This window comes from Asinibacterium sp. OR53, from assembly GCF_000515315.1.
Taxonomy (GTDB): domain Bacteria; phylum Bacteroidota; class Bacteroidia; order Chitinophagales; family Chitinophagaceae; genus Sediminibacterium.
Window position 1 is genome coordinate 1,095,759 of record NZ_KI911562.1, and the last position, 57,671, is coordinate 1,153,429.

The window sequence follows — 57,671 nt, forward strand, 5'->3', positions numbered from 1 at the left end:
CTCATCACGGGTTATACACAACAGATCACACTGCGGTACGAGCTGCCCTTTTTTGACCGTAAACTTAGGAATGGTTTCAATGTAGGATTTGTGTATGCCACACAAAAAGAAGTGAACTACGCAACGGGCAATAACAAACAACTGTTTTATAAACAGGAAGAAGTGGCGCGGAGGGTTACACGCGCCGATTTTACTTATTCTTACCGGCCCAATGTAAAAGCACGGCATTATTTCCGCGTATCGTATAACCACGAATCGGTGGCCGATACCATTCTGCAGATCAACCCGCTTTATTACCCGGATGGGAAAACGGAAATGAAGTACATTGATTTCGCCTATCAATACAAATATTACAATGTAGACCAGGTATCTTATCCTTCGAAGGGATTCCAAGTGGAAGCCAATCTCTACAAACGTGGCCTCGATAAAACATCCAATCTGTGGCTGGCCAGCACCCGGGCTGTTTATGCCGTACCAATAGCTCCTAAAACCTTTTTGCACTGGGAAGCGATAGCAACGGTGAAACTACCTTTCAATAATTATTTCTTCAATGAAAAACTCATTGGGTATGGGTTTACGCAAATGCGCGGGTTGGAATACAATGTAGTGGATGGCGTGGCGGGCGGAATATTGAAGAGTACCATCCACCACCAACTGCTGGGCTTTGTTTTCAAAAACCCTTTCCCCAGCAAAACGCACGACCGGATACCTTTCCGCATTTTCCTGAAAGCTTATGGCGATCTGGGCTATGGTTACAATACCCATCCGAGCCCTGCCAATACACTGAATAATGGTTTATTACGCACCTGGGGTCTTGGGATGGACATTGTTTCCATATATGATTTTGTCTTTAAAATCGAGTACAGCTTTAACCAACTGGGGCGCAATGGACTATATTTACAGACGAGAAACGACTTTTAAGTGATATGAAGGTTGCGATTTACAGCAGGGGAATCGATTATGAACAGGAAAACCCATTATTGGCGCTCCTGGAAGAATTGTCGCGCTACGATACCACGGTTCACCTGTACGAACCTTTACTGCACCGGTTCTCCCTGCCGCAGCACCTGTTGGCTAAAACCGTGTTGTTCCAGACATCGGGCGACCTTACGCCCGATATCGATTGCCTGATAAGCCTGGGCGGCGATGGTACCATGCTCGACGCCGTAACCCTGGTGAGGGACTATAACATACCCATACTGGGTATTAATTTCGGCCGCCTGGGGTTCCTGGCCAGCATCAGTCGCGAAGACCTGGGCAGCGCAGTGGATGCTTTGGTGAATCATACTTTTGTCGTGGATAAAAGAACCCTGATCCACCTCGACTCCAACGAGCCGCTCTTTGACCAGACACCTTTTGCGCTGAACGAGTTCGCCATCCATAAAAGAGATACTTCGCCCATGATCAAGGTACATACCTACCTGAACGGCGAATTCCTGAACAGCTACTGGGCCGACGGGCTGATCGTGAGTACGCCCACCGGCTCCACCGGCTATAATATGAGCTGCAACGGACCCATCCTGTTCCCCGAATCGTCCAGTTTTGTGATCACGCCGGTGGCGCCTCATAACCTGAATGTGCGATCGATCGTGGTGCCGGACACCAGTGTTATTTCGTTTGAAGTAGAGGGGCGGACCGACCAGTTCATCTGTGCCCTGGACGCCCGGAGGGAAATCGTAGACAAAACCATCCAATTGGCCGTAAAAAAGGAACAATTCGGGGTGAATTTGGTGCGTTTGAATGAAAATAGCTTCTTGTCGACCCTCAGGACCAAGCTTACCTGGGGCCTCGATAAAAGAAATTAATCTTGATCGTATTTAAAATAGGTGTTATTTTACGTATCCAATATGCTAATATGCCGGTTAAATTTATACTGAGAAAGACCTTAATCTTACTGCTTACTACCGTAGGGTTGCAAAAAGCCGATGCCCAACTCATGGAAAGTTTCAGGCACCTGGGCGAGGTGGGTGTGGCTGTGGGCGCCGCTCATTATTTTGGCGACCTGAACCCCGACCTGCGGGTGAACAGGCCTAAAATGGCTGCCGGCGTTTTTTACAGGAGACAACTCAGCGAATATATAGGGTTGCGTATTTCGGGGGATTTTGCCATGCTGGGCTATTCAGATATGTACAGCAATAACCCTGTCCAGCGCAGGCGCAACCTCAGCTTCAATACCAATGTTTGGGAACTGGCGCTGGCGGGTGATTTCAACTTTTTCAAATTCAATCCCACTTTCGAAGGATATAATTATACGCCCTATATAGGACTGGGGATCGGTGTGTTCTCTTTCGACCCTTATGCGTACCTGAACGGCGAGAAGTACTACCTGCGTCCCCTGGGTACCGAAGGCCAGGGCAGCGCCGCTTACCCCAATCTCAAACCTTATAGTCCCATCGCGATCAGTATTCCTTTTACCCTGGGCTTCAAATATGCCATCAGTGAACGCATGAACTACTTCGCCGAGCTTACCTACCGCTTTACGAACACCGATTACCTCGATGATGTAAGCGGCAATTACGCCCCGGATGCCTTCCCTCCCTTGCCCGATGGCTCGCCTTCGCCGGCTTACTTATTACAGGATAGAAGCTATGAAACGGGTTCCCGCATAGGCACCAAAGGGTTACAAAGAGGGAACAGTACCAGAAAAGACTCGTTTGTGACCCTCAAAGTGGGCGTTTCCTTCAACCTGCAATCTTACAAATGCCCTTCGCCCAATGGCAAGAATTAATCACGCAAACCGCTGATTTCGTTAATTTCGCTGCTTAAACGCAGGGAATCACTATGCCGGAAGACCTTGTAGCAGGGATCAACAAAGCCCGACTACCCAAGCATATAGCGATCATTATGGATGGCAACGGGCGCTGGGCCCAGGAAAAAGGACAGGATCGATTGTATGGCCATTTTCATGGGGTGGAAAGCGTGCGCAATATCGTGGAAGGCGCGGCAGAACTGGGCATACAGTATCTTACGCTGTATGCATTCAGTACCGAGAACTGGGACCGGCCGCAGCGGGAAGTGGAAGGATTGATGTCGTTATTGGTAGACACCATCCATAAAGAAGTGCCAACGCTCAATAAGAACAATATCCGCCTGCATGTGATTGGCGACCTGAATATGCTGCCCGATTTTGCGCGTATGGAACTCGAAGAATCATTGGAGATGACCAAAGCCAATACGGGACTGAACTTAGTGATGGCGTTGAGTTACAGCAGCCGGTGGGAACTGGTAAATGCTGTAAAGAACATTGGTATCGATGTGAAGGCGGGCCGTATCAACCCCGAGACCATCAACCAGGATACCCTGGAGCAATACCTTTCCACCAGCGATTTCCCCGATCCGGAACTGATGATCCGTACCAGCGGGGAATACCGCATCAGCAATTTCCTTTTGTATCAACTGGCTTATGCCGAATTATATTTCACCGACACCCGTTGGCCCGATTTCCGCAAAGAAAACCTGTACGAAGCCATTATCGACTTCCAGAACAGGGAACGCAGATTTGGTAAAACAGGTCAGCAAATAAAGGAGGAATCCCCATTGACCTGATCCCATTCTCAACCGCACACCTTAATTTATCCGGGGTGATTTAACAAACACTTTTAATAATTCCCGTTAATTTGCCCCGCTTATCAAACCAGAAATATGGCAGGAAGATACTGTTGCAGTACTTTCAGCACAGCAACTTAACAAACCAAACCGGATGCAGCAAGTGTACAAATTTTTAGTCTTGGCTTTCGTTACCTCGATGGTGGGTTTTTCTGCAAAGGCGCAACAAAAAACAGGGGTAGACACTACGATCACATCCATAGATGCCGATTTGTTGAACATTTTCAACCAAAAGACACCTAAAAAATACAAGGTGTCTGCTATTAAAGTAACAGGTAACCGCTTTTTCGATGAAAACCTGCTGATCTCCATTGCCAATATCAATGTGGGCGATGAAGTGACCATTCCCGGTGGCGATAATTTCTCTAAAGCCATTACCAAGCTCTGGGGACAGAACTACTTCAGCGATGTTGAAATTTATATCACCAAACTACAGGGCAAAAACATCGATATTGAAATTGCTGTAACGGAAAGGCCGCGCTTATCTAAATTCCATTTCCTCAATATCAGCAAGGGGCAGGCGGAAGAGCTGCAGGGAAAGACAGGCCTTGTGCCCAACCGGGTGGTAACGGAGAATATGAAGATCACCGCTATTGAAGCCATCAAAAAATTCTATGCAGAGAAAGGCTTCCAGGATTCCAAAGTAACCATATCGGAAAAGAAAGACTCTACTTTCGATAATTCACTGGTATTAAACTTTTTGGTTGAAAAGGGACATAAGGTCCATATCAATAACATCAACTTCGGCGGCACTACAGTAGATAACGGCAAGTTGAAAAAACAGCTCAAAGGAACAAAAGAGCAATCCAGGCTTACGCTGCATCCTACTGTAGACAGCGCGCAGATCGTGAACGTAAAGCGGTATACGTTTGATGAATACATCAAAGACAACGGTTATCTCACTTTCAGCAAAACCAAAAAAGTACTCGACCCCTATATCCGTATCAAACTTTCTTCGGCCAAGTTCGATTTGAAGAAGTACAATGAAGACAAAGAAAGCCTGGTAGCTTATTACAACTCTTTGGGCTACCGCGATGCGGTGATTGAAAAAGATACCGTATACCACAACGCCAAGGGCGACCTCAACATCGACATCAAGATGAACGAGGGACACAAATATTATTTCGGTAACATCAGCTGGCGGGGTAATACCAAATATTCCGATTCATTGCTCAGCGGTATACTGGGTATCCAGAAAGGAGATACTTATAACCTGGAATTGCTGAACAATAAACTGGGTAAAAACTCTTCTCCTGAAGGCGGGGATATCAGCGGACTGTACCAGGACGATGGTTACCTGTTCTTCCGCACCGACCCCGTAGAAACAGCGGTATATAATGATACCATTGATTACGAGATCAGGATCATGGAAGGTCCGCAAGCTACCATCAAGAATGTGCGCATCAGTGGTAACGATCGTACCAAGGAGTATGTAATACGCCGCGAACTGCGTACCATCCCCGGTGAAAAATTCAGCCGCAGGGATCTGGTGCGTTCTGTTCGTGAAATTGCACAGCTGAACTACTTCAACCAGGAAAAGATCAACCCCGTACCGGTACCCAACCCCGACGATGGAACGGTAGACATCAATTATTCTGTTGAAGAAAAATCGAGCGACCAGCTGGAGCTGAGTGCAGGATGGGGAGGCTATATTGGCTTAACAGGAACACTGGGTGTTACTTTCAATAACTTTTCTATCCGCAATATCTGGAAGAAATCGGCCTGGGATCCATTACCCATGGGCGACGGGCAAAAACTGAGCTTACGCGTACAGAGTAACGGTAAAGCGTTCCGCTCTTATAACTTCTCGTTTACCGAACCCTGGCTGGGCGGTAAAAAAAGGAATGCACTTACTTTCAGCATTTTCAATACGAAATACGGACAAACCTATGACCCGTTTACGGGTGCGTATAATCCGGGTGTAGCCGACAGCCGTTACATTTCTACCACAGGCGCCACTGTGAGCCTGTCGAAGCAGTTGAAATGGCCCGATGACTTTTTCTCACTTTCAATGGGTGTGAACTATACCCGTTATAAGTTGAGCAATTATGCCATTGACCCCACCAACCTGCCCGGTTTTGATAATGGTATCGTGAACAACCTGAACTTCAGGGTGGCTTTACAGCGCAACTCTGTGAACCAGCCCATGTTCCCCACCAGCGGTTCTACCTTCCTGCTGAGCTTGCAGGTAACACCGCCGTATTCAGCGATTGATAAAAATATCCTGACGGCTTCCAACCCGTATAACTGGATCGAATACCACAAATGGCGTTTCAACGGAGAATGGTATGTGCCTTTGGGCAAACCGCACGGTGAAGACAAGAGCAAGCAGTTTGTGCTGAAAATGGCGGCCAAATACGGCTTCCTGGGCAGGTTCAATTCAGACCTGGGTATCTCTCCTTTCGAACGTTTCCAGGTGGGTGATGCCGGTCTGAGCAACCAGTTCGCGCTGTTGGGTTACGATATCATTGCGCACAGAGGTTACCCGGTGTATGATAATTCGAATCCGAAGATCAACCCCGATAAACAAGTGGCCAGCCAGTACTTTACCATATTCAACAAGTATACCATGGAGCTGCGTTATCCGCTCAGTTTGAGTCCGAGCAGCACCATCTATGCTTTGAGTTTCTTTGAAGCGGCCAACGGCTGGTACTCCATGAAAGATTATAATCCTTTCCAGTTAAGACGTTCGGTAGGTTTGGGTATGCGCTTTTTCCTGCCGATGTTTGGCTTGCTTGGATTTGATTATGGTATAGGATTAGACAGGTTCACACCGGGCGGTTCTTTGAAAGATGCTGCCAGGTTTACCTTTATGTTAGGATTTGAACCGGAATAGGACAACCCTTATTAAACCAATATTATGAAAAAGCTATTCTTTGTTGCCGTTATATGGATGGCCCTGGCCCATACCGCAGCTGCGCAGCAGCGTTATGCTATCATCGATACACGGTATATCCTGGAGAAGATTCCTGAATACAAAGACGCCGATAAAAAGCTGCAACAAATTGGCGACCAATGGCAGAAAGAGATCGACGATAAACAGGCGCAACTCGATAAAATGTATAAAAGCTATGAGGCTGAGCAATTTATGTTGAGCGATGCGTTGAAGAAGAAAAGAGAGGATGAATTGTTTGTGATGGAGAAAGAGATACGCGACCTGCAGAAGAAACGCTTTGGTTTTGAAGGGGATCTTTTCAAAGAAAGACAAAGACTTGTTAAACCTGTGCAGGACAAAGTATATACCGCCGTTCAGAAGATGGCAATAGCCAAAGCCTACGATTTCGTACTCGATAAAAGTGAAGGAATTACCGTTATATTTGCCGACCCCAAGCTGGATAAGAGCGAAGATGTATTAAGAGAACTGGGGATCAAAAATTAGTATAAAACAAAAACAAACATAAATTCTCACTACAATGAAGAAGTTTTTAATTGTGTGTGTTGCTATTGGAGCAGGTTTCCTGTTTGCCAACCAGTCGAGTGCACAGCAGGTTAAGATCGGGTATTTTGATGAGCAGTCCATCTTACCCCTGATGCCGGGTATCCAGAAAGTGGATACGCTCCTGAGAAGTTTCACTGAAGATTCACTCAGACAAGAATACGATTATACATTGGGTATGTACATGCGCCAGGACAGTGTTTGGAAAAAAGATTCTGCCAGCATGCCTGCCAAAGCCAGGGAACTGGCCCAGCGCGACCTGAATACCCTGAAGATCAAATTGATCAGGTGGCAGGAATATTCCAATAACCTGGCCGAGCAGAAAAAAGAAGAGTTGCTGGCTCCTTTCATGAAGAAAATAGTAGACGCTTTGCACGATGTGGTGGTAGAGCAGAAATACGCCTATGTTTTAAGGCAGGATGCATTGTATCCTTATGTTCAACCCCCGTTGTTGGATAACCTTACCATCAGGGTAGCGATGAAATTGAAATTGACCATCCCCAAAGAACTCGAAGACGAATGGAAACGCCAGTCAGGCGGTGGTGCTCCCAGCAACAGGCCTGCCGGCGGTGCTGCAAAACCTAAAGGATAGTTGATAAAATCAATGATACTTCGAACCCCGTTATACCAACGGGGTTCTTATTTTTGAGTCATGCAAGGAAAAGGTCCCATTGGTGTTTTCGATAGCGGCTATGGCGGTTTAACCGTGCTAAAGGAGATTGTTCAGCGTTTACCGCAATACGATTATATCTATATGGGCGATAATGCCCGCGCGCCTTATGGTCCGCGTTCTTTTGAAACCATCTACCATTACACGCTGGAGTGTGTACAGTGGTTTTTTGCGCAGGGGTGCGAACTGGTGGTGCTGGCGTGCAACACGGCCTCGGCCAAAGCCTTGCGCACCATTCAACAGAAAGACCTGCCCCGCATAGATCCCTCCAAAAGAGTGCTGGGTGTTATCAGGCCCACAACTGAAGTGGTGGGCAATTATTCGCATTCAGGTGAGGTGGGTATTATGGGAACGGTGGGAACGGTGCAGAGTGAAAGTTATCCTATTGAAATAGCTAAATTCTTTCCAGGCTTGAAAGTCTACCAGGAGGCTTGTCCTATGTGGGTGCCACTGGTAGAAAATGATGAGTATGATAAGCCGGGAGCGGATTATTTCATCAGGCAGCATATTAACAGGTTACTGGAGCAATCGCCCCAAATAGACACTTTATTACTGGCCTGTACGCATTACCCCCTGCTCATTGATAAGATCCGGCAGTTTGCCCCGCAGGGAATGACCATTCTTTCCCAGGGCGCCATTGTAGCGCCCAGTCTTGAAAAATACCTGGCCAACCATCCTGAAATGGCGGCAAAATGCACTACCGGTGGACAGCTGCAGTTTTACACCACGGATTCTCCTGCCGATTTTGATAACCATGCCACCCGTTTCTTCGGCAAACCGGTTACATCAAAACATCTTGATCTTCAGTCGTTTAAATGCTAGCCGGTAAAAAATCTGGCAACTAACAACCAACAACTAACAACTTTTCCCTACCTTCGCCGTCCTTTCACAGGCGGCAGTATGGTGACTGCAGCATGAAATGAAACAAAATTTCCGGGTTAGTTAAACAACGTCATTATGAAACGTACATTTCAACCGCACAAACGTCGTCGCAAATCCGTTCACGGATTCCGCAAGCGCATGCAAACTGCCAATGGCCGCAAAGTGTTGGCAAGCCGTCGTGCAAAGGGTCGTAAGAAACTCACTGTTTCAAGCGAGAAAGGTTTAAAATAAAACCGGGGCTCTTCCGGGAGCCAGGTATTGAAAATATAAGTCCCGCGATCGCGGGACTTTTTTAGTTTAGTGTAAGAATGTCCGCCTCATTTTCATACAATAAAAAGGAAAAGCTCAAGAGCCGTAAACAGATCGATGGGTTGTTCGCAAAAGGGTGCAGTTTCCTGGTATTCCCGGTGAAAGTATTTTACCTGCCTGTTGATACAAAGGAAGCGCAGCCGGTAAAAGCGGGCGTGGGCGTCAGTGCCCGCCATTTCAAAAAAGCGGTGGATCGCAATCGTGTTAAACGTTTATTGCGCGAAACATACCGCCTGCATAAACAACCGCTTTACGATTGTATGGCGGAACGCAAACAGCAGCTGGCTGTTTTTTTCCTGTATATTGATAAAGCCCTGCCATCGATAGACCTGCTGCAAAAGAAAATGCCCCTATTGGTAAATAAGCTGATCAAAGCATTACATGAAACGCCTACTTCAGATACTGAGCTGGCCGCTGATACTGCTGGTTAAAATATACCAGTACGTGATCTCCCCTGCCATCGGCCCCAAATGCCGGTTCACGCCCACCTGCTCGCAGTATGCCATCACTGCTTTGCAAAAACACGGGCTGATCAAAGGAACTTTACTGGCCATCAAACGCATCAGCAAATGCCATCCCGGAGGCGGCAGCGGTTACGATCCTGTTCCCTGATGCGTTATTACTTTTTTACCGGAACAGTCATTGCCTGCAACCTGGCAATTTCTTCCCGTACTTCTTTGATGCTGAAGAAACGATATACTTCCGGGTCCTTATCGCCTACTTTTTCGGCGGAAGTCATTTTATGATAAGGGCCTACAACTATCGCGTCTATATTGGCGCTGATTTTTGTAGCGGTATTGGGAAGCAAAAAGAAATTACGGTTGGCTGCGCTGATGTTCTTCCCCTCTGTTAGCTGAACCAGGGAATCGATCCGCTTCTTCACATCATCCTGAGAAAACACCTGCTTCAATGTTTTTGGGTCTGCATAAGGCTGGTAGCCGCCTACAACGGTATCATTTTTTACATTGATCACGTAGAGGCCATTATCGGTCATGTCAACACTGCTGTTACCTGCGGGAGAGCTGAGCTGGAAAGTGAGTTTTTGACCGGTAATGTCGATGGTTTTTTCATCGTGTCCGGCGCCATCTTTGGCGGTAATGGTTCGGGTATCTGTATTCACATCTGCAGCACCCTTGCTCATGATGATGAGCCGCTTGTTGTTGCTGGAACAGGCACTAAGTAATGCGAGCGCTGATAAACCGAAGAGTAGTTTTTTCATAATACTATTTTCCAAAACCTTATTTAGCTGCTGCGAAACGTTCCGCTACTTTGTTCCAGTTCACCACATTCCAGAAAGCGGCCAGGTAATCGGCTCTGCGGTTCTGGTATTTAAGGTAATAAGCGTGTTCCCACACATCGGCACCCAGCAATGGCGTACCTTTTACTTCGGCTACATCCATCAGGGGATTGTCCTGGTTGGGTGTAGAAGAAACTTCCAGCTTACCGTCTTTAACGATCAGCCATGCCCAGCCGCTACCGAAGCGGGTCATGCCGGCCTGCGCAAATTTTTCTTTGAATGCATCGAAAGAACCGAAAGCGCTGTTGATGGCGTCGGCCAGTGCACCAGCGGGGGCGGCGCCTGCTTTAGGAGCCAGGCTTTCCCAGAAAAAAGTATGGTTCCAGTGACCACCACCGTTGTTGCGAACAGCCGGACTGATAGATCCTGCAGCTGCTACCAGTTGTTCCAGTGATTTTCCTTCGTTAGGCGTACCGGCAATCGCTTTGTTGAGGTTGTCAACATAAGCCTGGTGGTGCTTGCCATGGTGTATTTGCATGGTAGTAGTGTCGATATGAGGCTCCAATGCGTCGTGTGCATAGGGCAGCGGTGCGAGTGTAAATGCCATATAATTTGATTTTTGTTTTTAGGATCTTGATGGAGAACAAATTTACTGTTGTTCGGTCGATAACGCATCAATCGGCAGATTTAAGGAGGAAAAAAATGGCGTCCGCACACTATTTTTTCTCGTCAGACAGCTACCTGGTGGCATTCGTACACTGTTTTTTCCTGTCAGACAGCTATCTGGTGGCGTCCGTACACTGTTTTTTCTCGTCAGGCAACTATTTGGCGGCGTCCGCACACTATTTTTTCCTGTCAGACAACTATTTGGTGGCGTCCGCACACTATTTTTTCCGGTCAGACAACTATTTGGTGGCGTCCGCACACTATTTTTTCTCGTCAGACAACTATTTGTTGGCATTCGCACACTATTTTTTCTCGTCAGACAACTATTTGGTGGCGTCCGCACACTATTTTTTCTCATCAGACAACTATTTGGTGGCGTCCGCACACTATTTTTTCTTGCCAGATAGTTTTCTGAAAGGGAAAGAAACTCAGCGCTTGCTTTTAAAAAAAGACTTGATCAGGCGGGCGCAATCTTCTTCCATGATGCCTTTGATAAGTTCTGTTTTGGGATGAAAGGGCCAGTTCTCCCCTGTAGTACGTTTGAACCCGTTCTTTTCATCCGAAGCCCCGTAAGCGATACGGCCGATCTTGCTCCAGTACAGAGCGCCGCAGCACATGAGGCAGGGTTCCAGGGTTACATAGAGGGTAGCTTCGGGCAGGTATTTAGCGCCGAGCATATTAAAGGCAGAAGTAAGCGCCAGTATTTCGGCATGGGCAGTGGAATCGTTCAGCATTTCAACCTGGTTATGGCCACGGGCAATGATCTTATTGTTCATGACCACCACGGCGCCCACGGGCACTTCGTCTGCATCATAGGCCAGCTGCGCTTCTTTCAATGCCTGTTGCATGAAGTATTCGTGTGACTTCTCTAATAAATAATCTTCCATTTTAACAAAATAAGATAATTTGGAAGACAAACCAATGCCGGTAACCACCACCATGAGCGAAACAGTTGAAAAAAGAGCACAGGCCATAGCGGCTTTATCAAACACTACAGAATGGGATATCGTTGTGATCGGCGGAGGCGCTACAGGACTGGGCGCAGCGCTCGATGCCGCTGCCAGAGGTTACCGGGTTTTATTGTTGGAGCAGGCCGACTTTGCCAAATCCACTTCCAGCAAAAGCACCAAGCTGGTGCATGGCGGTGTTCGTTACCTGGCGCAGGGAAACGTTGGACTGGTGCGCGAAGCGAGTATTGAAAGAGGATTGCTTTGCCGTAATGCCCCTCACCTGGTAAAGAACCTGGGATTTGTAATACCGCTGTATGATTTTTGGGATAGCATCAAGTATACTATTGGATTGAAGCTGTACGATTGGATATCGGGCAGATTGAGCCTTGGGCGGTCCGTACATATTTCACGGGAAGAAACGCTGGAGCAATTACCCAATATCAAAACAGAAGGACTGCTTGGCGGCGTGCGATACCACGATGGGCAATTTGATGATGCACGCCTGGCCATCAACCTGGTACAGACCCTTTTTGAAAAAGGAGGGTTTGCGATTAACTACATGAAAGTTACCGGGTTAATCAAAGAAGCAACACGCGTGCAGGGAGTAACCGCCCGCGATGAAGAAACCGGGATGCATTATTCCCTCAAAGCAAAAGCAGTGATCAATGCCACGGGTGTGTTTGCAGACGATATCCTGCAAATGGATGATCCCACTGCGGCGAAAAGTATTTGCGTGAGTCAGGGTGTGCATGTAGTGCTCGACAAAACCTTTCATCCTTCCACCAGCGCTTTGATGATACCTGAAACTGCCGATGGCCGGGTACTTTTTGTGGTGCCCTGGCACAACAAGTTGATCGTTGGCACCACCGATACACCGGTAGATGCAGCCAGCCTGGAGCCGGTTGCACTGGAAGCAGAGATAGGATTTATACTGGATACGGCCGGGAGCTATTTAACCCGCAAGCCTGCACGTGCCGATGTGTTGAGCGTGTTTGCGGGGCTGCGGCCATTGGCCATACCAGCGAATGGTGCGCAGAAAACAAAAGAGATATCGAGAAGTCATAAGATCATGGTGAGCGCATCGAAGCTCTTCACCATTCTTGGTGGTAAATGGACCACTTACCGAAGAATGGGTGAAGACCTCATCAATCGTATAGAAAAAGAATTGGGATGGATGCCTAAACAATCGGTTACCAAAACACTTCCTATACATGGATATGCAACAGGTATGAACTGGGATGATCCCTTGTATTTCTACGGGGCCGATGCAGTTGCTTTGCAACAAAAGATGAATGACGCCGGTAAGTGGATCAGTGAAAAACTGCATATCCATGAAGCGCAGGTAGTATGGGCGGTACAGGAGGAAATGGCCAGAACAGTGGAAGATGTATTGTCGCGCAGAACGAGGGCGCTGTTGCTCGATGCAGCCGAGAGTACGCGTATGGCAAGGCCGGTAGCGGAGCTGATGGCAAAGCACATGCAGAAAGATGCGCAGTGGGTGGAAGACCAGGTGGCAACATTCAGTCAACTGGCTGCATCGTATAAACTGCGTGATTGAAAAAACCAATAGAATAACCGTATTTTTAATCAGATTGCTTAGATCGCCTATGTCAACATTCATTCTTGCTTTTGACCAGGGAACCACCAGTTCCCGCGCCATTGTTTTCAATAAGAAAAGCGAAGTAGTAGCCGTTGCGCAAAAAGAGTTCACACAAATATTTCCGCAGGCAGGATGGGTAGAGCACGATGCTGCGGAGATATGGTACACACAGTTATCGGTAGCAACGGAGGCGGTGCTCAAGGCCGGGCTCACGTTGCGCGATATTGCAGCCATTGGCATTACCAACCAGCGCGAAACAACGGTGGTATGGAATCGCAAGACCGGCGAGCCTGTTTACAATGCCATTGTGTGGCAGGATAAACGTACCGCTGCTTATTGCGATGTGTTGCGGGCTGCGGGTAAACACGTATCTATACAAGAGCGCACGGGGCTGATACTCGACGCGTATTTTTCTGCTACGAAACTGAAATGGATACTGGATCATGTAGAAGGTGCAAGAGAGCAGGCGATGAGAGGCGAGTTGTGTTTTGGCACCATTGATTCCTGGCTTATCTGGAAGCTCACCAATGGTAAAGTGCATGCAACGGATATGAGCAATGCATCGCGTACCATGTTGTTCAATATTCATACGTTGGAATGGGATCCCTGGCTGCTGGACCTGTTCGATATCCCGGCATCGGTATTGCCCGAAGTGCGTTCGAGCAGTGAAGTGTTTGGCCATACACAGGAAGTGTTGACGGGCGCGAATATTCCTATTGCAGGTGTGGCGGGTGATCAGCAGTCGGCCTTATTCGGACAAATGTGTTTGCATCCCGGCATGGTAAAGAATACTTACGGCACAGGATGCTTTATGCTCATGAATACGGGCACGAAACCTATCGCTTCAAAAAACAACCTCGTTACTACCATTGCCTGGAAAATCAATGGCACGGTGCATTATGCATTGGAGGGAAGTGTGTTCATTGCCGGCGCTGTGGTGCAATGGTTGCGCGATGGATTAGGCATTATTAAAACATCGGCCGATATAGAAGCGCTCGCTAATTCAGTAGCTGATAACGGCGGTGTATATATGGTTCCTGCGTTCGCAGGACTGGGGGCGCCTTACTGGAACCAGCACGCCAAAGGCACGATTGTAGGGATTACCAGGGGTACTACGGCAGGTCATATCGGAAGAGCGGCCGTAGAGAGTATCGCTTATCAAACCATGGATGTGCTCGCTGCTATGGAAGCGGATGCCGGTGTAAAGATCAGCGAGCTGCGGGTAGACGGAGGCGCTACGGTGAACAACCAGTTGTTGCAATTCCAGAGTGATCTGTTGCGCACTACAGTTGTACGCCCTGTGATTACTGAGACCACAGCATTAGGAGCAGCTTATCTTGCAGGACTTGCCGTGCAATACTGGAACAGCATGGAAGAGATGGAAAAATACTGGCAGATGGACCGCACTTTTCATCCGCAAATGGCAGACGAAGAAGCGCAAAAAAAAGCAGCCGGATGGAAACAAGCAGTGAATGCAACGGCTTCCTATGTAACACACGATTAACAGCTTTATTTCTTTAACCCTATAATGATTTTATCTATGTCGATTTTCTTATCTGAAATAGCGGGAACGGCCATGCTGGTCCTTTTAGGCTGCGGTGTGGTGGCCAATGTGGTACTCAATCAAACCAAAGGAAACAGCAGTGGATGGATTGTGATTGCATTGGGTTGGGGTGTGGCTGTATTCGTAGGTGTTTTTGTTGCCGCCAAAGGAAGTGGTGCGCACCTGAACCCGGCTGTAACGCTTGCATTTGCCTGGTTGCATAAAATAGAATGGTCGCAAGTGCCTGTTTATATTGCAGGCCAGTTCCTGGGTGCTATGATTGGCGCTACGCTGGTATGGTTGTCGTACTACAAGCATTTTGGTGCAACAGACAATGCAGCGGCTAAACTGGGTGTTTTTTGTAATTCGCCTGCCATACCCAACACAACGGCCAACCTTGCAACGGAGATCATCGGCACTTTTGCGCTGGTGTTCGCTGTGCTGTATATGGCCGCACCTGCTGCAAGTTTAGGTGCATTGGATGCATTGCCCGTAGGATTGGTGGTATTGGGCATCGGTCTCAGTTTGGGTGGCCCTACAGGCTATGCCATTAATCCTGCCAGGGATATGGGGCCGCGTATTATGCATGCGTTGCTGCCCATTCCCAACAAAGGAAACAGTGGGTGGAGCTATAGTTGGATTCCGGTAGTGGGGCCTGTTGTTGGAGGACTGCTGGCGGCTATTGTGTTTGATATGTTACAGTGATCTGCATCTTAATTTTAGAATAGCGCTTATTTGCAGCGTAATAAAAAGCCCATAGAGCTTACGTTCTATGGGCTTTTCGCTTCAAGATTATATAAGGTCTACTTTTTTACAGTTGCTTGATCATAATATTCCTGAACCACACATCACCGCCATGATCTTGTAAAGCGATATGACCTTTGAAGACTTTGGCAAAGTCGGGCATGTTTTTGAACTTACTGCCAGCTATCATTTGTCTCCAGTTGTCATCGCCGTAAGTGGTAGATACAACGGTTACGCCGTTCAAAATAAAATCGAGCTTCCCTTTGTTGCTGATGATCTCAGCTGTATTCCACTCGCCAACAGCTTTTACCACGCCTTCTTTTCCGGCGATCAGGTCGTACAGGTTACCGGCGCGGTGTTTATTGATCTTTCCGTCGGGATGGCCGTCGTTGTCGAGTACCTGCATTTCAGGACCGGTATTCCATACATATTTGTATTTGGAAGGATCGTCCTGTACCCAGAAGATAACGCCACTGTTGCCATTTTTTGAAATCTTCCAATCGAGCTTCAGGTGAAAATTTTCGTACTCACCATCGGTTACCAGGTCGCCGCCGGTTTTGCTTTGCCAGTCGGCCTTATCTTTTTTAGATGCATCGAGGTATAAAGCCCCATCTGTTACTTTCCAGGCTTCTCCCGCGGTAGTCTTACCGTAAGAATGCCAGCCTTTGGTTGTTTTTCCATCGAACAATGAAACCCAGCCTTTCTTTTTTACTACGGCAGTGGTGTTTTCATAGGTGTGATTGTTGACAGTGCCATTGAAAAGTACGGCAGCGGCAATCAAACTACCTGCAATAAGATGATGCATGGTTTATTATTTTTTGAGTAATAAAATGTATTTGATGATCTGTTGTGCATCGGCTTCGCTCAATTGCGGATGCGGCGTCATGGGAACAGTACCCCATACACCTTGCCCGCCTTTGATTACTTTACTAGCCAGCATGCTGATGTTGGCATCTGTGTTTTCATACTTGGCGGCTACATCTTTATAAGCGGGTCCGATGTTTTTTTCACTCACTTTATGACAAGTGAGGCAGTCATTCTTAGCTACCAGTTCCAGTCCTTTTTGATAATCGGGATTAGCACTGAGATCGGTTGTTGCTGCCGGAGCGGCGGCTGTTGTTGCAGTAGTTTTCTCTTCTTTTTTTGCATCATTACCTCCGCAGGCGGTCATCACTGCTGCCAGCACTGCAAAGGCTACATAATACTTTTTCATAAAGTTCACTTTGTCGGTTATCGATTAAATGATTATTCGGCAAGTTATTGATCTATTCCTAAAATGCGGCGGTTAAAATTTTCATCTGCGCCTCTTCCTGCAAAATCATCGAATGCCTTGTCGGTAACACGAATGATATTTTGTTTGATGAAGGGCGCGCCTTCGGCCGCGCCGGCTTCCGGGTGTTTGAGCGCACATTCCCATTCCATAACGGCCCATCCTTTATAATCATAAGCTGCCAGCTTGCTGAAGATCGATTTGAAATCAACCTGTCCGTCGCCCAACGAACGGAAGCGCCCGGCCCTGTTCACCCATCCCTGGTAGCCGCCATACACGCCTTGTTTGGCGGTGGGGTTGAACTCAGCATCTTTTACATGGAACATTTTAATCCGTTCGTGGTAATGGTCTATATAACCCAGGTAATCGATGCACTGCAATGCCAGGTGTGAAGGGTCGTATAAGAGACAAGCTCGCGAATGTTCGTTAACTTTTTCAAGGAACATTTCATAGCTCACACCATCGTGCAGGTCTTCGCCGGGATGGACTTCATAACAGAGGTCCACACCATGTTCATCGAATACCTGTAAGATAGGCAACCAGCGTTTGGCCAGTTCTGTAAAGCCCGTCTCTACCAGTCCGGCCGGCCGCTGGGGCCAGGGATACACGGTATGCCATAACAATGCCCCACTAAATGTGGCATGTGCATTCAACCCCAGGTTTTGTGACGCTTTGGCTGCGTATTTCAGTTGCTGAACAGCCCATTCGGTACGTGCTTTGGCGTTGTTGCGCACAGCTTCGGGAGCAAAACTGTCGAATAACTCATTGTAAGCCGGATGCACGGCAACCAATTGTCCCTGCAGGTGCGTAGACAGTTCAGTTATTTCTAATCCGGCTGCTTTCACAATGCCTTTTATTTCGTCGGCATAAGTCTTGCTCTCTGCCGCACGTTGCAGGTCTATACAGCGGCTGTCCCAGGTAGGGATCTGCACACCGGTATAACCCAATGATGCCGCCCATTTGCAGATAGAATCCAAAGAATTGAAAGGTGCTTGATCACCCAGGAATTGTGCAAGGAATATTCCCGGGCCTTTGATGGTGGTCATGAATGAATATTGTGTTTATTGGTTTTTTAAGATCCGAATTTTGTCCATTTCAGTTCCGATTGCGCAGAAGCCACTACGGAATCAATGAATGTCATACCGCGGATACCGTCTGCTACTGAAGGGAAGTCGAGCATCTCTTTGGTAGGTGTGCCACCATTTAATTTGGTTGACAGTGTGAGCGCAAAATTGCGGTAGATATTACCGAATGCCTCCAGGTATCCTTCGGGGTGTCCGCCCGGCGTGCGGCAATTGTGCGTGGCATAACTGGATAAACGATCGGTATAGTTACCGCCTGCGCGGAGGATCTCTGTGGGTTTGTGCAACCATTTTGCCAACAGTGTATTGGGTTCCTGTTGCGCCCATTCGAGGCCGCCATTTTCTCCGTATACACGAATTTTCAATGCATTCTCTTCTCCTGCCGCTACCTGGGAGGCCATCAATACACCCCTGGCGCCGTTATTGAATTTCAGTAATACGTTACCATCGTCGTCGAGGGCACGTCCTTCTACCATGATATTCAGATCGGCACAGAGATCGGTGATCTGCAGTCCGGTTACATATTCGGCGAGATGCGCGGCATGTGTGCCGATATCTCCCATGCTGCCGCTCTTACCCGAACGTTTGGGATCTGTGCGCCAGGCGGCCTGGGCATTTCCTTCGCGTTCAGATAATTTGCTCAGCCATCCCTGCGGATACTCCACCCATACTTTTCTGATCTTACCCAGTTGTCCTTCTGCTACCATGGCACGGGCCTGTTTTACCATCGGGTAACCGGAATAGGTATGGGTGAGGCAAAGGGTCAGGCCGGTTTCATCTAGTTTCTTTTTCAGTTGCAGTGCTTCGTCGAGCGTGAAAGTGATGGGCTTTTCCAATACCACATTGAATCCATGATCGAGCGCCATCATTGCAGGAGCAAAGTGCGCAAAATTGGGGGTAACGATCGTAACAAAATCCATTCGCTTATCTGCGGGCAGCTCACTTTCTTTTTTGATCATTTCTTCGAAAGTGAGGTAAATACGGTCCTCCGGCAGGAATAAAGATTTTCCTGAATCCTTTGCGATCTCAGGGTTAATACTTAATGCACCGCATACCAATTCAATAAGGCCATCCATATTGGCTGCAATACGGTGAATGGCGCCGATAAAGGCATCTTTGCCTCCGCCAACCATTCCCATTCGTAGTTTTCGATTCATTTGTTTTGCTTTTGCTTGCTGTAAAACTGGTAAAAAAAATTTGAAACAAGTGTATTTTTTACACTGAGTTTGAAAATAAAAATCTACATTTAGCTGCTTTTTAAATAACCCTCAACGATGACGCAAGCCATTCCCCAACGTAATCAACTTTTTGTAGCGAGTTGCCTCGCTTTATTGGTAACCTCTCTTTCTTTTGGTATTCGCGCCGGTATTTTAAGCAGACTTGGCGTACAATTCGAGCTCAACGCAGCACAGCTCGGCTCTATCGCTGCTACCGCCTTCTGGGGCTTTCCGCTGGCAGTAGTGATCGGTGGTTTTGTAGTAGATGTGATTGGCATGAAACGGCTGCTGCTTGTTGCTTTTGTGTTTCATTTAGTAGGTATCCTGCTTACCATTTTTGCAGGCGGATACTGGACACTTTTTATATCCACTTTGTGTATAGGTATTGCCAACGGTACCGTGGAAGCGGCCTGTAACCCCCTGGTGGCAACCATCTTCTCCGATAACAAAACCACCAAGCTGAACCATTTCCATCTTTGGTTTCCCGGCGGTATTGTAATTGGCACTCTGCTGGTATTTCTTCTTGATAAAATGAATATCGGCTGGCAGGTGCAGGTAGGGTTGATGATCATCCCCACACTGATCTACGGATTCCTTTTCAGCAAACTGAATTTTCCGGTAACAGAACGTGTAGCACAAGGTATTTCTACCGGTGACATGTATAAGGCCCTGCTCAATCCATTATTTATACTGATGATCGTTCTCATGTTCGGTACAGCTATTACCGAATTGTTCACCGGCCAATGGATAGATGTATTGTTGAAGAACGTATCGGACAACGCTATTTTGTTGCTGACTATTGAAACAGGTGTAATGGTGGTAGGCCGCGGTTTGGCCGAACCTGTGGTACACCGGTTTTCTCCGCAGGGCGTGTTATTGATGTCAGCGATCTTGTCGGCCCTGGGATTGTATTTATTGGGCCACAGTACAGGTAATATGTTATTCGTTGGCGCACTGGTGTTTGGAATGGGTGTTTGTTATTTCTGGCCCACCATGCTGGGATTTGTTTCAGAAAACCTGCCCAGGACCGGAGCGGTGGGATTGAACCTGATGGGGGGCGCCGGTATGTTTGCCGTATCGGTGTATATGATGTTCATGGGCGGACGTTACGATGAATTGCTGGCTTCCAAACTTCCTGCCGGTGCCAGTCTGAAAAGTTATATGGACGCGGCCGCGGGAACCGAGATGGCTACTGCTTTGGCAGAGGCTAAAAAAGCGGCCGGACCGGAAATACTGAACACAACCCTGCTCATTCCTGTTATTCTAACTGTTGCATTTGCAGGACTGCTCATTTATATGCGCAGAAAAAAGCAACCTGCATTGGCTTAATCATTAACTATTTCTTTTATAAAATTATCCATGGCTACAGATCAAAACAGGCGGAAAGCGATCAAGCATATTTTAGCGGGATCCGCTGTCGTTGCAGCGGGGCCGGCGCTTTCGGCATTCACTCCGGCAGAAAAAAAGGAAAAAGATAGTATGACATCATTAAAAGGGAACATCAACCATTCTGTTTGCCGCTGGTGTTACGGCGGTATTGAACTGAATGAACTGGCCGCGGCAGCAAAAGAAATAGGATTGGTTGGCATAGACCTTGTGGGACCCAAAGACTGGGCAACACTAAAAAAATACGACCTGATCTCTACCATGTGTAACGGCGCTGAGATCAGCCTTACCAAAGGATGGAACGATAAGCAATACCACGGCACGCTTATTAAGAATTATACCGAACATATTGAACTGGTGGCGCAGGCAGGATATACCAACCTGATTTGCTTCAGCGGCAGCCGTAACGGAATGGATGATGAAACAGGGCTGAAGAATTGTACCGAAGGATTGAAACAGATCATCGGGCTGGCCGAAAAGAAAGGCGTGACCATACAGATGGAATTGTTGAACAGCAAAGTGGACCATAAAGATTATATGTGCGACAGAACACACTGGGGTGTGGAATTGTGCAAACGCATCGGATCGCCCAACTTCAAGTTATTGTACGATATCTATCATATGCAAATTGATGAAGGCGATGTGATTCGCACCATCCGTGATCACCACCAATACTTAGGTCATTATCATACAGGAGGTGTACCAGGCAGGCATGAAATAGATGAATCACAGGAATTGTATTATCCTGCCATCATGAGAGCGATTGTAGGTGTAGGCCACAAAGGATATGTAGCACAGGAGTTCATCCCCGCTGCAGCCGATAAGCTGGGTTCTTTAAGGGCGGCCATCAAAATCTGCGATGTATAAGCTTTGTCTATCTAAACTGCGTAACTATATAAAGCATCATTAAATTTAAAACAATGTCCGATCAAAATTACGATGCCATCGTCGTTGGTTCAGGAATCAGCGGCGGATGGGCTGCCAAAGAGCTTACTGAAAAAGGACTTAAGGTGCTGATGTTGGAGAGAGGCCGCAACATCGAGCACATCAAAGACTATGTCAATGCCAACAAAGAGGCATGGGATTACCCGCACCGCGGCCGGAGAACACAGCAGATGGAGAAAGACTATCCTGTGCTCAAACGTGATTATCCTTTGAATGAAACCAATCTCGATTATTGGGTGAATGACAAGGAGAGCCCCTATACAGAGATCAAGCGGTTCGACTGGTTCCGCGGTTATCATGTGGGCGGCCGTTCACTGATGTGGGGGCGCCAGAGCTATCGCTGGAGCGATTTCGATTTTGAGGCCAATGCCAAAGACGGTATTGCTGTTGATTGGCCTGTTCGTTACAAAGAGATCGCACCCTGGTACGATTACGCAGAGAAATTTGCGGGAATCAGCGGTAGCAGGGATGGTCTTGCACAATTGCCCGATGGCCAGTTCATGCCGGCGATGGAAATGAACTGTGTGGAGAAAGATGTTTCGGCCAGGGTGAAAGACTATTATAAAGGCCAGCGCGCTATGATCATTGGCCGTACTGCTAATATTACAGTACCGCATGAAGGTAGAACCAACTGCCAGTTCAGGAACAAATGCTGGCTGGGTTGTCCGTTCGGCGGTTATTTCAGTACACAGTCTGCCACACTGCCCGCCGCTATGAAAACGGGCAGGTTAACACTCCGTCCCTGGTCTATCGTTACCAAGATACTGTACGATAAGGACAAGAAAAGGGCTACCGGAGTAGAAGTACTTGATGCAGAAACCAACAAGACTTATGTATTCAACTCGAAGATCGTTTTCCTGAATGCTTCTACCTTGAATTCAGCCTGGGTACTGATGAACTCTGCCACCGATGTATGGCCCGACGGATTGGGCAGCAGCAGCGGAGAGCTGGGTCACAACCTGATGGACCATCACCTGGGCGTGGGTGCAGGCGGACATGTAGACGGATACGAAGACAAATATTATTTCGGTCGCCGTGCCAACGGTATTTACATACCCCGTTACCGCAACCTGTTTGGTGATAAGCGCGATTACCTGCGAGGCTTCGGTTACCAGGGAGGCGCCAGCCGCCAGGGTTATGGCCGCGAGATCGCTGAACTGAGTATCGGTGGTGCATACAAAGATGCGCTGACCGAACCGGGTCCCTGGTCAATGGGTATCGGCGGCTTCGGTGAGATATTGCCTTACCACGAAAACAAAGTGACGCTGGACAAAACCAAGAAAGACAAATGGGGTCTGAATGTACTGGCCATCGATTGCGAATTGAAAGAGAATGAGCTGAAGATGCGCAAAGACATGCTGCAGGACGCCATTGAAATGCTGGAAGCAGCCGGTGTGAAAGACGTGAAAGGACGTGATGGCGATGGTACTCCCGGACGTGGTATCCATGAAATGGGTACTGCACGTATGGGCGCCGATCCGAAGACATCCGTATTGAATAAATACAACCAGGTTTGGGATGCGCCCAACGTGTATGTAACGGATGGTTCTTTCATGGTTTCCGCAGCTTGTGTGAACCCATCACTGACCTACATGGCCTTTACTGCCAGGGCAGTAGATCATGCCGTATCTGAATTGAAAAAACAGAATCTATAACGATCAACTAAAAACATTAAGCAATGAACAGAAGAGAAGCCATATCCAGTGTAGCATTACTGCTAGGAGGCACCATCCTCGGTGCGGAAGCTTTTTTGTCGGGCTGTAAAACCAAAAGCACAACAGAAGCAGGCGCCGTTAGTTTCTCTGCAGATGATGTGAGTTTTCTGAATGAAGTAGCCGAGACCATTCTTCCTGCTACCAGCACACCCGGCGCCAAAGCCGCTAAAGTGGGCGATTTCATGACAGTTATCGTAAGGGATTGTTATGAGCCCAAAGACCAGACGACTTTCATGGAAGGCCTGAAGAAGCTGGATGAAGCGAGCAGGAAAATGAACAGCAAATCTTTCATGGAAAGCACGCCCGAACAACGCCACAACCTTTTGGTAGCGCTGGACAAAGAACAGAAAGATTACCAGAAGAGCAAGAAGAAAGAAGATCCTACCCACTATTTCCGTATGATGAAAGAACTGACCCTCTGGGGTTACTTCACATCGGAAATAGGCGCCAAACAAGCTTTGCGCTATGTGGCCGTTCCCGGTAAATACGAAGGCTGTATTCCTTATAAGAAAGGGGATAAGGCTTGGGCAACCTAGTTAATTCGGCAATTTGACAATTAGGTAATTCGACAATGCGGATTGTTCGGATCTGGAATTATTAACTCTTAAATCAATAGTATGTCATCGTCTAGCAGGCGGGATTTTTTAAGGGGCGGCGCATTTGCTGCACTGGGATTGGCACTGCCATTCAAAGGAAAATCTTCTTTGATCGAAAGTTTTGCCGCTTCCAAAAAGCTGAATGCATTCGGCCTTCAGCTGTGGACCGTAAAAGAAGACATGGCCCGGGATGCGAAAGACACTTTGAAAAAAGTGGCTTCTTACGGTTACAAACAAATAGAAAGCTTCGAAGGCAAGAGCGGTATGTTTTGGGGAATGAGTAATAAAGATTTTAAAAAATACCTGGATGGTTTGGGTACGCGCATCATTTCTTCTCATTGCAATATCTCGACAGACTTTGAAAAAAAGGCTGCTGAAGCGGCAGAGATCGGTATGAAATACCTGATCTGTCCGTATAAAGGACCGCAGAAGAGCATCGACCAATTCAAAAAATTTGCCGATGAGTTCAATAAAGCGGGTGAGATATGTAAAAAGAACGGCCTCCGTTTCGCTTACCACAACCACGATTATTCATTCAGGCCTGTAGAGGGTCAATTGCCGCAGGAAGTGATGATGAATAATACCGATAAAGACCTGGTAGATTTTGAAATGGATATTTACTGGGTAGTGGCTGCCGGCGAAAGCCCCGAAGCATGGTTTAAAAAGCATCCCAACCGTTTCCGTCTTTGTCATGTGAAAGATTATGCTAAAACAGCCAATGGACATGAATCTGTTCAATTGGGTAAGGGTACCATTGATTTTCACTCGATACTGAAAGTAGGTACTGCCAACGGATTGCGGAACTATATTGTAGAGCAGGAAGCTTTTACGGGAAGCAACCCGCTGGATAGCGCTGCGGCTGATGCGAAATACATGAAAGCGTTCGCCATTTAAATTAACGCGTTGTTTAAATAAAAGAGGCCGGTGATTAGATTACCGGCCTCTTCTTTTATGCATTACTAATGTTATACACCTAATGACCAGCCTTCCCTGTAACTTCTCTTCACAAACTGGTTGGCTTCGTCGAAATTGGTGATACGCATATTCGGACCATCCCACATCAACTTGATATAACGGCCGGGATAGGTGATATTCTCTCTTTCTTTACCGTTACCATCCACCTTTTTCTCTTTGTGTTGGATATCGTAACTGCGTATGGCCAGGTTACCCATCAATACGCTTTCGGTAAGCGGACCTGCGATATCGAAATGAGAACTGAGGTTGTTGGCTTTTTCACTGTTATAACCTGCAATAGCAGCTTCTACCCAGGCGGCATAGTGACCATTGTCTCCATTGGGCACACGCGCCAGCGTTTTCGGAACTTTTACCTGGTTGGTACGTGAGGTTGGTAACAGTTGTGGGTCTTTACCATAGGTAGCGCACATCATCTTGCCTTTGGTACCGATGAAGATGGCTCCATTACCGCCATCACCCATTACTTCATTGGGTCCTAATTCTGGCGGACGTTCGGGTTGTATACCACCATCCATCCAATGCAGTTTCACATCAGGTTTGCCCTTTTCTCCTTTGAATGTAAGGATGATATGAGATGATACAGGACCTGATTCGGGATAGAAAGCCTTTTTCCAGGGCTCTACATAACGGGTAGCCACGCTGCATTCTGCCGATACGGGATAGCCCAGGTTCAATACAGCGAAAGCAGGTGCCATAATATGACAAGCCATATCGCCGAGGGCGCCGGTACCGTAATCCCACCAGCCACGCCAGTTGAAAGGAACGAGCCCTTCTACATAATCTTTATAAGGAGCAGTGCCCTGCCAGAGGTTCCAGTCGAGCTCTTTGGGAATTGGCGGTTTCTGTGCAGACCAGGCAATACCCTGGGGCCAAACAGGTCTGTCGGTATAACAATAAATGGTGTGCACGTGGCCTAATAAGCCGGCATTGTACCATTCAACCAGTTGACGAACACCATCGCCCGAAGCGCCCTGGTTACCCATTTGCGTAACCACTTTGTAACGGTGGGCAGCTTCAGTGAGCTTGCGCGCTTCATAGATATCGTGTGTAAGCGGTTTTTGTACGTATACGTGCTTATTCAGTTGCATGGCAGCCATGGCAATCACGGCATGCATGTGGTCGGGTGTTGAAACGGATACAGCATCGACGTTTTTGCCCTCTTTTTCGAGCATCTCGCGGTAATCTTTGTAGATCTTCGCTTTGGGGTAGCGTTCGCGGCTTTTTTTGAATTGTCTTTCGTCTACATCGCAAAGGACGGCGATTTCAGCTTTTCCACTCTGGTAAAAATTCCAGAGGTCGCTTTCACCTTTACCGCCGGCGCCAACGCCGGCAATGATTAATTTGTCGCTGGGGGCGGTATAACCTGTTCCACCCAATACATGGCGGGGAAGAATGTAAAAGCCGGCCAGTGCAGTAGCGCTGTTACGCAGGAATTTTCTCCTGGAATCATTGGCGCTGCCATCCTGAGGTTTGTTGTTGGTTCTCTTTTTCATTTTGCTTTGTCGTTAGGCGTTTTTTGATAGAAAATGGAGCCATGAATATATTGCATTTTAAGGAAAATGTAAGCGTGCCGGATTAATTCTAATACGGGTTAATATACCGGTAATTAAGTTTATTTTTAAGAAAATGACCCCCTATGAAATACAAATTAGAAGAACCGGTTCATGGCCGCATCGGTACTGAAAGATATCAGTGTACCATTGAATGGCGTAACGGGAAGTTTATTGCAGATGAGCCTGAATCATCGGGTGGGAAAGACCTGGGGCCGGATCCTTTTACCCTGTTACTGTCTTCGCTGGCATCCTGCACACTGGTTACCCTGCGCATGTATATTGAAAGGAAAGGGTTGGACATACCCGCGATACGTGTAAATACCAATCTCTTCCAGGAAATACAGAATGAAGAACTGGTTACCACCATCGATCGTGATATTGTGTTTGAAGGAACCGTGCCTGAAGAAACGAAAACAAAACTGCAGGAGATCGCCAGCCATTGTCCTGTTTCAAAAATCCTTGAAGGGAATACCAAAGTGCGAACTTTTGTTTTCCGCGACACGCCGGGCGAAAAAACAGTCAAGTACAGTAATGATGAAATAACTGTAGATTGGAAACCCGGCTATTGCCAGCATTCTACCCGTTGCTGGAAACAATTGCTACAGGTTTTTGATCCACGTGAAAAAAAATGGGTGAATGTAGATGGCGCCAGTGCAGAACGCATCAAGCAACAGGTGGAACAGTGCCCTTCGGGCGCATTACTGTTTCACTACAAGAACGAAATTGATACAAATCAACATTGAAATGAAATCAAAAACATAGTACAAAGGGTAGTTTCAACCGATAGGGCGATCGAACATAAGTGGTAACGAATTGAATCAATAAAAATCATTTCTAATCAATTTAAAACAACAAAACTTATGCTTTTGTAAAGGTTGGTAGGCTAGGAAGTATTAATATAATGTATTAATAATCAACATAAAAGGCATGTAATCATAATTAATTCGCTTAAAAGTGAATTAAGGATTGTATAATTGACATATAAGTGAATACATTTGAACTGGAAATATGGTACGATGAAGGTAAAGCTTGCAGCTTTTATACTGTAAGGTATAGCACTGATAATGATGACAATTCATCCGAAACTGATAAGTTCTTCGATAAATATGCTGATCCTGAGCACCCGTTTGAAAATGAAGCATTTCAGTTATTTAGCTTAATAACGAAAAGTATTGGCGATAAATATGGCGCTTCAGATGATTTTTTCGATAGAACTGAAAATGCTGCCCAGGCATTACCGCCTAAACCCAAAATACGGGTGCAAGAGATCAAAATTCTGGGCACGAATTTTCCACTTCGTTTGTTTTGCTATCGCATTTCAAACGAGATAGTTATTCTGTTTAATGGGGGCATAAAAGATGCGGGGACAGCACAGGAAAGTGAAGACCTGAGTATGAAGTTTTATGAGGCGCAAAATTTTGTAAAGAGAATTGAAAGAGCGTTACGGGATGAAATGATCATTGTTACAAATGATGATAGTAGACATTTACAAAGTTTTGATGGTTCAGACAATATGATTTTATAACCCGTTTTGAGATATGAAAAGTAAAACAGTAGATCGATTGCTAAGGACAACGCCTAAGGATGTTGAAATTTTTGTGGACTGGTATGCCGACTTGGTTATAAACATCAATCGGATTTTGCGCGAAAAAGGTATTACACAAAAAGAATTAGCGCAAAAACTAGGGAAGCAACCTTCAGAAATTTCCAAATGGCTGAATGATGAACATAACTTCACTCTGCGGTCGCTTGCGAAACTACAAGCTGAGCTAGGTGAAACTTTGCTAGAGGTCCCTGAAAGGCAGGCGCATACTGAATTTGTTGGAAGTGGCTATAGCCGTAGTGTGCACAGATTTGTAGTTTATCAGAAAGAAGAATTAAAAACAGAGGCTAAACTAATTAAATGGCAACCGATTGCTGAAATAAATTCATTAAGCAATGTCGGATAAGAACCTATTTGTTGCGGAGAAAATCTCTGTTGTAGATTTTAAACTGGTGAAAGGGCAGGTAGATATTCCTGAAGATTTCGACCCTGTTAAGATAGAGGGGCATCATGTAGATAACTCGCTAGAATTAGGTTTTAATCTGGATGATAAATTGATAAAATCCGATTTTATCATTGACATCAAAACTGAGAGTAAGGGAGTAAATAAAATAGAAGCGAATGCAAACTTTCATTTCGTTTTTATTTTTCATATAGAGAATATGGACGATCTTGCGAAACTTGATAAAAGCGATCGCATAATATTAGATCCATTGCTTGCTAATGCGTTATCGTCAATTACTTACTCTACTTCAAGAGGCATTCTATTGACAAGGTTGCAAGGGACTGCATTGCAGGGATTCATTTTACCTGTTATTGATGCTAACGTACTACTTCATCCAAATAAAAAAGAATAGTGTACAAAAGACATTGATACCTACACCTTACTTACAAAAATTAGTTACCGTACACACTCAGGAATTTGATGCGCATGATCTTGAGCTGCTCCCAGGTGAAGTCGTTTTCGCTTAATTCCTGCTGGGCAATCTGCAAGGAAGATGTTTCGCAACCTTTGAAATATTCAATGATGTCTTCCTGTTCGTATTCATCGAGCCACTCGTCGATGGCGTAGTCGAGGTTGAGTTTGGTTCCACTGGCGGCAATGGTTTCCATTTCTTCGAGCAACTCATCCAGGCGCAGGCTCTTATTTTTGGCAATGGTTTCCAGCGGTATTTTTTTATCTACGTTCTGGATGATATAGATCTTGTTGTTGCCTGCATTCACCACGCTTTTCATTACAAAATCATCCGGCTTCACGATGTCGTTCTCTTCAACATGCCGGGCGATCATCTCAACAAAGGGCTTACCATATTTCAATGCTTTTCCCTTGCTCACGCCCTGGCATTTTTCCAGCTCTGCCAATGTGGTAGGATACAGGGTAGCCATATCCTGCAAAGAAGTTTCCAGGAAAATGACGAAGGGAGGCAGGCTTTTTTTCTTGGCTTCTTTCTGGCGCAGCTCTTTCAGCATTTCAAACAGTTTTTCGTCTGTTGCAGCGCCAGCCTGTGAAGTGCCATCGCCTTCTTCATCATCGGCGTTGGCATCTTCGAACAAATTGTTCAGTACGATCTTGAAAGACGCAGGCTTCTTCAGGAATTTTTCGCCTTTTTCTGTGATCTTCAACAGCCCATATTCTTCAATGTCTTTGCGGATCAGGTTCTCGAGCATCATCTGCCGGATGAGGCTGTTCCAGAAATGTGGTTCTTTATCCTTTCCTATACCAAATACTTCCAGTCCGTCGTGCCTGAACATGGTCATCTGCGGCGTAAGCTTACCCATTGTTACACCTACCACATAATCGGTGGTAAAGCGTTCGTCGAGTGCGCTGATCACTTTTAGTATTTTCACCACTTCTTCCTTCGCTTCTATCTTTTCTTTGGGGTTGCGGCAGTTATCGCAGTTACCACAATTCTTCGTATCCCATCCTTCACCAAAATAATGGAGCAATATTTTGCGGCGGCACACGGAACTCTCGGCATAAGCTACCGTTTCATCAATTAACTGGCCGACTACTTCCCGCTCGCTCAAAGGCTTATCGCGCATGAGGTGTTCGAGCTTGGCAACATCTTTATGCGAGTAATAAAGAATACATAAACCTTCCAGTCCGTCCCTGCCCGCGCGACCGGTTTCCTGGTAATAATTTTCAATCGATTTGGGGATGTTGAAATGGATCACAAAACGGATATCGGGTTTATCGATACCCATACCGAAAGCAATCGTGGCAACGATCACCTGCACATCTTCATTGAGGAACTGGTCTTGCCTGTCGGCACGCAATTTCTGGTCAAGCCCGGCATGATAGGCCACGGCTTTGATATTATTGGCCACGAGCAGGGCAGCCAGTTCTTCAGTGGTTTTACGGTTGAGGGTATATATGATACCGCTTTTACCTTTATGATGACTGATGAACTTAACGATGCTCTTTACGGTCTGGTCCATTTTGATCTTGGGCAGTATCTCGTAATAGAGGTTGGGCCGGTTAAAAGAAGAAATGAAAATATTTGGATTGCGTAATCCCAGGTTCTTTACAATATCGCTCTGCACTTTGGGTGTAGCGGTAGCGGTAAGCGCTACCACCGGCACATTGGGATTGATGATGTCCATCATCTCCCGCAGGCGGCGGTATTCGGGCCTGAAATCATGGCCCCATTCCGAAATACAGTGCGCTTCATCTACTGCAAAAAAAGAAATATCGAGGTCGCTGAAATATTCCAGGTTCTCCTGTTTGGTGAGTGTTTCAGGAGCTACATACAATAATTTGGTCTTACCGTTGTCGAGGTCGTCTTTTACTTCCTTGATCTGGCCTTTATTGAGTGATGAATTGAGGAAATGCGCCACTTCATCTTTTTCACTGTAACCCCTCACCAGGTCAACCTGGTTTTTCATGAGGGCGATGAGGGGAGAAACAACAATGGCACATCCCGGCAAGAGCATGGCCGGCAGTTGGTAACATAAACTTTTGCCACCACCGGTGGGCATGATCACAAAAGTATCTTGTCCGGATAAGAGGCTGTTGATGGCTTCTTCCTGCTTTCCTTTGAATTCACGGAACCCGAAATATTGTTCAAGCCCGGCGTATATATCGAAGTTACCGGCAGTTTTTTTGGTAGCACCCCCGGTCTTTTTCACAGCAGCTTTGCTGGCTGCCTTGCCTGTAGTCTTCGCAGGGGTCTTTTTAGTACTTGTTGCCATTTATACAAACAATTTTGGTACCGATGGAACGGCACATCTTACAAATAGATAAGTTAGCTCATTTTACCGGAATTTTTATGCAAACTTTCCGCCAGGCGGGATATATCCGGTTAGGGAACGTTAAAAAGGACCGCGAAGTTAACGAAGTATAGGGGGATTATCCACTCTTTGCTGTTAAAGTTTACCTTTGCACGGCATGCATACATCGATTTATCAAACAGCGCTGAATACCATTGAGTTAGAAGCTCAATCGATTGCAGGACTCGCTGCTTTCATAGACCCTTCTTTTGAGCAGGCCGTAAAGGTTGTTCATGGGTCTAAAGGACGATTGGTAATCAGTGGTATTGGCAAAAGCGCCATTGTAGCCCAGAAGATCGTGGCCACCCTCAATTCAACGGGCACTCCTTCTCTCTTTATGCATGCGGCAGATGCCATCCATGGCGACCTGGGCATGGTGCAGCGTGATGATGTGGTGATGATCATCAGCAAGAGCGGAGAAAGCCCGGAGATCAAAGTGCTGGTACCACTTATTAAAAATTTTGGCAATGCATTGATCGGTATGGTGGGGAATACCGACAGTTTCCTGGCTACCCAGAGCGACCTGGTGCTGAATACAACTGTAAGTAAAGAGGCTTGTCCCAATAACCTGGCCCCCACCAGCAGCACTACGGCACAGATGGTCATGGGCGATGTGTTGGCGGTGTGTTTGATGGAACTGAATGGTTTCAGCGGCAAGGATTTTGCTAAATACCATCCGGGTGGCAACCTGGGCAAACGGATGTATTTGCGGGCGGCGGATCTCTATACACATAATGAACGACCACATGTGTTACCCACTGCCACATTGAAGGAAGTGATCGTGGAGATCACCGAAAAAAGGTTGGGTGTAACTGCAGTAACCGACGAACAGAACCGGGTAGTGGGCATTATTACTGATGGAGACCTGCGGCGTATGCTGGAAAAGAGCAACAACATACAGGATATAAAAGCGGCTGATATTTTATCAGTTCATCCCAAAACCATACCACCCGATATGCTGGCAGTGGATACGCTGGACGTATTGCGGAAATACGATATCAGTCAGTTGATCGTGGCCGAGGACGGAAAATACCTGGGTATATTGCACATACATGACCTGGTAAAAGAAGGCATTATTTAACTAAAGAACTCGTTGCATTCCTTTAATATTGCAACTTCTAATATAGGATTGAGATGAATAAAAGTCATTATGTAGCGATCATGGCGGGTGGTATCGGCAGTCGCTTCTGGCCTAAGAGCAGAACCAGTTATCCCAAGCAATTCCTCGATATTTTAAATACCGGCAAGACCCTCATCCAATGGACTTATGAGCGCTATGCCACTTTTATTCCGAAAGAGAATATTTTCATTGTTACCTCCGATGAATATACATCCATTGTAAAAAAGCAATTGCCAGCGCTGCCGGTAGAGAATATCCTTGCGGAGCCGAGCAGAAAAAATACAGCGCCTTGTATTGCTTATATCTCTTTCAAATTATTACAGAAAGATCCGGAAGCTTCTTTGATCGTGGCGCCGAGCGATCACCTCATACTGGACAATGAACGTTTTAAAGAAATTACCCTGCAGGCGCTCCACTTTGTGGGTCATATCAAATCATTGGTTACGCTGGGCATCAATCCTACTTATCCTAATACAGGGTATGGTTATATCCAGCACGATGCGTTGCCGGTTGCCGATGGTATTTATAAAGTAAAAACCTTCACCGAAAAACCCAATCTCGAACTGGCGAAAACCTTTTTGGCCAGCGGAGATTTTTTATGGAATGCCGGCATCTTTGTGTGGCGGGTAAAGAATGTGGTGAAAGCTTTTGAAATGTACCAGCCTGAGATGTATGAACTCTTCGATGGGGTGAAGGCTGACTACAATACCGCTCGCGAGAAAGCGGCGATGGACGGAATCTATCCTTTGTGTACGAATATTTCCATCGATGTGGCCATCATGGAAAAAGCAGATAATGTATATGTGATCCCTTCTTCTTTCGGCTGGAGCGACCTGGGCACATGGAACAGCGCTTATGATAACCTGGAAAAAGATTACCTGGGTAATGCTGTGGCAGGAGACAATGTAATTGTGATCGATGCTACCAAATGCATGATCTCGGCATCGCATGATAAGCTGTTGGTATTACAGGGGCTCGACGATTTCATTGTAGTGGATACCAAAGATGTATTGTTGGTGTGTAAAAAAGAAAAAGAACAGGCCATCAAAGAATATGTGGCTGAAGTAAAGCGCAACAAAGGCGAGAAGTACCTTTAAATTGGCGCAATCGTTTGCAATCACAGACGGGAGGTCAATTTGCTATATTAGCAGGTAGTATCAAAGTCCAACCGCAATATCATGACCACCAGGTTTACTGCCAGTAAACAGTTAGTGCTGTTTGTTGCTCTTTTTTTTGCCTGTGCCGTATCTGCACAACGAAAGCCCAATATCATCATCATTTATGCCGACGATGTAGGCTATGGCGATCTGAGTTGTTACGGCATGACGAGGATCCAAACGCCTCATATCGACCGGCTGGCTGCGGAAGGATTGAGATTCACCAATGCCCACAGCACTTCGGCTACCTGCACACCTTCACGTTATGGCATCCTTACCGGTAAATATCCCTGGCGGCAAAAAGGAACCGGCGTGGCTCCCGGCGATGCCTCGCTGATTATTCCCATGAATAAAGGAACCATGCCGCTGACTTTGCAGCAGGCAGGCTATCAAACGGCGGCCATTGGCAAATGGCACCTGGGTCTCGGTACCAATGGTACGATCGATTGGAATGGCGATATCAAACCAGGCCCCAATGAAGTAGGCTTTACTTATTCATTCATCATGCCCGCCACACTCGACAGGGTACCCTGCGTATATGTAGAGAACCATCGCGTGGTGAACCTCGATCCGGGCGATCCGATAGCAGTGAATTACCAACACAAGATCGGCAACGACCCTACTGGTAAGGAAAATCCCGAAATGCTTCGCATTAAGCCCGATCCACAGCAAGGGCATAACCAGACCATCATAGACAGCATCAGCAGGATTGGATGGATGAGCGGCGGTCACAGTGCACGTTGGAAAGATGAAGACATCGCCGGAACGATCACACAAAAGGCGATACAGTTCATCGGCAAAAACAAACAACAGCCTTTCTTTCTGTATTTTGCAACAGGCGATATTCATGTGCCGCGTTATCCGCACAGTATGTTCAGGGGTAAGAGTGGTATGGGATTGCGGGGAGATGCGATTTTGCAATTGGATTATACGGTTGGACAAATTGTGCATGCACTGGACAGCCTGCACCTGACCAACAATACCCTGATCATTTTCAGCAGTGATAACGGACCGGTGGTGAATGATGGTTATCTTGATGGGTCGGTAGAGCATTTGGGCGATCATCACCCCGGCGGTGCATTGCGCGGAGGCAAATACAGCATATTTGAAGCAGGCACAAGGGTGCCATTGATCGTGAAATGGCCCGGGCAGGTGAAAGCAGGTAAAACAACGAATGCATTGTTCAGTCAGGTTGACCTTTATGCTTCATTGGCAAAGCTGGCCGGCCACTCATTGAATAATGGCGATGGTCCCGATAGTTTTGAGCGGCTGCGTGTTTTGTTGGGTAAGCGTGATGAAGACAGGGCATTCCTCATAGAAGATGCGCGCGGTTTATCCGTTACCAAAGGACAATGGAAATACATTGTACCCAATAACGGAGCGGCTTACGACAAAGCGGTGAATATAGAATTGGGCAATTTACCCAAGCCGCAATTGTACAATATGCAAACAGATATTCGTGAACAGTACAATGTAGCAGAACAGCACCCGGAGATCGTAAAAGAATTGGCCGCTTTATTGGATAAAGTAAAAGCTGATAACTAATAAAACATCGGATGATGCATTTTGCAGTAAGAACAATTGCTACCACCACACTGCTGTTGCTAACAGGAGTATTGCATGCACAACGGGCAGCTATTACGGTTGTATTTGATACGGCTGCTAAAGTTTTTACAGAAAGCCTTCCATTGGGTAATGGCAGAATGGGCGCTATGATGTATGGCAGTACTGGTAAAGAAAGGATCGCGCTCAATGAGATCTCTTTATGGTCTGGCGGAGAGCAGGATGCAGACAGCCGGGAAGCCTATCAATACCTGAAACCCATACAAGATTTGCTGCTCGCCGGAAAAAACAGGGAAGCACAGGCATTGCTGCAAAAACATTTTATTGCGAAAGGAGAAGGTTCGGGTTTTGGAAGTGGAGCCAATGTGAAGTATGGATGTTACCAGGCACTCGGCGATCTTTTTATTGAATGGAAAGACAGTGCAATGCCTGTTACTGAATATACAAGGCAATTGGATCTTGAAAATGCCAAAGCAATTACCCGTTTCAAGCGTAATGGGCAGCAAATAAAAGAAGAATTATTTGCAGATTTTGTGAATGATATCATTTGGATCAAGTTGAGCAGTTCCGGCAAAGCCGGCATCAATGCCAGGTTATCACTTTACCGGAAAGAACACGCAACAGTAACAGCGAATGCAAATCAGCTGATCATGCAGGGAGAATTGCCCTCAGGTAAAGAGAAGGGCATGCGCTTTGCATCGGTAGTACAACCTGTTATTAAGGATGGTAAAATAACGGCAGAAGAAAATGCATTGCACATAGAAGGCGCTTCAGCATGCTGGATCAAAATAGCAGCGGCCACGAATTTTAACTGGAAGACTTCCCAACTCACCGCACCGGATCCACTTGCACAATGCTTAGATTATTTATCGGCAACAAAGGCCATGCAATATGCTGTTGCGGAAAGCAAAAGCGCTGCTGCCTATCAAAAATATTTCAACCGATGCCGTTGGCAGATGCCTGCTAACGATGCGGTATCGGGGCTGACTACTATCCAGCGGCTGATCCGTTATAATAAAGGCGAACAAGACTTAGAATTACCGGTGTTGTATTTTAATTTCGGAAGGTACCTGCTGATCTCGTCATCCCGCCCGGGCCTGCTGCCCGCGAACCTGCAGGGATTGTGGGCAACAGAATACCAAACACCCTGGAATGGCGATTATCATTTGAACATCAACATCCAAATGAATTATTGGCTCGCAGAGACTACCAATCTCAGCAGCCTGGCAGAACCATTGCACCGTTTTACCAAAGACCTGGTGATACCTGGTGAGAAAACGGCGAAGGCTTATTACAATGCAAAGGGATGGGTAGCGCATGTGATCAGTAATCCATGGCATTATACTTCTCCGGGCGAAGGTGCTGGATGGGGCTCTACGCTTACAGGGGGCGCCTGGCTTTGCGAGCATATCTGGGAACATTACCGTTTTACCAAAGACACTGCTTTTTTGAGAACGTATTTTCCCGTACTCAAAGGCGCTGCGCAATTCCTGCAATCTGTATTGATACGCGAACCCAAACATGGCTGGCTGGTTACAGCGCCTTCGAATTCTCCCGAGAATACTTATATCACGCCCGATGGTTTTCATGGCCAGACTGCCATGGGACCTACCATCGATATGCAGATATGCCGCGAATTATTCAATGCCTGTATTCATGCGTCGGCTATTCTGAATACCAACAGCGATTGGAGTAAAGAGTTGCAACAATTGCTTCCACAACTCGCGCCTGACCAGGTAGGTGCAGCGGGCGATCTGAATGAGTGGCTTGATGACTGGAAAGATGCGGAACCACAGCACAGGCATGTATCTCACCTGTATGGCCTGCACCCTTATGATGAGATCAGCATTGTACGAACACCTGAACTTGCAAAAGCTGCGAGGAAAACCCTGGCCGACAGGGGCGATGGGGGTACGGGATGGTCCAAAGCCTGGAAGATCAATTTCTGGGCAAGACTGGGTGATGGTGATCATGCACTGATCTTATTGAACCAGTTGCTGAAGCCGGTAACACGTATGGGCATAGTAATGTCTGGCGGCGGCGGTACTTATGCGAATTTATTCTGCGGCCATCCGCCTTTCCAAATCGATGGTAATTTTGGGGGAACGGCTGGTATTGCAGAAATGCTTATCCAGTCGCAGGAGCATTATATACAGCTGCTGCCTGCCCTGCCTGCTGCATGGAGTGGCAGCGGTTCTGTAAAAGGTCTTTGTGCAAGGGGCGGATTTGTAGTAGACATGGAATGGAAAGAAGGCAAAGTAACCGGTTGTAAAATAGTCTCGCATGCCGGTGGTGAATGTAAGATCATGGTGAATCAAAAATTAATCAGCTTCCCAACAATAAAAGGTCAGTCTAAAAAAATTAATTTATGATCAGATCAATACTGGTATTGAGCAGCTTGTTATGCTGCTTGACATTGATGGCGCAGCAAAATAAAAAAGCGCCCAACATACTCATCATCTTCTCCGATGACCATGCTTACCAGGCCATCAGTGCGTATGGAAGTAAGTTGATGCAAACGCCCAATATCGATCGCATCGCCAGGGAAGGCGCCATTTTTCAGAATGCCTGTGTTACCAACTCGCTCTGTGCGCCGAGCAGGGCTACGTTGCTTACCGGCAAATACAGTCATATCAACGGATTGAAAGTGAATAATATTTCCAACCCGTTCGATATACGGCAGGAAGTGTTTTCACGCCTGCTCAAGCAAAAAAATTACCAGACCAGCTGGATCGGCAAGTGGCATTTGCAAACATTGCCGGGTAATGCATTTGATTACTGGCGTGTATTGCCCGACCAGGGACAGTATTACAATCCTGATTTTATTGGTCAGCAAAACGATACCGTTCGTCTCAAAGGTTATATCACCGATGTGATCACCCAGCTGAGTTTCGATTGGCTCGATCACAGGGATACATCCAAACCTTTTTGTATGGTGATAGGAGAAAAAGCTACGCACCGGAGTTGGTTACCGGATATACAAGACCTGGGCGCTTTTGATGATAAAAAATTCCCATTGCCGGCTAACTTTTACGATGATTACAAAGGCCGTCTTGCAGCAAAGAACCAGGACATGACGGTTGATAAAACCATGCTGCTCGATTACGATCTGAAAGTGCATGCCAACTATGGCGAAAGAGGCATGTATGGCCGCATGACACCGGAACAAAGAAATGCTTTCAAAGCTTATTACGATAAAGTGAGCAAGGATTTTGACGAACGCCAGTACAAAGGAAAAGCACTTGTAGAATGGAAGTACCAGCATTACATGAGAGATTACCTGTCCACCGCCCGGTCGCTGGATCGCAACATTGGTAAAATACTGGACTACCTGGATAAGAACGGACTCACACAAAACACGGTGGTGATCTATGCTTCTGACCAGGGTTTTTACCTGGGAGAACATGGTTGGTTTGATAAACGGTTCATGTATGAAGAGTCTATGAAAACACCGTTGGTGATGCGTTATCCCGGTGTTATCAAACCGGGAACCTCGGTGAATGATATGATCGTGAACATCGACTTCGCACCTACCATATTGAATATTGCCGGGGTAACAGCACCTGCTTCTATACAAGGAAATTCTTTCCTGCCCTTGTTGCAAACCGGCAATTCGAAAGACTGGCGCAAAGCAGCTTACTATCATTATTATGAATATCCCGAGCCGCATCGTGTATCGCCTCATTTTGGTATCCGCACCCTTCAGTATAAACTGATCCGTTTTTACGGGCCTGCAGATGCCTGGGAACTCTATGATCTGAAGAAAGACCCTGCCGAAATGAAGAACCTTTATACAGAAAAAAAGAACAGCCGGCTGGTTGCTTCATTAAAACAACAACTAAAGGATCTGATCAACCAATACCATGATGATGAAGCGATGAAAATTTTTGAGCAGGAGGTTAAGGACTAATGAAATATCAGTTCAAAACATATTTCTTTATTGCAACGCTGCTGGTTGGCTCCTGTAAGAACCATCAACAAGAGCAGGCAGCGAACGCAGGTAAAAAAGACAGCATGCTTTCCTGCGAAAAAAATCTGCCGCAACGTTTTGCAGTAAAGAAAACAGACAGCATCACTATTGCCGAAGGAAAAATTTCGCATGAAGGCATGGTGTGGATTGCCGGAGGCACATTCGCCATGGGCGCATCGGATGATGAAGGAAGACCCGATGAATACCCGCAGCACCAGGTTAAGCTGGATGGTTTCTGGATGGATGCGAATGAAGTGACCAATGCCGATTTTAAACAATTCGTGAAGGCAACCGGTTATATCACTACAGCAGAAAAAGCGCCGGACTGGGAAGAGATGAAAAAACAATTACCTCCTGGTACGCCAAAGCCCGATGAAAGCCAATTGGTAGCTGCCTCGCTTGTGTTTACACAGCCGGATCATCCCGTTCCTTTAACAGATGTATCGCAATGGTGGAGCTGGGTAAAAGGCGCTAACTGGAAACATCCTGAAGGCCCCAACAGCAATATCAATGGTAAAGACCATTACCCGGTGGTACATATTTCCTGGGATGATGCTGTAGCATACTGCAAATGGGCCGGTAAACGTTTGCCCACCGAAGCGGAATGGGAATATGCAGCGAGGGGTGGACTGGCTAATGCCAAATATCCCTGGGGCAATGAAGCCATTGAATCGGGTAAACCCAAAGCCAATACCTGGCAGGGTGTTTTTCCTGTGAAAAATACCGATTGGGATCATTTCGACAGGCTGGCGCCTGTGCGGTCTTTCGCTCCCAACGGATATGGCTTGTACGATATGGCCGGTAATGTTTGGGAGTGGACGGCAGACTGGTATCGTCCTGATTATTATCAATCAATGAAAAATACAGTAACGGCTAATCCAACAGGCCCTTCGTCCAGCTATGATCCTATGGAACCTACTGTTCCCAAGAAAGTGGTGCGCGGCGGGTCGTTCATGTGCAACGCTTCTTATTGTAAAGGGTACAGGGTAACATCGCGAATGAAAACTTCTACGGATACGGGACTGGAGCATACAGGCTTCCGTTGTGTGGCATCAAAATAGTCTTTCGATCATCTTAAATACGTCATGAAAAAACAATTGCTCTTAGGATCGGCTCTCCTGCTTTTATTGCAGGCGGGAGCGCAACAACTTCCCACTGAATTACAGACGCCCGATATCGTTTCGGAGAACCGGCTGCCCATGCGCGCCAGCGCTTTCGCTTTCGAAAGCAGGGAGCTGGCAGCAAAAAAACAAAAGGAACAATCGGCCTATTTTATTTCAATGAATGGTGATTGGAAATTCAACTGGGTGCAGGATCCGCGGAAGCGACCGGCAGATTTTTATAAAACAGATTTTGACGATGCCGGCTGGAAAAACTTTAAAGTGCCCGCCAACTGGGAACTGAATGGATACGGATTGCCGATCTATGTAAACCAACCTTATGAGTTTGCCGGACGCACTAAAACAGGCGCTAAACTCGATCCGCCTTATGATATACCGGAAGACAACAACCCGGTGGGCTCTTATCGCAAGAAGGTAAACATTCCCGATGCGTGGAATGGCCGCCAGGTATTCATCAACCTGGGTGCGGTGAAGTCTGCTTTTTTTATATGGGTAAATGGAAGAAAAGTAGGTTATAGCGAGGATAGCAAACTGGCTGCAGAATTCGATATCACTAAGTATGTGCATCCGGGAGAGAACCTGGTAGCGTTGCAGGTATACCGCTGGAGTGATGGCTCTTACCTCGAATGCCAGGATATGTGGCGTATTTCAGGCATCGAAAGGGAAGTCTATCTCTATTCAACACCTAAATTGGATCTGCACAATTTCAAAATAGCGGCAGGATTGGATAATACTTATACGAAGGGCTTGCTGAATGTTGATATCACAGTAGAAAACTATCGTATAGACCAACACACATTGCACAGCAAACCCGATAGTTTCTTCGTGAGCATGGAACTGACCGATGCCGGTGGAAACAGCGTTACAAAAGAAGAGAGTGGCCTCCTTCAGTCGCTGGGTAATTACCATGCAAAGCTTTCTTTCCATAAAGAGTTACCCGGCGTGCATACCTGGTCGGCCGAGATACCCTATCTCTATACTTTATACCTCACCCTGAAAGATAAGAATGGGAATGTACTGGAAGTGGTTCCACAAAGAGTAGGTTTCCGCTCCATCGAAATCAAAGGGAGCGATTTCCTGGTGAATGGCAAACGCGTATTCCTCAAAGGAGTGAACAGGCATGAACACAATCCCACACAGGGTCATACGCTTACAAAAGAAGATATGCGGAAAGATATGGAGATGATGAAAAAGCTGAACGTGAATGCAGTGCGCCATTCGCATTATCCTCCCGATCCTTACTGGATGGATCTTTGCGATGAATACGGACTCTATGTGGTAGACGAAGCCAACATTGAATCACATGGCCGCTATTATAGTCTGGAAACCACTTTTGCCAACGATCGCCTGTGGCGTGTGCCGCACCTGGCAAGGATTACACGTATGTATGAAAGAGATAAAAACCATCCATCCGTAGTTACCTGGTCGCTGGGAAATGAGGCGGGTAATGGTGCCAATTTTTACGAAGCGTATGAATGGTTGAAGCAACAGGATACCCGACCGGTACAATACGAGCGGGCGGAATTCGATTTCAATACCGATATGATCGTGCCGCAATATCCGTCGCCCGACTGGTTGGCCGGCTATTCGAAAAGTAAAAATACCAGGCCGCTCATCATGAGTGAATACGCACACATCATGGGGAATAGCCTGGGCAATTTCAAAGAGTACTGGGACGTGATCGAAACGCATCCCAAATTACAGGGCGGCTTTATTTGGGAATGGATCGACCAGTCTATCGATACCGTGAAAAACGGGAAACGCATCAAAGCCTATGGTGGTGACTTTCCTTTGGAAGGGCCGGTAAACGAGAACTTCAGCGATAATGATTTTTGTATCAAAGGAGTGGTAACGGCTTATAGACAAATGACACCGATGGCCGTAGAGATACGTAAAGTGTACCAGTACATCAAAACGACTTATGAAGGCAATAACCGTATTACGATCAATAACAGTTATTTCTTCCGCAATCTCAACAATGTAGAATTGATATGGGAGTTGATGGAAGATGGTAAGCTGATTGAAAAAGGAACAGTGGCTACACTCTCCATTGCTCCGCGCGAAAGTGCTACTATCAGTTTGCCCATACAGGTAAAACAAAAAGAAGGGAAAGAATATTTTCTCAACCTGCATTACCGGTTAAAAGAAGCGGAGCCGTTCCTGGAAAAAGGATACGAAACAGCGTATGAACAATTTGCACTGGGCAAAACGATATTACCCGTGACCCTTAGCGGCAAAGGCGATGTTACCGGATCCTTATCGGGCTTTACCATTACGGTAACTGGTAAAGACTTCAACATACAATTTGATGCAATTAGCGGGACCATGCAACAATACAGCGTGCAAAAACAGGTATTGTTGCAACAAGGCCCGCAGCCTGCATTCTGGCGTGCACCTACCGATAACGATATAGGAGCCGGCTTTAACCACAACCTGCGTATTTGGCGCGATGCATACAGTGAAGGGCAAATGCTGAGATCCATCAATCGTCCCAATATCGATGGGTCTTACGAAGTGAACTTCAAAAGAGAATTATTGAATGGCGATGCGATCCAGGAGCAGACATTTATCATTTATGCAGATGGAAAAGTAAAAGTCATCAACCGTTTTACTGCGGTAAAAGGGAAATATCCGCTCCTGATGAGAATAGGTAATGACCTGCAATTGAATAAGCAATACCGTAACATGGAATGGTATGGCAGAGGTCCTGGTGAAAGTTATTGGGACAGGAAATCGGCTTCATTGGTGGGCATTTACAAGCAAACAGTCAATGAACAATATTTCCCTTACGCAAGGCCACAGGAAAGCGGAAACAAATCAGACCTGCGCTGGGTGAACTTCACCAACGATAAAGGAAAAGGATTGCGCATTACAGCCAGCGACAGCCTGCTGAATGTAGCTGCGTTGCCTTACAGCATGAACGATCTGGATCCCGGTGCAGATAAAAAACAGTACCATTCCGGAGAGCTTACAGAACGCAATGAAATATACCTGCATATCGACCTGCAACAAACAGGCGTACAGGGAATGGATAGCTGGGGTGCATGGCCATTGAAAGAATACAGGCTGCCTTTTGCAAATTATGAATACAGTTACTGGATCAGCCCGATCAGGTAAAATTTAAAAATCAAAAAATGAGAAAGCGATATTGGTCGATCATTGTTGTTATGTGTGTAGCAGGGTTATCCGCTTTCCGGGCAGCCGGCGATACAACGCTTACAGTTCCTGTGGGTGGTAATTCCTGGGTTACTGTACGTGCAGGAAATGCATCGGAAAAAGTAACCAATGAAGGATGGAAAGAATGGCGGAATGTGAAAGCCGTGTTCAGCACTTATGTAAAATTAGCTAAGCCGGGAACATTGAAAATAACAGCTCCTGTTGTAGTAGAGAAAGGGCAATCGGAACTACAGTGTACCATTAATGGTGTTGCGAAAAAAGTCAGGATAAGTGATGCTGCCCCAAAAGAATACGAGTTCGGCGAATGGACTGTTCCCGCAGGCTATGTTAAAATAGACATAGCGGGACTTAAAAAAACAGGAACTGAATTTGCAACGATCAGCGAGTTGCACCTCAGTGGTACATCGGTTGATGCCGAAGCAAAGTATGTAAAAGACAACCAGGGCAATTATTTTTATTGGGGAAGAAGAGGCCCTTCGGTGCATATCAATTATGATCTCTCCGGAACCGGCAACGAGGTAGCATGGTTCTATAATGAAATAAAAGTGCCCGTAGGAAGCGATCCTGTTGGTTCTTATTTTATGGCTGATGGATTTGCCGAAGGCTATTTTGGAATACAGGTAAATTCAACAACAGAAAGACGTATATTATTTTCTGTGTGGAGTCCGTTCAAAACCGATGATCCCGGATCCATACCCGAAGATCAAAAGATCAGGTTATTGAAAAAAGGAGAACAGGTACACGCGGGAGAATTTGGCAACGAAGGCTCTGGTGGACAAAGCTACCTGAAATACAATTGGAAGGCCGGTCAAACTTATGGTTTCCTGTTGCATGCCGAGCCGGTTGCTAATGGGTATACCAACTATACCGCTTATTTCTATGCACCGGAAGCGCATAAGTGGTTATTGATTGCCAGCTTCAGCCGTCCGCATACCCATACTTATCTAACGCGTTTGCATTCTTTCCTGGAAAACTTCGACCCCTCCATGGGGAATGTTACACGCAAAGCTTTTTACCAAAACCAATGGGTAAAACCCAGGAGTGGTGATTGGTTACCGCTTACCAAAATGGTGTTCACCGGCGATGCTACGGCACAGAAAGGATATCGCGTAGATTATAGCGGTGGAGAAGAGAATGGTGCTTTCTTCCTGAGCAACGGCGGATTTTTCAGTAACAATACGGTGTTGCGATCTGTGTTTGCGCATGCGCCTGCTACAGAGAAGCCCATGATTAATTTTGACAGTTTGCAATAGCTGATACTTAAAAACCAATTAATAAGTGGTCCTGACCGGTGTTCTTGCCTGCCAGGACCACTTTGTTTTTAAAGAACTTCAACGTACCTTAAATGCAAAGTCTTTGATTAATTCATCTGATATGAGTAAAGAAGCTTTTCGTTTTACAGGTAATGATGCGTCGAATTATGAACAATACCTTGGTCCGTTGATCTTTGAACCCTCGGCCGTTGAGTTGTTGTCGCATCTGGTGTCTATGCCGGCTCAATCGGTTCTGGAAACTTCCTGTGGTACAGGCCGACTCACAAGGCATTTGCGGCAATATTTTCCACCCACTACTCAACTCATTGCTACCGATATCAGTGCCGATATGATGTCACTGGCGGAAGAGCAATTGGCAAACACCGGCATTACATTCAAAGTAGCCAATGCGCAGGAACTGCCTTTTGCAGATGCATCTTTCAATCTCGTGGTCAATCAATACGGATTGATGTTCTTCCCGGATAAACAGAAAGGTTTCAATGAAGCGTATAGGGTACTGAAGCCAGGCGGTTATTTTGTATTCGCTACCTGGGACCGCACAGATGATACTCCTTTGTTCAAACTGGTGATCGATGATACCGTAATTCCTTTTTTCGAAGGAGAAGATACGAGCCGGTTTTATACACCTTTCTCATTGCACGATCCGGAGCAATTATTGGATTTCATGAAACAGGCAGGATTCAAACATAATAAAGTGACGCTGGTTGAATTCAGCGGGCATACAGATTCGGTGATGAACATTGTGAGTGGGTTATTTGTAAAACATCCGTTGGGCCGGGAGGTGAAAGAAAAAGACCCTGCTGCATTCAACCGGATTGCAGCCGAACTGGAAAACCGCCTTACTGCATATTTCGGATCTTTACCATTTGATTTCGCATTGAAAGCCTGGATCGGGATCGGTCAGAAATAAAGACTGCTGCGAAAAACCACATTAATTTATCAATTCTTTATTAAAATAGTTAGCAACCAAAGCAAATTTGGCTTGATATTGGTTGCATATTTCTGCCCATAGTAATACTTAAAGAATACCTGCTATTGCATCAACTCTACTTACTCTGAATGGAGTGCCTTTTCCCCTGTCTACCTGACTATTAAAATAAAGTATTAGATGAAAGTATTAACTGTTAACTTCCCCAGCGTGCTGGAAACCACCTTCGGCAATACCGAAAATTCTGCTAAGGACTTGCTGAACGGATTAAAAATCAAAAAAGAAGACACCTGGTACATGGTGGGCAACCTGGCAAAAAGAGCCGGTGTCAATCCCAACCATGTCACCAATGCTTCACCACAACTGGAAGACTATGAAGTATTGTTTAAATCGGCGCTTGTTACCGTAGCCGCACAAGTAGAACAACCCGTTGCTATTACAATGGGTTTTCCGTTTTCTACGTACAGTGTGTACAAGACAAACGCTGAACAATTCCTCAGTAAAAGGCATTTCATGGCTGAATACGATACCCAGACCTATAATGTAAATGGAAGTGTTAAACGAACCACATTCGATGTTGATAATTTTGATGTCATACCGGAGATCGTAGGGTGTATCATCGGACTGAAAAAGATACTCGGCAACAAACCTCCTACGAATTTCATTGCCATCAGCCTGGGCTTTGGAACCATTGAAGGGGGGATGGCAACGGAAAACGGGCTCGTACACCGCACCTGCTTCAGCTCTTATGGATTACAATATGCCATCGATAATCTTCACCAGGAGTTAAGCAAGCGCTATTACCTCAAAATGAAAAACGTGCACCAATTGGATGATGCGTTTCGTAAGGGTTCTATTTTCATCAACCGTGAAAATGTAGATATCAAAGGTTTGCGCAAGAGTATACTCAACCAGTATTTCAGGGAAGTGATCTATTTGCTGCTGAACAAGTATTTCAACGACCAGGATTTTGAAATCTGTGAAAAAATTTACCTCATGGGTGGCGGCGCTTATTACCCGGAGCTGGTTGAAGCGTTTAAAAATGAATTCAATGGAAGTATCCAGGTGGAAGTGGCGCCAGAACCTGAAAAATTGGCCAGCATTGGTTACCTGTATAATTCATTCCGTATATCCGATGGCAAGCAGCAGCGAAGTGTGGGCATCGACATTGGGAATTCAAGCACTACGGTATCGGTATTCCAGGATAAAGACCTGACGCCAGCTACTCCCACACCCACTCCCCATAAGCAATGAGCCTGTTAAGTCTGAAAAATATTTTACAAAGTGCACATACCGCTGGCTTTTTTCTTTCCAGGGGAGTGATCGTACACGGAAACATCAACGCTGCCACAGCAGGAAGGATCGACGGCACGGTGATGGGTGATATCGTTGCAGAGGATAAGCTGGTAATTGGCGAAACCGGAGTGGTCAATGGGAATATAGATGCGTCTGACCTGCTGGTATTCGGAACAGTGGAAGGAGATATTTCCAGCAGTAAGAAGGCCGTCATTGCCAATACTGCGCGTATCAGGGGTAAACTCAACTGCCCTGTACTGGATATTGAAGAAGGCGCCCAGGTAGAAGAAGCCCGGATACAACATAAAAAAACACGTCCCAAAAGCATCGCGCCTTTAAAGTCCGAGCCGGTGACAGGCGTCCAGAAAGGAGTGCCGCAGGAAGAAGACAGTATTGAGTCGTGGTTTTAATACAACAGGTTCTGCAACTTGCCGATATCGGTAATGATGATCTTGCTTTCTTTGATCTGTATCAGTTTTTCTGCTTTAAAATCGCTAAGGGTGCGAATGAGTGATTCCGTTGCAGTACCAATGTAATGAGCAATATCGTCCCGGGATATTTCAATGGGGTTCGAACCCCCATTGCTGTTGTATTTACTATGAATGTCTACCAGGGCTTTTGCTACACGTTTTCTGAGAGAACTGTAAGCCAGGCTGATAAGCCTTTCTTCTTTCTCTTTGATGTTTTGTGTAATGATGTGTATGAATTTGGCGGCCACCTGGATGTCTTTATAGATCATCTGCAAAAAGTCTTCCCTGGGGATCTGCATGATCTCCGCTTCCTCCAGTATCATGGTACTGTCTGCATAATTCGAATCGTTGATCAATGCATGGTATCCGATGAAATCGCCGTCGCTGAAAATATCGGTAATATATTCTTTGCCGTCTTCATGTATTTTAAAAGCTTTCACCTTCCCCCTTACGAGGTAATAGAGATAGCGGGGGCGCTTGCCCTCATGATATAAAGGTTGTTTTTTGCTGTATGTTTCGATGCTGTATTGCTCTGCCAGCTGACCAAAACTCCCCGTATCTTTTACATCTTTCAGGAACTGGCTGATACCGGATGGCGACATAGCGTAATGATGTCCCAGGAACTGTATTTTTTTCAGCCTCACTTCAATGGCATTCAGCAGTTCAATGTCTTCAAAAGGCTTCGTGATATAATCATCAGCCCCCATCTCCATACCTTTCCTAAGATCGGCACGTTCTGTTTTGGCTGTAAGAAAAATAAAGGGGGTGAATTGCGTCTGGGGGTTTTTGCGGAGCAGGTGCAGTACCCCATATCCATCGAGCTCGGGCATCATAATATCGCAAACGATCAGGTCTGGTTTTTCCCTGATGGCTACCTCTACACCCTTCTTACCGTTTTCGGCAGTAAATGTTTTGTAACCGGACATTTCCAGGATTTCCGCGGTATTGTCGCGGATGTCTGTATTATCGTCGATGACTAAGATGGTTTTCATGAAGCAGGATGATTTACAGGAATGGATATGGTTACACGTGTTCCTTTTTGGAGTTCACTTTCCAATTTTGTTTGACCTTGCAGCAGATCGGTATAGCGTTTCACAATATGCAGCCCCAGCCCGGTACCGGCAATATTGTTGGCATTGGCTCCCCGGAAGAAACTGGAAAATAAATGCACCTGGTCTTCAGGTGCAATACCGATACCATGATCAGTTACCGTAATAGAGGCAATTTCATCGTTAACGGAGGTCTGTATGCTGATACCACTGTCTTCATCGGAAAACTTAATGGCATTGGTAATGAGGTTAATGATAATATTCCGCAATAATTTTTTATCAGAATGAATGAAATGCTCCCCGGTATAATCTACCCGGATATGCTGTCCTTTTTTCAACAGACCCTTCATATCTTCCGTGGTGTCATCGATGAATGATTTGAGATCGAATCCTGAGATGGATATTGCTACTTTTCCCTCATCCAACTTTCCGAGGGATAAAAAATCTTCCAGTATATCATTCAGGTGGCGTACAGAGCTTTTGATCTTATCGATATGCCTGCTCCGTTTTTCCTGCTCTTCGGTAGTGGTATATTTTGCTAATAGCGAAGCGGAAGATAAAACGGTGCTGAGAGGCGTTCTGAATTCATGCGAAGCCATAGAAACAAAACGACTTTTGATCTCACTCAATTGTTTTTCTTTATCAAGCGCTTCGCTCAGTTCTCTTTGCGACTGTTCCAGTTTTTGGAGCGCTTCTTTAAGGATAACCGTTCGTTCTTCTACTTTCATTTCCAGCTCGGCGTTCAGCTTCCTGATCTCGGTAGATACTTTTTGCAGTTCTTTTTGCTGCTCCAGCATATTCTGTTCGATCTCTTTCCGGCGTGTAATGTCTACGATAAAGGCGATCACGAACAGTTCGTCATCTTTTTTATAATGACTCAGGCTCACTTCAACGGGAATATTTGAGCCGTCTTTTTTTTTGCCAAACAGATCCCGCCCCTGGCCCATCACACGGTTGGAAGGGGTTTTGTAAAACCCATCTCTCAAATGGTGATGGTGTGCCTTGAACTGCGCAGGGATCAATATTTCAATGGGCTGACCAATGATTTCTCTATTCTGGTAGCCAAACATACGCTCTGCTGCAGGGTTTACCAATACGATATTGCCATGATGACCCGTAAGGATGATACCTTCGGTGGCATTCTCGAATAAAGACGTCATATGAGCCTGGTCCAGCATAGCGCAAATAGTAGGAGTAAATCTGTTTGTAAATATAATAAAGTGATCGTAATCTGCATCAGGCCAGCAGGGCCTGTTCCACCTCAACAACCCTGGGTAGTAATATGGTATGCTCCAATTGCAGGTATTGCGTAAGTTCATGATCCAATTCCCGCAATTTTGAAAAGCTAACGCGGTGTGTGGTACAGGCATTGCCAGGTAAATAATAATCTTTTGTAATAGAACGCAGCTCATCCAGCCATTTTATCACTTCGCTGTATTCCTGCTGCATGGTTTCCTGCCATGGTTTGCGCAATGTTTTCACCAGCAGACCTGCATACGACTCATTGCGCAGGTAGGCATTGGTAACCTGTTTGATATAAGGAAAGAAAGATTCTTCTTCGTTGTTCATGCGTTTGTTGATGGCCAATGACAGCTTGTGAAGAATCTCCGGTGTTTTTTCTAACTCGGGAAATTTTTTGAGATGCCCTTCGAGGAAGCGATTGGTATAATTGACAGTTGTCTCCAGCGCTTTTTTAAAATACCGGTGATAAACGTTTTGAATGAAATCGATCAGAAAGCCGGTGCCCCAGTCTTCAAACCTGCTCCCTTGCGGGAGTTGTATCAACCGGCAGGCTTCTTCCAGTTCAAGTAATATAACAGCAGTATCCAGTTGCTTGGATTCGCATACCATTTCCAGCGGCCATTTGCCTCCACAGCAGAATTCGATATCATATTTGAGAAATACATCGGCTGTACGGTAATCTTTCTGCACAATTTCCGTAACAGGCATTTGCTTATTTATCAATGGCAACTGATCGTCTTTGCCAGAAATGTTGGATGGCGTCATAGAAACAAAAATAAAAATGCCTGTTTCCATCCTTCCTGATAAAGATCATTCACTTTTTTGAGATTGGTCATATACGAGGCACGGCAGGTAGGATACTTTTGATCAATAAAAGACAAAAGACTCTCTTAATAAACGTGCATTCACTAAAAAATAATACCATGCAAATCATCCGACCATTAACGATCTGTTTACTCTCCGGAACCCTACTGGCAGTGGCTTGTTCAGAAGGGGTCAAAAAAGACGAAAAACCGGTAGATGTTCAGGAAATGACAAAAAACCAACCTGAAACACATGGCGCCGAATTAAAAGAATCCGATGTAGTTGTTTCAAACCCATTGAATACAGAATGGGTAAGCGCCGGTAAAGGCATTTATGAAATGAAGTGCCAGTCCTGCCACCGCCTTACCGGTGAAAAACTGGTGGGACCAGGATGGAAAGATGTTACCAAACGCAGAAAGCCTGTTTGGATCATGAATATGATTACCAACGTAGACATGATGCTGGAGAAGGACCCCGATGCACAAAAACTGCTGGAACAGTGTATGGTACGTATGCCCAACCAGAACCTGGCCAAAGAAGACGCCCGCAAAGTGCTGGAATTCATGCGGAACAACGACGGAGAAAAATAACCCTATAACGCAAATAACAGACAGATGAAATTCTTTTCCCACAAAACCCTGCTTGCAACACTGGTGCTGGCAGGTGCATCCTTGCAAATGTTGGGATGCAAACCCAAAGGCTCACAGGCTGCTATCAGCGGTGATGCTGCTTTGAAAACCTATGTTGCACCCGGTAAATACGATGAGTTTTACGATTTTGTTTCGGGAGGATTCAGCGGACAGATGTCGGTCTATGGTTTGCCATCCGGCCGGCTGCTCCGTGTGATCCCGGTTTTCTCTGTAGATCCGGAAAAAGGATATGGCTACAGTGAAGAAAGCAAAGCCATGCTGAGCACATCCAACGGTTTTATTCCCTGGGATGACTTGCACCATATTGCATTATCAGAAACAAATGGCCTGCACGATGGAAGATGGGTGTTTGCCAATGCCAACAATACGCCACGTATCGCAAGGGTTGACCTGAAAACTTTCCGCACTGTTGAAATCATTGAGATACCCAATAGTGCCGGCAACCACTCGTCACCATTCATTACGGAGAATTCAGAGTATGTAGTGGCAGGCACCCGTTTCAGTATACCCCTCGGAGATAATACCGATGTACCGATTAGTTCTTATAAACAAAATTTCAAAGGAACAGTTAGCTTCATCAACATAGATAAAAATTCAGGTGAAATGAACCTGGCTTTCCAGATACTGACCCCTGGTGTCAACTTCGACCTGGCGCGTGCCGGCAAAGGGAAGTCACATGGCTGGGTATTCTTCAGTTGCTATAACTCAGAAAAAGCCAACACTTTGCTCGAAGTGAATGCATCTCAGAAGGATAAGGATTTTATTATGGCAGTGAACTGGAAAAAAGCGGAAGAATACCTGAAAGCCGGTAAAGGCGTTAAAAAAACAGTGAAATATACCCATAATCAATACGACGAGAAAAAACATTCGGCTACTTCAACTACTATGAATGAAGTATTGGTACTGGATCCGAAAGATTGTCCCGATATGGTTTATTTCATGCCCTGTCCCAAATCACCCCACGGATGCGATACCGATCCTACCGGTGAATACATAGTAGGCAGTGGCAAGCTGGCGGCTACCATTCCGGTGTTTTCCTTCACCAAAATACAGAAAGCGATTGCCGATAAAAATTTCGATGGCACGTATGACGATATCCCTGTGTTGAAGTACGATGCGGTCTTGCACGGAGAAGTGCAGAAACCAGGATTAGGCCCGCTGCATACAGAGTTCGACGATCAGGGAAATGCGTATACTTCTTTCTTTGTTTCATCAGAAATTGTGAAATGGAATATCAAAGACCTGAAAGTACTCGATCGTGTACCTACCTATTATTCTATCGGACACCTGAGTGTTCCAGGCGGACCTACCCGGAAACCCTGGGGTAAGTATGTGATCGCTTATAACAAGATCACGAAAGACCGTTACCTGCCTACCGGACCGGAATTGTCGCAAAGTGCACAGCTCTATGATATCAGCGGTGATAAGATGAAATTGCTGCTTGATTTCCCTACCATAGGAGAACCGCACTATGGAGAGGCCATCCCTGCAGAGCTGGTAATGAAGAACAGCCAGAAGATCTATAAGATAGAAGAAAATGCCCACCCGGCTGCAGCCAAAGGCGATAATTATACGAGGGTAGAACGCAAAGGCAATGAAGTGCATGTGTACATGACTGCTATCCGTTCGCACTTTACGCCTGATAATATAGAAGGGGTGAAGCTGGGAGAAACCGTCTATTTCCATGTTACCAACCTGGAGCAGGACTGGGACATTCCGCATGGCTTTGCCATCAAGGGCGCCAACAATGCAGAGCTGCTGATCATGCCAGGCGAAACACAAACATTGAAATGGGTACCTGAAAAAGCGGGTGTGTTTCCCTTCTATTGCACCGACTTCTGTTCTGCGCTTCACCAGGAAATGCAAGGATACATTAGGGTAAGCGCTCCCGGATCGAATGTTCCTATCATATACGGAACCGGTACAATTAAAGCGGCGGCTGATTATAAAGCAACCGATGGAAAAACCAAATAAGCAAATCTTGTGCGGTCTCTTATTATAAAGAGACCGCATATTAACCTATCAATATGAACAATCAATTGAGTATTGTATCGCGGATACTGGTGGCATTTGCATCAGGAGCATTGATTGTTGTTTTCTTTCTTCCTGCATGGCGTATTGATCTTTTTGCGCCACAGTACCCGGAGGGACTGACCATGAATATATGGATCAACGGAATATCGGGTGATGTGGATGTGATCAACGGCCTCAATCATTATATAGGCATGAAACATATTACAGTTGCTATGTTTCCGGAATTCCGTTTCCTGCCTTATGTGGTGTTGTTTTTCATGTTACTGGGTGTAACAGTAGCTATTACCGGCAAGCGAAAGGTCTTATTCCTGTATTTATTACTCACCCTCCTGGGCGGGTTACTGGCTATGTATGATTTTTACCAGTGGGGCTATGATTACGGGCATAACCTGGATCCAAAAGCGCCTATACAAGTGCCGGGACTTTCCTATCAGCCTCCATTGTTAGGACATAAGCGGTTGTTGAATTTCGATGCCTATTCCCTGCCCGGTGTGGGTGGATGGGTAGTGATCGCTGCCGGCTGTCTCTCTTTCGTGGTATGGTTTATGGAATGGTATCGCCATAGAAAAGTAAGCAGGCGGGCGGCGCCTGCTGTGGCTGTAGTTTGCATAATGCTGTTTTTGCTGAACGCATGTTCTCCTGCATCACCTGAACCCTTTCAGCCAGGAAAAGATTTTTGTACGTACTGTAAAATGGGCATCAGCGATACCCGGTATGGAGGCGAGGTCATCACCAGAAAAGGAAAGACATACAAATTCGATGACCTGAAATGTATGATTTCCTATATGCGCATGAATGACCGGAAAGATAATGGACTGGCGCAATCCTGGGTCGTTGATTTTGATCAGCCGAATACTTTTCTCAAGGCCCAGGATGCCAGTTTTTTAAACGGTAACACATTGAAAAGTCCGATGGGTGGCAATACAGCCGGCTTTAAAACAAAAGCTGCGGCCCAGGCAAAAATAGTTGATACATCTTATGTTGTACTGGACTGGGAAGCTGTACAGGCTAAATTGAAATAAAGTAATGCGGTTTTTATTCCTCATATCGTGGTTGATCTGTTCACATGTAACGCTGGCCCGCACTATTGTAGCGGGCGTTGGGCAACCTGTGAAAACATTGACAGCCGCTGTGCAACTGGCCAGGGACGGCGATACCATAAGGCTCCGCAATGGCGTATACAAAGAAGGCAGGATAGTGATTACCCGGCCGGTCACTGTTTTGGGTGAAGGCAATACCATATTAGATGGTGATCATAAACAGGAATTACTCGTTATCAGCGGGAGCCATGTTACTATTAAAAAATTGCAATTCCATCATGCGGGTTATTCGGCATTGAACGATTATGCTGCGGTAAAACTGATTGATGCCAGTTATGTATTACTGGAAGATAACCTGGTATATGATGCTTATTTCGCTTTTCATATTTCTAATGCAGCCTACTGCACTATCCGCAACAACAGGATCATAGGGATACCCAAGACGGAGCAACTGACCGGCAATGGCATTCATTTATGGAAGAGTAACCATGCATTGATAGAAGGCAACCAGGTAACCGGCTACCGCGATGGCATCTATTTTGAATTTGTAACGGAATCGGTTATCCGGAAGAACCTGAGTGAAAAAAATATCCGGTATGGCTTGCATTTCATGTTTTCCCATGGTGATCATTATATCGAAAATATTTTTCGTAACAACGGAGCCGGGGTTGCTGTGATGTATTCCAAACATGTGACCATGGAGCATAACCACTTTGAAGCAAACTGGGGCGCTTCGTCATATGGACTTTTGCTGAAAGAGATCACAGATAGCCATATTGTTAGCAACCTATTCCTTAAGAACACAACGGGTATTTATATGGAGGGCGCGAGCAGGATAGAGATAGAGCGCAATATTTTCAGAAATAACGGCTGGGCTGTTAAAGTACAGGCGAGTTGCGACGATAACGTTTTTCATCACAACAATTTTTTTGGCAACAGTTTCGATTTGGCTACTAATGGCACCATGGTGCTGAACAAATTGCACAACAATTATTGGGATAAATATGAAGGCTATGATATCGATAGAAACGGGGTTGGCGACGTACCCTATCACCCGGTAAGTATGTATTCCATGATTGTGGAGCAAACGCCCGGAACCATGATCCTTATGAGAAGCTTCATGGTAACCCTTCTCGATAAGGCGGAAAAGGCCATACCCAGCCTCACACCGGAGAACCTGGTAGACCGTCAGCCGATGATAAAGCCATTGAAAATATGATCAGAATAGAAAACCTGAAAAAGAAATTCAAGCGACTGCAAGTGTTGGATGATATCAATGCGCTCTTTGCAGAGGGGCAGGTGGTATCCCTGATCGGACCTAACGGGTCGGGGAAAACAACACTTATCAAAATCTTATTGGGCCTGGTAAGACCAGATGCCGGAAAAATATTCATCAACCGGCAACAGATTGGTAACGATCCGGCTTACCGGGAACACATCGGTTATATGCCACAGATAGGCCGTTATCCTGATAATATGAGGGTAGGGCAATTGTTTACTATGATGAAAGACATCCGGATGAAAACGGAGGCAGCGCTGGATACCGACCTGCTCGTGAAATTCAACCTGGCTTCTATTTTTGACAAGCCCATGCGCACGCTGAGTGGCGGCACCAGGCAGAAAGTGAGTGCAGCCCTGGCTTTTTATTTCAATCCCGATATCCTCATCCTGGATGAACCAACCGCCGGTCTCGACCCGCTTTCATCGGAAATATTGAAAGCCAAGATCATGGAGGAGAAACAAAAAAACAAACTCATCCTCATCACTTCACATATTCTCAGTGACCTCGATGATCTTACCACTCATGTTATGTATTTGCAGGAAGGGAAGATGATCTTTTTGAAAGGCATAGAACAGCTGCGAAAAGAAACTGGCGAAGAGAAATTAGGAAAAGCCATCGCCCGTATCATGAACGGTGAGAAAAAGAGCGCATTGTGGATTGACGAGGTGTTGATGCTGGAAACAAATAATCAATCAAATTAATAAGCTTTATGCGAAAACTATCACGTTATGTGCTGTATGATATTCTCCGTAACAGGGTAATCATTGTATATACGCTATTCTTGCTGTTGGTTTCGCTTAGCTTGTTTCAACTGGAGGAGAATCAAAGTAAAGCCCTGATGAGCCTGCTTACCATTGTGCTGATCGTCATCCCCTTGATTAGTATGATCTTTACCACTATACATTATTACAACTCTTATGAATTCATAGAACTGATGCTGTCGCAGCCATTAAGCCGCACCCGGATACTTTTAAGCGAATACGTAGGTGTATCGGTATCTCTGACCGCTGCTTATTTGGTGGGAGTAGGGATACCGGTATTGATTTATGCTTTTGATGCAACAGGTATTTCGTTTTTGCTTACCGGATCGGCACTCACATTGGCTTTTACTTCTATCGCATTCCTTGCTTCTGTAAAAGCAAGGGATAAGGCAAAAGGTATTGGCGCCGCTTTATTATTATGGTTTTATTTTGCATTGATATACGACGGACTTGTTTTACTGATATTATTCGCTTTCAGCGATTACCCGATGGAAAAATTCACTTTGTTATTATCTGCACTCAACCCGATAGATCTTGGACGCATTTTCATTATGCTGAAGATGGATGTAAGCGCCCTGATGGGATATACAGGCGCTTTATATAAATCCTTTTTCGGAAGTGGTTGGGGTATTGCTTTTACCACGGGTATTATGCTGCTGTGGATAGCGCTGCCCTTGCTCCTTACACTGAAAATATTCAGGAAGAAAGATCTTTAACCCAGATACCTAGAATGGCTACCGGGAAAAAACAGCTTGCAAGGAACAACCATGTTGTAAAATTGGGGATCTGAAAATCTGCCACTTCTCCCGTAGCCTGCAATAACAACAATCCTTCTGTGAATACCCAGGTTGCAATGAATAAAATGCTCCATTTTTTGGAAGACCTTTCTGTCGGTGGTTCATGCAAATGCATTGCACCCATGATGAAGAAAGTAACAAAACCCAATAATACCAGGTGGAGATACGCTATGATAAAATTCCGGTGAAGATAACTCATGTCTGCAATGGCTGGGAAAGCGCCGAGTAACTGCAGGATGATCTTCATGGCAAATATGCCCAGCGATAGCCTTACTAAACCATTCAGCCGGCGGTTACTGTTATTGTCAACGATATCGGCCAGCAGGTAAAACAGTGCAATCAACTGTAAAATAGCGGCTGCTGCAGCTATTATGAAAAATGCAGGTGCGGGATGGCTCCACAATACCGAAAGAAAATAAGCGGGAATACAGGAGATGTTAAATAATGCGAAGGCGTTTTTGCTATAACGTCCTGGTGCATGACCGGTTATTTTATATAATACAGCCAGTAAGGCAAAAGTGAACCAGCCATTGTATTGAAAGTGCAGATAAAAATAAATGACGTTGAAATATAATGCGCTACCAGCCTTGCCCATGGCAATAAGAGGCGCCGTGGCGAACGGGCCGGCTGATGAAAGCACCAGGTAAAACAGGCCTGCACGGAGAAATTGATGCGCAATACTGTCTTTGCCTGAAACCCTAGCGCGCCACACCAGCCAGGCGAGATAAAAAGAGGCAATGA

At 46.0% G+C, this 57,671-nt stretch carries 53 protein-coding genes (2 of these 53 cut by a window edge); 40 read left to right on the forward strand and 13 right to left on the reverse strand.

The window, feature by feature from the left end; all coding sequences use genetic code 11:
- From SEDOR53_RS0104855 to yidD, 11 genes are all read left to right on the forward strand, one after another.
- Window positions 1-921, forward strand: partial view of a POTRA domain-containing protein gene (locus SEDOR53_RS0104855; protein WP_198018799.1) — the 3' portion only. Its footprint begins 498 nt before the window's first position; only the last 921 of its 1,419 coding nucleotides appear in the window; the start codon falls outside the window, past its left edge; its stop codon occupies window positions 919-921.
- A 5-nt stretch (window positions 922-926) separates the two neighbouring features.
- Entirely contained in the window at window positions 927-1,805 is an 879-nt protein-coding gene (locus SEDOR53_RS0104860; RefSeq protein WP_026768715.1) for an NAD kinase, read from the forward strand.
- Window positions 1,806-1,855: 50 nt separating this feature from the next.
- Window positions 1,856-2,728: a DUF6089 family protein gene (locus SEDOR53_RS0104865; protein WP_232214719.1), complete on the forward strand. Its 873-nt coding sequence runs from the start codon at window positions 1,856-1,858 to the stop codon at window positions 2,726-2,728.
- Between the two features lie 53 nt (window positions 2,729-2,781).
- Window positions 2,782-3,546, forward strand: coding sequence for an isoprenyl transferase (locus SEDOR53_RS0104870; RefSeq protein ID WP_037360571.1), 765 nt, complete (start codon window positions 2,782-2,784; stop codon window positions 3,544-3,546).
- Window positions 3,547-3,727: 181 nt separating this feature from the next.
- Window positions 3,728-6,442 carry an outer membrane protein assembly factor gene (locus SEDOR53_RS0104875; RefSeq protein WP_232214720.1) on the forward strand — a complete coding sequence of 905 codons (2,715 nt, stop codon included), beginning with the start codon at window positions 3,728-3,730 and terminating at the stop codon, window positions 6,440-6,442.
- A 24-nt stretch (window positions 6,443-6,466) separates the two neighbouring features.
- On the forward strand, window positions 6,467-6,985 hold the full coding sequence (locus SEDOR53_RS0104880; protein ID WP_026768719.1) for an OmpH family outer membrane protein: 519 nt from the start codon (window positions 6,467-6,469) through the stop codon (window positions 6,983-6,985).
- Window positions 6,986-7,019: 34 nt separating this feature from the next.
- Window positions 7,020-7,634 carry an OmpH family outer membrane protein gene (locus SEDOR53_RS0104885; protein ID WP_026768720.1) on the forward strand — a complete coding sequence of 205 codons (615 nt, stop codon included), beginning with the start codon at window positions 7,020-7,022 and terminating at the stop codon, window positions 7,632-7,634.
- 60 nt (window positions 7,635-7,694) lie between these two features.
- A complete protein-coding gene (gene murI, locus SEDOR53_RS0104890) occupies window positions 7,695-8,534 on the forward strand; it encodes a glutamate racemase (protein ID WP_026768721.1) in 840 nt (279 codons plus the stop codon).
- Between the two features lie 135 nt (window positions 8,535-8,669).
- Window positions 8,670-8,825 carry a 50S ribosomal protein L34 gene (gene rpmH, locus SEDOR53_RS17130; RefSeq protein ID WP_026774417.1) on the forward strand — a complete coding sequence of 52 codons (156 nt, stop codon included), beginning with the start codon at window positions 8,670-8,672 and terminating at the stop codon, window positions 8,823-8,825.
- Window positions 8,826-8,902: 77 nt separating this feature from the next.
- A complete protein-coding gene (gene rnpA, locus SEDOR53_RS17135; protein ID WP_051416497.1) occupies window positions 8,903-9,334 on the forward strand; it encodes a ribonuclease P protein component in 432 nt (143 codons plus the stop codon).
- The gene (gene yidD / locus SEDOR53_RS0104900) at window positions 9,285-9,515 is read left to right on the forward strand and encodes a membrane protein insertion efficiency factor YidD (RefSeq protein WP_026768722.1); all 231 of its coding nucleotides are present in this window, start codon (window positions 9,285-9,287) and stop codon (window positions 9,513-9,515) included. The genes rnpA and yidD overlap by 50 nt, the downstream gene beginning before the upstream one ends.
- A 7-nt stretch (window positions 9,516-9,522) precedes the next feature.
- Here yidD and SEDOR53_RS0104905 read toward each other — a convergent pair whose 3' ends face one another.
- From SEDOR53_RS0104905 to SEDOR53_RS0104915, 3 genes are all read right to left on the reverse strand, one after another.
- Complete coding sequence (locus tag SEDOR53_RS0104905) at window positions 9,523-10,122, reverse strand: membrane lipoprotein lipid attachment site-containing protein (protein WP_026768723.1); 600 nt, start codon at window positions 10,120-10,122, stop codon at window positions 9,523-9,525.
- Window positions 10,123-10,141: 19 nt separating this feature from the next.
- Window positions 10,142-10,747 (reverse strand): superoxide dismutase, encoded by a 606-nt coding sequence (locus tag SEDOR53_RS0104910; RefSeq protein ID WP_026768724.1) that lies wholly within the window; start codon window positions 10,745-10,747, stop codon window positions 10,142-10,144.
- A 487-nt stretch (window positions 10,748-11,234) separates the two neighbouring features.
- A complete protein-coding gene (locus SEDOR53_RS0104915; protein ID WP_255346338.1) occupies window positions 11,235-11,747 on the reverse strand; it encodes a nucleoside deaminase in 513 nt (170 codons plus the stop codon).
- On the opposite strand from SEDOR53_RS0104915, the gene SEDOR53_RS0104920 reads away from it, so the two are divergent.
- The 3 genes from SEDOR53_RS0104920 to SEDOR53_RS0104930 are packed head-to-tail and all read left to right on the forward strand — an operon-like array spanning window position 11,713 to window position 15,604.
- Window positions 11,713-13,314, forward strand: a complete 1,602-nt coding sequence (locus SEDOR53_RS0104920; RefSeq protein ID WP_232214721.1) for a glycerol-3-phosphate dehydrogenase/oxidase — start codon at window positions 11,713-11,715, stop codon at window positions 13,312-13,314. The two genes, SEDOR53_RS0104915 and SEDOR53_RS0104920, sit on opposite strands and share 35 nt — an antisense overlap.
- A gap of 49 nt (window positions 13,315-13,363) precedes the next feature.
- Complete coding sequence (gene glpK / locus SEDOR53_RS0104925; RefSeq protein WP_026768727.1) at window positions 13,364-14,860, forward strand: glycerol kinase GlpK; 1,497 nt, start codon at window positions 13,364-13,366, stop codon at window positions 14,858-14,860.
- Between the two features lie 36 nt (window positions 14,861-14,896).
- Window positions 14,897-15,604 carry an MIP/aquaporin family protein gene (locus SEDOR53_RS0104930; RefSeq protein WP_026768728.1) on the forward strand — a complete coding sequence of 236 codons (708 nt, stop codon included), beginning with the start codon at window positions 14,897-14,899 and terminating at the stop codon, window positions 15,602-15,604.
- A gap of 106 nt (window positions 15,605-15,710) precedes the next feature.
- Here the strand turns inward: SEDOR53_RS0104930 and SEDOR53_RS0104935 are convergent, their stop codons facing one another.
- The 4 genes from SEDOR53_RS0104935 to SEDOR53_RS0104950 are packed head-to-tail and all read right to left on the reverse strand — an operon-like array spanning window position 15,711 to window position 19,152.
- The gene (locus SEDOR53_RS0104935; protein ID WP_026768729.1) at window positions 15,711-16,448 is read right to left on the reverse strand and encodes a DUF1080 domain-containing protein; all 738 of its coding nucleotides are present in this window, start codon (window positions 16,446-16,448) and stop codon (window positions 15,711-15,713) included.
- 6 nt (window positions 16,449-16,454) lie between these two features.
- Window positions 16,455-16,856, reverse strand: coding sequence for a c-type cytochrome (locus SEDOR53_RS0104940; RefSeq protein WP_026768730.1), 402 nt, complete (start codon window positions 16,854-16,856; stop codon window positions 16,455-16,457).
- A gap of 44 nt (window positions 16,857-16,900) precedes the next feature.
- Window positions 16,901-17,959: a sugar phosphate isomerase/epimerase gene (locus SEDOR53_RS0104945; protein WP_026768731.1), complete on the reverse strand. Its 1,059-nt coding sequence runs from the start codon at window positions 17,957-17,959 to the stop codon at window positions 16,901-16,903.
- Window positions 17,960-17,985: 26 nt separating this feature from the next.
- Entirely contained in the window at window positions 17,986-19,152 is a 1,167-nt protein-coding gene (locus SEDOR53_RS0104950) for a Gfo/Idh/MocA family protein (RefSeq protein ID WP_026768732.1), read from the reverse strand.
- 117 nt (window positions 19,153-19,269) lie between these two features.
- On the opposite strand from SEDOR53_RS0104950, the gene SEDOR53_RS0104955 reads away from it, so the two are divergent.
- From SEDOR53_RS0104955 to SEDOR53_RS0104975, 5 genes are all read left to right on the forward strand, one after another.
- Window positions 19,270-20,541, forward strand: a complete 1,272-nt coding sequence (locus tag SEDOR53_RS0104955; RefSeq protein WP_026768733.1) for a sugar MFS transporter — start codon at window positions 19,270-19,272, stop codon at window positions 20,539-20,541.
- A 30-nt stretch (window positions 20,542-20,571) separates the two neighbouring features.
- Window positions 20,572-21,465: a hydroxypyruvate isomerase family protein gene (locus tag SEDOR53_RS0104960; protein WP_026768734.1), complete on the forward strand. Its 894-nt coding sequence runs from the start codon at window positions 20,572-20,574 to the stop codon at window positions 21,463-21,465.
- A 53-nt stretch (window positions 21,466-21,518) separates the two neighbouring features.
- Window positions 21,519-23,198, forward strand: a complete 1,680-nt coding sequence (locus SEDOR53_RS0104965) for a GMC oxidoreductase (RefSeq protein WP_026768735.1) — start codon at window positions 21,519-21,521, stop codon at window positions 23,196-23,198.
- A 23-nt stretch (window positions 23,199-23,221) separates the two neighbouring features.
- Window positions 23,222-23,794 carry a gluconate 2-dehydrogenase subunit 3 family protein gene (locus SEDOR53_RS0104970; RefSeq protein WP_026768736.1) on the forward strand — a complete coding sequence of 191 codons (573 nt, stop codon included), beginning with the start codon at window positions 23,222-23,224 and terminating at the stop codon, window positions 23,792-23,794.
- An 81-nt stretch (window positions 23,795-23,875) separates the two neighbouring features.
- Window positions 23,876-24,748, forward strand: coding sequence for a sugar phosphate isomerase/epimerase (locus SEDOR53_RS0104975; RefSeq protein WP_037360577.1), 873 nt, complete (start codon window positions 23,876-23,878; stop codon window positions 24,746-24,748).
- Window positions 24,749-24,819: 71 nt separating this feature from the next.
- On the opposite strand, the gene SEDOR53_RS0104980 is transcribed toward SEDOR53_RS0104975, so the two are convergent.
- Complete coding sequence (locus SEDOR53_RS0104980) at window positions 24,820-26,322, reverse strand: Gfo/Idh/MocA family protein (protein WP_026768738.1); 1,503 nt, start codon at window positions 26,320-26,322, stop codon at window positions 24,820-24,822.
- A 143-nt stretch (window positions 26,323-26,465) separates the two neighbouring features.
- Between SEDOR53_RS0104980 and SEDOR53_RS0104985 the strand changes: the two genes are divergently transcribed.
- The 4 genes from SEDOR53_RS0104985 (at window position 26,466) to SEDOR53_RS0105000 (ending at window position 28,782) form a co-directional block, all read left to right on the forward strand.
- The gene (locus SEDOR53_RS0104985) at window positions 26,466-27,125 is read left to right on the forward strand and encodes a (4Fe-4S)-binding protein (protein ID WP_026768739.1); all 660 of its coding nucleotides are present in this window, start codon (window positions 26,466-26,468) and stop codon (window positions 27,123-27,125) included.
- A gap of 242 nt (window positions 27,126-27,367) precedes the next feature.
- Complete coding sequence (locus SEDOR53_RS0104990; protein WP_026768740.1) at window positions 27,368-27,907, forward strand: hypothetical protein; 540 nt, start codon at window positions 27,368-27,370, stop codon at window positions 27,905-27,907.
- Between the two features lie 13 nt (window positions 27,908-27,920).
- Entirely contained in the window at window positions 27,921-28,331 is a 411-nt protein-coding gene (locus tag SEDOR53_RS18500) for a helix-turn-helix transcriptional regulator (RefSeq protein WP_051416498.1), read from the forward strand.
- On the forward strand, window positions 28,321-28,782 hold the full coding sequence (locus tag SEDOR53_RS0105000) for a hypothetical protein (protein WP_026768741.1): 462 nt from the start codon (window positions 28,321-28,323) through the stop codon (window positions 28,780-28,782). The genes SEDOR53_RS18500 and SEDOR53_RS0105000 overlap by 11 nt, the downstream gene beginning before the upstream one ends.
- 40 nt (window positions 28,783-28,822) lie before the next feature.
- Here SEDOR53_RS0105000 and recQ read toward each other — a convergent pair whose 3' ends face one another.
- Window positions 28,823-31,117 (reverse strand): DNA helicase RecQ, encoded by a 2,295-nt coding sequence (gene recQ / locus SEDOR53_RS0105005; RefSeq protein ID WP_084220347.1) that lies wholly within the window; start codon window positions 31,115-31,117, stop codon window positions 28,823-28,825.
- A gap of 196 nt (window positions 31,118-31,313) precedes the next feature.
- On the opposite strand from recQ, the gene SEDOR53_RS0105015 reads away from it, so the two are divergent.
- The 11 genes from SEDOR53_RS0105015 (at window position 31,314) to SEDOR53_RS18505 (ending at window position 47,211) form a co-directional block, all read left to right on the forward strand.
- Window positions 31,314-32,276, forward strand: coding sequence for an SIS domain-containing protein (locus SEDOR53_RS0105015; protein WP_026768743.1), 963 nt, complete (start codon window positions 31,314-31,316; stop codon window positions 32,274-32,276).
- Window positions 32,277-32,329: 53 nt separating this feature from the next.
- Window positions 32,330-33,412: a mannose-1-phosphate guanylyltransferase gene (locus SEDOR53_RS0105020; protein ID WP_026768744.1), complete on the forward strand. Its 1,083-nt coding sequence runs from the start codon at window positions 32,330-32,332 to the stop codon at window positions 33,410-33,412.
- Window positions 33,413-33,493: 81 nt separating this feature from the next.
- The gene (locus SEDOR53_RS0105025) at window positions 33,494-35,017 is read left to right on the forward strand and encodes an arylsulfatase (protein ID WP_037360580.1); all 1,524 of its coding nucleotides are present in this window, start codon (window positions 33,494-33,496) and stop codon (window positions 35,015-35,017) included.
- An 11-nt stretch (window positions 35,018-35,028) separates the two neighbouring features.
- Window positions 35,029-37,407 (forward strand): glycoside hydrolase N-terminal domain-containing protein, encoded by a 2,379-nt coding sequence (locus SEDOR53_RS17145; RefSeq protein ID WP_198018801.1) that lies wholly within the window; start codon window positions 35,029-35,031, stop codon window positions 37,405-37,407.
- Complete coding sequence (locus SEDOR53_RS0105035) at window positions 37,404-38,945, forward strand: sulfatase (protein WP_026768746.1); 1,542 nt, start codon at window positions 37,404-37,406, stop codon at window positions 38,943-38,945. The genes SEDOR53_RS17145 and SEDOR53_RS0105035 overlap by 4 nt, the downstream gene beginning before the upstream one ends.
- Complete coding sequence (locus tag SEDOR53_RS0105040; RefSeq protein ID WP_026768747.1) at window positions 38,945-40,066, forward strand: formylglycine-generating enzyme family protein; 1,122 nt, start codon at window positions 38,945-38,947, stop codon at window positions 40,064-40,066. Before SEDOR53_RS0105035 ends, SEDOR53_RS0105040 begins: the two co-directional genes overlap by 1 nt.
- A 24-nt stretch (window positions 40,067-40,090) precedes the next feature.
- Window positions 40,091-43,243: a glycoside hydrolase family 2 TIM barrel-domain containing protein gene (locus SEDOR53_RS0105045; protein WP_026768748.1), complete on the forward strand. Its 3,153-nt coding sequence runs from the start codon at window positions 40,091-40,093 to the stop codon at window positions 43,241-43,243.
- Window positions 43,244-43,260: 17 nt separating this feature from the next.
- Window positions 43,261-44,556, forward strand: a complete 1,296-nt coding sequence (locus tag SEDOR53_RS0105050; RefSeq protein WP_026768749.1) for a DUF3472 domain-containing protein — start codon at window positions 43,261-43,263, stop codon at window positions 44,554-44,556.
- A gap of 121 nt (window positions 44,557-44,677) precedes the next feature.
- Window positions 44,678-45,487, forward strand: coding sequence for a class I SAM-dependent methyltransferase (locus SEDOR53_RS17150; RefSeq protein WP_051416500.1), 810 nt, complete (start codon window positions 44,678-44,680; stop codon window positions 45,485-45,487).
- Window positions 45,488-45,685: 198 nt separating this feature from the next.
- Window positions 45,686-46,759 (forward strand): ParM/StbA family protein, encoded by a 1,074-nt coding sequence (locus SEDOR53_RS17155; RefSeq protein ID WP_051347952.1) that lies wholly within the window; start codon window positions 45,686-45,688, stop codon window positions 46,757-46,759.
- Window positions 46,756-47,211: a polymer-forming cytoskeletal protein gene (locus SEDOR53_RS18505; protein WP_051416501.1), complete on the forward strand. Its 456-nt coding sequence runs from the start codon at window positions 46,756-46,758 to the stop codon at window positions 47,209-47,211. Before SEDOR53_RS17155 ends, SEDOR53_RS18505 begins: the two co-directional genes overlap by 4 nt.
- On the opposite strand, the gene SEDOR53_RS0105070 is transcribed toward SEDOR53_RS18505, so the two are convergent.
- The 3 genes from SEDOR53_RS0105070 to SEDOR53_RS0105080 all read right to left on the reverse strand — a co-directional run bounded on the left by SEDOR53_RS0105070 (window position 47,208) and on the right by SEDOR53_RS0105080 (window position 50,357).
- Window positions 47,208-48,263, reverse strand: a complete 1,056-nt coding sequence (locus SEDOR53_RS0105070; protein ID WP_026768750.1) for a response regulator — start codon at window positions 48,261-48,263, stop codon at window positions 47,208-47,210. The genes SEDOR53_RS18505 and SEDOR53_RS0105070 overlap by 4 nt on opposite strands.
- Window positions 48,260-49,480: a PAS domain-containing sensor histidine kinase gene (locus tag SEDOR53_RS17165; RefSeq protein ID WP_232214722.1), complete on the reverse strand. Its 1,221-nt coding sequence runs from the start codon at window positions 49,478-49,480 to the stop codon at window positions 48,260-48,262. Before SEDOR53_RS17165 ends, SEDOR53_RS0105070 begins: the two co-directional genes overlap by 4 nt.
- 76 nt (window positions 49,481-49,556) lie before the next feature.
- Window positions 49,557-50,357 carry a DUF542 domain-containing protein gene (locus SEDOR53_RS0105080; protein ID WP_037360584.1) on the reverse strand — a complete coding sequence of 267 codons (801 nt, stop codon included), beginning with the start codon at window positions 50,355-50,357 and terminating at the stop codon, window positions 49,557-49,559.
- Between the two features lie 128 nt (window positions 50,358-50,485).
- Between SEDOR53_RS0105080 and SEDOR53_RS0105085 the strand changes: the two genes are divergently transcribed.
- From SEDOR53_RS0105085 to SEDOR53_RS0105110, 6 genes are read left to right on the forward strand one after another with little or no spacing between them, the layout of a single operon-like run.
- Window positions 50,486-50,956 carry a cytochrome c gene (locus SEDOR53_RS0105085; RefSeq protein ID WP_026768752.1) on the forward strand — a complete coding sequence of 157 codons (471 nt, stop codon included), beginning with the start codon at window positions 50,486-50,488 and terminating at the stop codon, window positions 50,954-50,956.
- Between the two features lie 24 nt (window positions 50,957-50,980).
- Window positions 50,981-52,990 (forward strand): Sec-dependent nitrous-oxide reductase, encoded by a 2,010-nt coding sequence (gene nosZ, locus SEDOR53_RS17170; protein WP_084220349.1) that lies wholly within the window; start codon window positions 50,981-50,983, stop codon window positions 52,988-52,990.
- Window positions 52,991-53,043: 53 nt separating this feature from the next.
- A complete protein-coding gene (locus SEDOR53_RS17175; RefSeq protein ID WP_037360586.1) occupies window positions 53,044-54,072 on the forward strand; it encodes a nitrous oxide reductase accessory protein NosL in 1,029 nt (342 codons plus the stop codon).
- 4 nt (window positions 54,073-54,076) lie between these two features.
- Entirely contained in the window at window positions 54,077-55,309 is a 1,233-nt protein-coding gene (locus SEDOR53_RS0105100) for a nitrous oxide reductase family maturation protein NosD (RefSeq protein ID WP_026768753.1), read from the forward strand.
- Entirely contained in the window at window positions 55,306-56,073 is a 768-nt protein-coding gene (locus tag SEDOR53_RS17180; protein ID WP_037360589.1) for an ABC transporter ATP-binding protein, read from the forward strand. Before SEDOR53_RS0105100 ends, SEDOR53_RS17180 begins: the two co-directional genes overlap by 4 nt.
- Before the next feature lie 8 nt (window positions 56,074-56,081).
- Window positions 56,082-56,849: an ABC transporter permease subunit gene (locus SEDOR53_RS0105110; RefSeq protein ID WP_026768754.1), complete on the forward strand. Its 768-nt coding sequence runs from the start codon at window positions 56,082-56,084 to the stop codon at window positions 56,847-56,849.
- On the opposite strand, the gene SEDOR53_RS0105115 is transcribed toward SEDOR53_RS0105110, so the two are convergent.
- On the reverse strand, window positions 56,830-57,671 hold the 3' portion of the coding sequence (locus SEDOR53_RS0105115) for a hypothetical protein (RefSeq protein ID WP_037360592.1). 379 nt of this gene lie beyond the right edge of the window; only the last 842 of its 1,221 coding nucleotides appear in the window; the start codon falls outside the window, past its right edge; the stop codon is at window positions 56,830-56,832. The two genes, SEDOR53_RS0105110 and SEDOR53_RS0105115, sit on opposite strands and share 20 nt — an antisense overlap.

Coding starts and splice junctions, on each gene's coding strand:
- SEDOR53_RS0105020 (WP_026768744.1), top strand. CDS start 32,330: ATGAATAAAAGTCATTATGTAGCGATCATGGCGGGTGGTATCGGCAGT.
- SEDOR53_RS0105085 (WP_026768752.1), top strand. CDS start 50,486: ATGCAAATCATCCGACCATTAACGATCTGTTTACTCTCCGGAACCCTA.
- SEDOR53_RS0105040 (WP_026768747.1), top strand. CDS start 38,945: ATGAAATATCAGTTCAAAACATATTTCTTTATTGCAACGCTGCTGGTT.
- SEDOR53_RS0104970 (WP_026768736.1), top strand. CDS start 23,222: ATGAACAGAAGAGAAGCCATATCCAGTGTAGCATTACTGCTAGGAGGC.
- SEDOR53_RS17165 (WP_232214722.1), bottom strand. CDS start 49,480: ATGACGTCTTTATTCGAGAATGCCACCGAAGGTATCATCCTTACGGGT.
- SEDOR53_RS0104860 (WP_026768715.1), top strand. CDS start 927: ATGAAGGTTGCGATTTACAGCAGGGGAATCGATTATGAACAGGAAAAC.
- SEDOR53_RS0104915 (WP_255346338.1), bottom strand. CDS start 11,747: ATGGTGGTGGTTACCGGCATTGGTTTGTCTTCCAAATTATCTTATTTT.
- SEDOR53_RS0104965 (WP_026768735.1), top strand. CDS start 21,519: ATGTCCGATCAAAATTACGATGCCATCGTCGTTGGTTCAGGAATCAGC.
- SEDOR53_RS0105025 (WP_037360580.1), top strand. CDS start 33,494: ATGACCACCAGGTTTACTGCCAGTAAACAGTTAGTGCTGTTTGTTGCT.
- SEDOR53_RS17150 (WP_051416500.1), top strand. CDS start 44,678: ATGAGTAAAGAAGCTTTTCGTTTTACAGGTAATGATGCGTCGAATTAT.
- SEDOR53_RS17145 (WP_198018801.1), top strand. CDS start 35,029: ATGATGCATTTTGCAGTAAGAACAATTGCTACCACCACACTGCTGTTG.
- SEDOR53_RS0105100 (WP_026768753.1), top strand. CDS start 54,077: ATGCGGTTTTTATTCCTCATATCGTGGTTGATCTGTTCACATGTAACG.
- SEDOR53_RS0105050 (WP_026768749.1), top strand. CDS start 43,261: ATGAGAAAGCGATATTGGTCGATCATTGTTGTTATGTGTGTAGCAGGG.
- SEDOR53_RS0104980 (WP_026768738.1), bottom strand. CDS start 26,322: ATGAAAAAGAGAACCAACAACAAACCTCAGGATGGCAGCGCCAATGAT.
- SEDOR53_RS0105015 (WP_026768743.1), top strand. CDS start 31,314: ATGCATACATCGATTTATCAAACAGCGCTGAATACCATTGAGTTAGAA.
- yidD (WP_026768722.1), top strand. CDS start 9,285: ATGAAACGCCTACTTCAGATACTGAGCTGGCCGCTGATACTGCTGGTT.
- SEDOR53_RS0105000 (WP_026768741.1), top strand. CDS start 28,321: ATGTCGGATAAGAACCTATTTGTTGCGGAGAAAATCTCTGTTGTAGAT.
- SEDOR53_RS0104935 (WP_026768729.1), bottom strand. CDS start 16,448: ATGCATCATCTTATTGCAGGTAGTTTGATTGCCGCTGCCGTACTTTTC.
- SEDOR53_RS0104950 (WP_026768732.1), bottom strand. CDS start 19,152: ATGAATCGAAAACTACGAATGGGAATGGTTGGCGGAGGCAAAGATGCC.
- murI (WP_026768721.1), top strand. CDS start 7,695: ATGCAAGGAAAAGGTCCCATTGGTGTTTTCGATAGCGGCTATGGCGGT.
- SEDOR53_RS0105080 (WP_037360584.1), bottom strand. CDS start 50,357: ATGGAAACAGGCATTTTTATTTTTGTTTCTATGACGCCATCCAACATT.
- SEDOR53_RS0104940 (WP_026768730.1), bottom strand. CDS start 16,856: ATGAAAAAGTATTATGTAGCCTTTGCAGTGCTGGCAGCAGTGATGACC.
- SEDOR53_RS0104910 (WP_026768724.1), bottom strand. CDS start 10,747: ATGGCATTTACACTCGCACCGCTGCCCTATGCACACGACGCATTGGAG.
- SEDOR53_RS0104905 (WP_026768723.1), bottom strand. CDS start 10,122: ATGAAAAAACTACTCTTCGGTTTATCAGCGCTCGCATTACTTAGTGCC.
- SEDOR53_RS0104870 (WP_037360571.1), top strand. CDS start 2,782: ATGCCGGAAGACCTTGTAGCAGGGATCAACAAAGCCCGACTACCCAAG.
- SEDOR53_RS0104880 (WP_026768719.1), top strand. CDS start 6,467: ATGAAAAAGCTATTCTTTGTTGCCGTTATATGGATGGCCCTGGCCCAT.
- SEDOR53_RS0104930 (WP_026768728.1), top strand. CDS start 14,897: ATGTCGATTTTCTTATCTGAAATAGCGGGAACGGCCATGCTGGTCCTT.
- SEDOR53_RS0105110 (WP_026768754.1), top strand. CDS start 56,082: ATGCGAAAACTATCACGTTATGTGCTGTATGATATTCTCCGTAACAGG.
- SEDOR53_RS0104955 (WP_026768733.1), top strand. CDS start 19,270: ATGACGCAAGCCATTCCCCAACGTAATCAACTTTTTGTAGCGAGTTGC.
- SEDOR53_RS0104945 (WP_026768731.1), bottom strand. CDS start 17,959: ATGACCACCATCAAAGGCCCGGGAATATTCCTTGCACAATTCCTGGGT.
- SEDOR53_RS17180 (WP_037360589.1), top strand. CDS start 55,306: ATGATCAGAATAGAAAACCTGAAAAAGAAATTCAAGCGACTGCAAGTG.
- SEDOR53_RS0105070 (WP_026768750.1), bottom strand. CDS start 48,263: ATGAAAACCATCTTAGTCATCGACGATAATACAGACATCCGCGACAAT.
- recQ (WP_084220347.1), bottom strand. CDS start 31,117: ATGGCAACAAGTACTAAAAAGACCCCTGCGAAGACTACAGGCAAGGCA.
- SEDOR53_RS0104975 (WP_037360577.1), top strand. CDS start 23,876: ATGTCATCGTCTAGCAGGCGGGATTTTTTAAGGGGCGGCGCATTTGCT.
- nosZ (WP_084220349.1), top strand. CDS start 50,981: ATGAAATTCTTTTCCCACAAAACCCTGCTTGCAACACTGGTGCTGGCA.
- SEDOR53_RS18500 (WP_051416498.1), top strand. CDS start 27,921: ATGAAAAGTAAAACAGTAGATCGATTGCTAAGGACAACGCCTAAGGAT.
- SEDOR53_RS0104985 (WP_026768739.1), top strand. CDS start 26,466: ATGAAATACAAATTAGAAGAACCGGTTCATGGCCGCATCGGTACTGAA.
- SEDOR53_RS0105045 (WP_026768748.1), top strand. CDS start 40,091: ATGAAAAAACAATTGCTCTTAGGATCGGCTCTCCTGCTTTTATTGCAG.
- SEDOR53_RS0105035 (WP_026768746.1), top strand. CDS start 37,404: ATGATCAGATCAATACTGGTATTGAGCAGCTTGTTATGCTGCTTGACA.
- SEDOR53_RS0104960 (WP_026768734.1), top strand. CDS start 20,572: ATGGCTACAGATCAAAACAGGCGGAAAGCGATCAAGCATATTTTAGCG.
- rnpA (WP_051416497.1), top strand. CDS start 8,903: ATGTCCGCCTCATTTTCATACAATAAAAAGGAAAAGCTCAAGAGCCGT.
- SEDOR53_RS0104865 (WP_232214719.1), top strand. CDS start 1,856: ATGCCGGTTAAATTTATACTGAGAAAGACCTTAATCTTACTGCTTACT.
- SEDOR53_RS0104885 (WP_026768720.1), top strand. CDS start 7,020: ATGAAGAAGTTTTTAATTGTGTGTGTTGCTATTGGAGCAGGTTTCCTG.
- SEDOR53_RS17155 (WP_051347952.1), top strand. CDS start 45,686: ATGAAAGTATTAACTGTTAACTTCCCCAGCGTGCTGGAAACCACCTTC.
- rpmH (WP_026774417.1), top strand. CDS start 8,670: ATGAAACGTACATTTCAACCGCACAAACGTCGTCGCAAATCCGTTCAC.
- SEDOR53_RS18505 (WP_051416501.1), top strand. CDS start 46,756: ATGAGCCTGTTAAGTCTGAAAAATATTTTACAAAGTGCACATACCGCT.
- SEDOR53_RS17175 (WP_037360586.1), top strand. CDS start 53,044: ATGAACAATCAATTGAGTATTGTATCGCGGATACTGGTGGCATTTGCA.
- glpK (WP_026768727.1), top strand. CDS start 13,364: ATGTCAACATTCATTCTTGCTTTTGACCAGGGAACCACCAGTTCCCGC.